50 protein-coding genes and 1 pseudogene (1 of these 51 running past the window's edge) are annotated in these 57,671 nt (G+C 63.8%); 22 read left to right on the top strand and 29 right to left on the bottom strand.

What is annotated here, in order from left to right:
• The 5 genes from miaB to DI606_RS05925 form a co-directional block, all read left to right on the top strand.
• Positions 1–220 carry the 3' portion of a tRNA (N6-isopentenyl adenosine(37)-C2)-methylthiotransferase MiaB gene (gene miaB, locus DI606_RS05945; protein WP_293980558.1) on the top strand. The gene continues 1,145 nt to the left of window position 1, outside the view, so only the last 220 of its 1,365 coding nucleotides appear in the window; its start codon lies beyond the left edge, outside the window; its stop codon occupies positions 218–220.
• A gap of 101 nt (positions 221–321) precedes the next feature.
• Complete coding sequence (locus DI606_RS05940) at positions 322–1,323, top strand: PhoH family protein (RefSeq protein WP_293980557.1); 1,002 nt, start codon at positions 322–324, stop codon at positions 1,321–1,323.
• On the top strand, positions 1,320–1,832 hold the full coding sequence (ybeY, locus tag DI606_RS05935) for an rRNA maturation RNase YbeY (protein WP_293980556.1): 513 nt from the start codon (positions 1,320–1,322) through the stop codon (positions 1,830–1,832). Before DI606_RS05940 ends, ybeY begins: the two co-directional genes overlap by 4 nt.
• A gap of 8 nt (positions 1,833–1,840) precedes the next feature.
• Positions 1,841–2,770 (top strand): hemolysin family protein, encoded by a 930-nt coding sequence (locus DI606_RS05930; protein ID WP_293980554.1) that lies wholly within the window; start codon positions 1,841–1,843, stop codon positions 2,768–2,770.
• Between the two features lie 188 nt (positions 2,771–2,958).
• On the top strand, positions 2,959–4,335 hold the full coding sequence (locus tag DI606_RS05925) for a DUF2142 domain-containing protein (protein ID WP_293980599.1): 1,377 nt from the start codon (positions 2,959–2,961) through the stop codon (positions 4,333–4,335).
• A 54-nt stretch (positions 4,336–4,389) separates the two neighbouring features.
• Here the strand turns inward: DI606_RS05925 and DI606_RS20320 are convergent.
• From DI606_RS20320 to DI606_RS05905, 4 genes and pseudogenes are all read right to left on the bottom strand, one after another.
• Positions 4,390–4,755, bottom strand: a pseudogene (locus DI606_RS20320) (phosphatase PAP2 family protein); the annotation flags it as partial.
• A gap of 172 nt (positions 4,756–4,927) precedes the next feature.
• On the bottom strand, positions 4,928–6,325 hold the full coding sequence (gene lpdA / locus DI606_RS05915) for a dihydrolipoyl dehydrogenase (protein WP_293980553.1): 1,398 nt from the start codon (positions 6,323–6,325) through the stop codon (positions 4,928–4,930).
• 13 nt (positions 6,326–6,338) lie between these two features.
• On the bottom strand, positions 6,339–6,740 hold the full coding sequence (locus DI606_RS05910; RefSeq protein ID WP_293980552.1) for an acyl-CoA thioesterase: 402 nt from the start codon (positions 6,738–6,740) through the stop codon (positions 6,339–6,341).
• Positions 6,740–8,047, bottom strand: a complete 1,308-nt coding sequence (locus DI606_RS05905; protein WP_293980551.1) for a pyruvate dehydrogenase complex dihydrolipoamide acetyltransferase — start codon at positions 8,045–8,047, stop codon at positions 6,740–6,742. The genes DI606_RS05910 and DI606_RS05905 overlap by 1 nt, the downstream gene beginning before the upstream one ends.
• 185 nt (positions 8,048–8,232) lie before the next feature.
• Between DI606_RS05905 and DI606_RS05900 the strand changes: the two genes are divergently transcribed.
• A complete protein-coding gene (locus tag DI606_RS05900) occupies positions 8,233–8,688 on the top strand; it encodes a universal stress protein (RefSeq protein ID WP_293980549.1) in 456 nt (151 codons plus the stop codon).
• Positions 8,689–8,694: 6 nt separating this feature from the next.
• On the opposite strand, the gene gor is transcribed toward DI606_RS05900, so the two are convergent.
• Together gor and pgi are read right to left on the bottom strand one after the other, a co-directional pair.
• Positions 8,695–10,041 (bottom strand): glutathione-disulfide reductase, encoded by a 1,347-nt coding sequence (gene gor, locus DI606_RS05895; RefSeq protein ID WP_293980547.1) that lies wholly within the window; start codon positions 10,039–10,041, stop codon positions 8,695–8,697.
• 72 nt (positions 10,042–10,113) lie between these two features.
• A complete protein-coding gene (gene pgi / locus DI606_RS05890; protein ID WP_293980546.1) occupies positions 10,114–11,619 on the bottom strand; it encodes a glucose-6-phosphate isomerase in 1,506 nt (501 codons plus the stop codon).
• A gap of 180 nt (positions 11,620–11,799) precedes the next feature.
• Between pgi and lepB the strand changes: the two genes are divergently transcribed.
• The 3 genes from lepB to era all read left to right on the top strand — a co-directional run bounded on the left by lepB (position 11,800) and on the right by era (position 14,292).
• Positions 11,800–12,624 carry a signal peptidase I gene (gene lepB / locus DI606_RS05885; protein WP_293980545.1) on the top strand — a complete coding sequence of 275 codons (825 nt, stop codon included), beginning with the start codon at positions 11,800–11,802 and terminating at the stop codon, positions 12,622–12,624.
• Entirely contained in the window at positions 12,579–13,304 is a 726-nt protein-coding gene (gene rnc / locus DI606_RS05880; RefSeq protein WP_293980544.1) for a ribonuclease III, read from the top strand. The genes lepB and rnc overlap by 46 nt, the downstream gene beginning before the upstream one ends.
• A 79-nt stretch (positions 13,305–13,383) precedes the next feature.
• On the top strand, positions 13,384–14,292 hold the full coding sequence (gene era / locus DI606_RS05875) for a GTPase Era (protein WP_293980542.1): 909 nt from the start codon (positions 13,384–13,386) through the stop codon (positions 14,290–14,292).
• 16 nt (positions 14,293–14,308) lie between these two features.
• Here era and topA read toward each other — a convergent pair whose 3' ends face one another.
• The 4 genes from topA to DI606_RS05855 form a co-directional block, all read right to left on the bottom strand.
• On the bottom strand, positions 14,309–16,873 hold the full coding sequence (gene topA, locus DI606_RS05870) for a type I DNA topoisomerase (protein WP_293980540.1): 2,565 nt from the start codon (positions 16,871–16,873) through the stop codon (positions 14,309–14,311).
• Between the two features lie 111 nt (positions 16,874–16,984).
• The gene (dprA, locus tag DI606_RS05865) at positions 16,985–18,067 is read right to left on the bottom strand and encodes a DNA-processing protein DprA (protein WP_293980538.1); all 1,083 of its coding nucleotides are present in this window, start codon (positions 18,065–18,067) and stop codon (positions 16,985–16,987) included.
• Entirely contained in the window at positions 18,064–18,663 is a 600-nt protein-coding gene (gene plsY, locus DI606_RS05860; protein ID WP_293980536.1) for a glycerol-3-phosphate 1-O-acyltransferase PlsY, read from the bottom strand. Before plsY ends, dprA begins: the two co-directional genes overlap by 4 nt.
• A 79-nt stretch (positions 18,664–18,742) precedes the next feature.
• Complete coding sequence (locus tag DI606_RS05855) at positions 18,743–19,819, bottom strand: acyltransferase (protein WP_293980534.1); 1,077 nt, start codon at positions 19,817–19,819, stop codon at positions 18,743–18,745.
• Positions 19,820–19,936: 117 nt separating this feature from the next.
• On the opposite strand from DI606_RS05855, the gene murI reads away from it, so the two are divergent.
• Together murI and hemA are read left to right on the top strand one after the other, a co-directional pair.
• On the top strand, positions 19,937–20,740 hold the full coding sequence (gene murI, locus DI606_RS05850) for a glutamate racemase (protein ID WP_293980533.1): 804 nt from the start codon (positions 19,937–19,939) through the stop codon (positions 20,738–20,740).
• 175 nt (positions 20,741–20,915) lie between these two features.
• Positions 20,916–22,142 carry a 5-aminolevulinate synthase gene (gene hemA, locus DI606_RS05845; protein WP_293980531.1) on the top strand — a complete coding sequence of 409 codons (1,227 nt, stop codon included), beginning with the start codon at positions 20,916–20,918 and terminating at the stop codon, positions 22,140–22,142.
• A 36-nt stretch (positions 22,143–22,178) separates the two neighbouring features.
• Here the strand turns inward: hemA and DI606_RS05840 are convergent, their stop codons facing one another.
• A complete protein-coding gene (locus DI606_RS05840) occupies positions 22,179–22,832 on the bottom strand; it encodes a class I SAM-dependent methyltransferase (RefSeq protein ID WP_293980530.1) in 654 nt (217 codons plus the stop codon).
• Complete coding sequence (locus tag DI606_RS05835) at positions 22,829–24,049, bottom strand: DUF3419 family protein (RefSeq protein WP_293980528.1); 1,221 nt, start codon at positions 24,047–24,049, stop codon at positions 22,829–22,831. The genes DI606_RS05840 and DI606_RS05835 overlap by 4 nt, the downstream gene beginning before the upstream one ends.
• A gap of 130 nt (positions 24,050–24,179) precedes the next feature.
• Here DI606_RS05835 and DI606_RS05830 point away from each other — a divergent pair, with 130 nt between their 5' ends.
• Together DI606_RS05830 and DI606_RS05825 are read left to right on the top strand one after the other, a co-directional pair.
• On the top strand, positions 24,180–25,172 hold the full coding sequence (locus tag DI606_RS05830; RefSeq protein ID WP_293980527.1) for a ligase-associated DNA damage response exonuclease: 993 nt from the start codon (positions 24,180–24,182) through the stop codon (positions 25,170–25,172).
• On the top strand, positions 25,173–26,756 hold the full coding sequence (locus DI606_RS05825; RefSeq protein WP_293980526.1) for a cisplatin damage response ATP-dependent DNA ligase: 1,584 nt from the start codon (positions 25,173–25,175) through the stop codon (positions 26,754–26,756).
• A 7-nt stretch (positions 26,757–26,763) separates the two neighbouring features.
• On the opposite strand, the gene DI606_RS05820 is transcribed toward DI606_RS05825, so the two are convergent.
• Positions 26,764–27,504 (bottom strand): sulfite exporter TauE/SafE family protein, encoded by a 741-nt coding sequence (locus DI606_RS05820; RefSeq protein ID WP_293980525.1) that lies wholly within the window; start codon positions 27,502–27,504, stop codon positions 26,764–26,766.
• Between the two features lie 169 nt (positions 27,505–27,673).
• Entirely contained in the window at positions 27,674–28,252 is a 579-nt protein-coding gene (locus tag DI606_RS05815; protein ID WP_293980523.1) for a fasciclin domain-containing protein, read from the bottom strand.
• A 198-nt stretch (positions 28,253–28,450) separates the two neighbouring features.
• Between DI606_RS05815 and DI606_RS05810 the strand changes: the two genes are divergently transcribed.
• The 3 genes from DI606_RS05810 (at position 28,451) to DI606_RS05800 (ending at position 32,253) form a co-directional block, all read left to right on the top strand.
• Positions 28,451–29,656 carry a saccharopine dehydrogenase family protein gene (locus DI606_RS05810; RefSeq protein WP_293980522.1) on the top strand — a complete coding sequence of 402 codons (1,206 nt, stop codon included), beginning with the start codon at positions 28,451–28,453 and terminating at the stop codon, positions 29,654–29,656.
• Positions 29,657–29,727: 71 nt separating this feature from the next.
• Complete coding sequence (locus DI606_RS05805) at positions 29,728–30,900, top strand: carboxynorspermidine decarboxylase (protein WP_293980520.1); 1,173 nt, start codon at positions 29,728–29,730, stop codon at positions 30,898–30,900.
• A gap of 147 nt (positions 30,901–31,047) precedes the next feature.
• A complete protein-coding gene (locus tag DI606_RS05800; protein ID WP_293980518.1) occupies positions 31,048–32,253 on the top strand; it encodes a type III PLP-dependent enzyme in 1,206 nt (401 codons plus the stop codon).
• 42 nt (positions 32,254–32,295) lie between these two features.
• On the opposite strand, the gene DI606_RS05795 is transcribed toward DI606_RS05800, so the two are convergent.
• Genes DI606_RS05795 through DI606_RS05765 form a run of 7 tightly spaced genes read right to left on the bottom strand, consistent with a single transcriptional unit; the run spans position 32,296 to position 40,102 of the window.
• Positions 32,296–33,498 carry a class I SAM-dependent RNA methyltransferase gene (locus DI606_RS05795; RefSeq protein WP_293980517.1) on the bottom strand — a complete coding sequence of 401 codons (1,203 nt, stop codon included), beginning with the start codon at positions 33,496–33,498 and terminating at the stop codon, positions 32,296–32,298.
• On the bottom strand, positions 33,495–34,886 hold the full coding sequence (locus tag DI606_RS05790) for an NAD(P)H-hydrate dehydratase (protein ID WP_293980598.1): 1,392 nt from the start codon (positions 34,884–34,886) through the stop codon (positions 33,495–33,497). The genes DI606_RS05795 and DI606_RS05790 overlap by 4 nt, the downstream gene beginning before the upstream one ends.
• Positions 34,886–35,233, bottom strand: a complete 348-nt coding sequence (locus tag DI606_RS05785) for a hypothetical protein (protein ID WP_293980516.1) — start codon at positions 35,231–35,233, stop codon at positions 34,886–34,888. Before DI606_RS05785 ends, DI606_RS05790 begins: the two co-directional genes overlap by 1 nt.
• Positions 35,230–35,946, bottom strand: a complete 717-nt coding sequence (locus tag DI606_RS05780) for an N-formylglutamate amidohydrolase (RefSeq protein ID WP_293980514.1) — start codon at positions 35,944–35,946, stop codon at positions 35,230–35,232. The genes DI606_RS05785 and DI606_RS05780 overlap by 4 nt, the downstream gene beginning before the upstream one ends.
• Positions 35,943–36,824, bottom strand: a complete 882-nt coding sequence (locus DI606_RS05775) for a 4-(cytidine 5'-diphospho)-2-C-methyl-D-erythritol kinase (RefSeq protein WP_293980512.1) — start codon at positions 36,822–36,824, stop codon at positions 35,943–35,945. Before DI606_RS05775 ends, DI606_RS05780 begins: the two co-directional genes overlap by 4 nt.
• Positions 36,811–38,424, bottom strand: coding sequence for a tetratricopeptide repeat protein (locus DI606_RS05770; RefSeq protein WP_293980597.1), 1,614 nt, complete (start codon positions 38,422–38,424; stop codon positions 36,811–36,813). Before DI606_RS05770 ends, DI606_RS05775 begins: the two co-directional genes overlap by 14 nt.
• A gap of 25 nt (positions 38,425–38,449) precedes the next feature.
• A complete protein-coding gene (locus DI606_RS05765) occupies positions 38,450–40,102 on the bottom strand; it encodes an electron transfer flavoprotein-ubiquinone oxidoreductase (RefSeq protein ID WP_293980510.1) in 1,653 nt (550 codons plus the stop codon).
• A gap of 83 nt (positions 40,103–40,185) precedes the next feature.
• Between DI606_RS05765 and DI606_RS05760 the strand changes: the two genes are divergently transcribed.
• Genes DI606_RS05760 through DI606_RS05745 form a run of 4 tightly spaced genes read left to right on the top strand, consistent with a single transcriptional unit; the run spans position 40,186 to position 44,387 of the window.
• Positions 40,186–40,962 carry a uracil-DNA glycosylase family protein gene (locus tag DI606_RS05760; protein WP_293980509.1) on the top strand — a complete coding sequence of 259 codons (777 nt, stop codon included), beginning with the start codon at positions 40,186–40,188 and terminating at the stop codon, positions 40,960–40,962.
• Entirely contained in the window at positions 40,959–42,749 is a 1,791-nt protein-coding gene (locus tag DI606_RS05755) for a lytic transglycosylase domain-containing protein (RefSeq protein ID WP_293980508.1), read from the top strand. Before DI606_RS05760 ends, DI606_RS05755 begins: the two co-directional genes overlap by 4 nt.
• The gene (moaB, locus tag DI606_RS05750; RefSeq protein ID WP_293980506.1) at positions 42,749–43,276 is read left to right on the top strand and encodes a molybdenum cofactor biosynthesis protein B; all 528 of its coding nucleotides are present in this window, start codon (positions 42,749–42,751) and stop codon (positions 43,274–43,276) included. Before DI606_RS05755 ends, moaB begins: the two co-directional genes overlap by 1 nt.
• Positions 43,277–43,319: 43 nt before the next feature.
• Complete coding sequence (locus DI606_RS05745) at positions 43,320–44,387, top strand: PA0069 family radical SAM protein (RefSeq protein ID WP_293980505.1); 1,068 nt, start codon at positions 43,320–43,322, stop codon at positions 44,385–44,387.
• Here the strand turns inward: DI606_RS05745 and dnaE are convergent.
• Complete coding sequence (gene dnaE, locus DI606_RS05740; RefSeq protein ID WP_293980504.1) at positions 44,384–47,929, bottom strand: DNA polymerase III subunit alpha; 3,546 nt, start codon at positions 47,927–47,929, stop codon at positions 44,384–44,386. The two genes, DI606_RS05745 and dnaE, sit on opposite strands and share 4 nt — an antisense overlap.
• A 123-nt stretch (positions 47,930–48,052) precedes the next feature.
• Between dnaE and DI606_RS05735 the strand changes: the two genes are divergently transcribed.
• Positions 48,053–49,858 carry a diguanylate cyclase gene (locus DI606_RS05735; RefSeq protein WP_293980503.1) on the top strand — a complete coding sequence of 602 codons (1,806 nt, stop codon included), beginning with the start codon at positions 48,053–48,055 and terminating at the stop codon, positions 49,856–49,858.
• On the opposite strand, the gene DI606_RS05730 is transcribed toward DI606_RS05735, so the two are convergent.
• Entirely contained in the window at positions 49,844–50,533 is a 690-nt protein-coding gene (locus DI606_RS05730) for an ABC transporter ATP-binding protein (RefSeq protein ID WP_293980501.1), read from the bottom strand. The genes DI606_RS05735 and DI606_RS05730 overlap by 15 nt on opposite strands.
• Positions 50,526–51,776 (bottom strand): lipoprotein-releasing ABC transporter permease subunit, encoded by a 1,251-nt coding sequence (locus DI606_RS05725; RefSeq protein ID WP_293980499.1) that lies wholly within the window; start codon positions 51,774–51,776, stop codon positions 50,526–50,528. The genes DI606_RS05730 and DI606_RS05725 overlap by 8 nt, the downstream gene beginning before the upstream one ends.
• Positions 51,777–52,245: 469 nt before the next feature.
• Here DI606_RS05725 and DI606_RS05720 point away from each other — a divergent pair, with 469 nt between their 5' ends.
• Positions 52,246–52,710 (top strand): Hsp20 family protein, encoded by a 465-nt coding sequence (locus DI606_RS05720; protein WP_293980498.1) that lies wholly within the window; start codon positions 52,246–52,248, stop codon positions 52,708–52,710.
• A 137-nt stretch (positions 52,711–52,847) separates the two neighbouring features.
• Here DI606_RS05720 and DI606_RS05715 read toward each other — a convergent pair whose 3' ends face one another.
• From DI606_RS05715 to DI606_RS05695, 5 genes are all read right to left on the bottom strand, one after another.
• Entirely contained in the window at positions 52,848–54,776 is a 1,929-nt protein-coding gene (locus tag DI606_RS05715) for a potassium transporter Kup (protein WP_293980497.1), read from the bottom strand.
• A gap of 113 nt (positions 54,777–54,889) precedes the next feature.
• Complete coding sequence (locus DI606_RS05710) at positions 54,890–55,534, bottom strand: tetratricopeptide repeat protein (RefSeq protein ID WP_293980495.1); 645 nt, start codon at positions 55,532–55,534, stop codon at positions 54,890–54,892.
• Complete coding sequence (locus DI606_RS05705; RefSeq protein ID WP_293980494.1) at positions 55,531–55,941, bottom strand: cytochrome c-type biogenesis protein; 411 nt, start codon at positions 55,939–55,941, stop codon at positions 55,531–55,533. Before DI606_RS05705 ends, DI606_RS05710 begins: the two co-directional genes overlap by 4 nt.
• A complete protein-coding gene (locus DI606_RS05700; RefSeq protein WP_293980492.1) occupies positions 55,938–56,465 on the bottom strand; it encodes a redoxin family protein in 528 nt (175 codons plus the stop codon). The genes DI606_RS05705 and DI606_RS05700 overlap by 4 nt, the downstream gene beginning before the upstream one ends.
• The coding region (locus tag DI606_RS05695) for a cytochrome c-type biogenesis CcmF C-terminal domain-containing protein (RefSeq protein ID WP_293980490.1) at positions 56,462–57,671 on the bottom strand (1,210 nt) is incomplete at its 5' end. The genes DI606_RS05700 and DI606_RS05695, both read right to left, overlap by 4 nt.

Here is a 57,671-nt window from a genome sequence, read left to right as displayed (position 1 = left end):
TCAGGCGGAATTCAATGCCGCGACGGTGGGCCGCACCACCGCGATCCTGCTGGAGCGCAAGGGCCGCCATCCCGGCCAGCTCATCGGAAAATCGCCCTGGCTCCAATCGGTGGTTGTAACCGCGCCGGAGCTTTCCATCGGCGACATGGTTGAAGTCGATATCGTCAGTGCCGGTCCCAATAGTCTGGCCGGTGAACTCAGCAGGAGGAAGGCCGCTTGAACCAAAGCCTCGTCAATCCCGTTTCTGCGGGAACCCGTTCCCCCGATCGAACGCCATTTGTGGCGAGAAGAGGGAAAAAGACGAGCAAGGGAGGCCGCTGAATGCCTAAGAAACCCAGCCAGCATCGCACCGACGCGGCAGAGCGCGCCCGGCTCGAAGTCACATTCGACCGCCCCCATCTGCTCACGACGCTGTTCGGACAATATGACCAGAACCTCGTCGCGATCGAAAACCGTTTGGGCGTCTATATCGCAGCGCGCGGCAACAAGCTTCAGATCGAGGGCGAAGCCGAAGCGGCGGCGCGGGCGCGCGACGTGATGACCGGGCTCTACAATCGCATCGTTGCGGGGCAGGAAATCGACACCGGCGCGGTTGAGGCGGTGATCGCCATGTCTTCCGAACCGACACTGGACGGCATCATCCGCCAGGACGTAGCCGAACCGCCCAAGGTCATGATCCGCACGCGCAAGAAGACCATCGTCCCACGGTCGGCGACTCAGGTGACCTATATGGAGGCACTCACTCGCAACGACATCATCTTCGCGCTGGGACCGGCAGGCACGGGCAAGACTTACCTGGCCGTGGCGCAGGCAGTGAGCCAGTTGATCTCCGGCAGCGTGGACCGGCTCATCCTCTCACGACCGGCGGTGGAGGCTGGCGAGCGACTGGGATTTCTGCCGGGCGACATGAAGGAGAAGGTCGACCCCTATCTACGCCCGATCTACGATGCATTGTACGATACGCTGCCTGCCGAGCAGGTCGAGCGGCGGATCGCCAGTGGCGAGATCGAGATCGCGCCACTCGCCTTCATGCGCGGTCGCACACTCGCCAATGCCTTCATCGTGCTCGACGAAGCGCAGAACACCACCATTGCGCAGATGAAGATGTTCCTCACCCGTTTTGGCGAAGGGAGCCGCATGGTTGTGTGCGGCGATCCCAAGCAGGTCGATCTGCCGCAGCCCGGCGTGTCGGGCCTCGCGGATGCCGTGGCACGGCTTCAGGGCGTGGACGGCATCGCCATGGTGCCCTTCGGCATCGGCGATGTCGTGAGGCATCCGGTCGTCGGTCGGATCGTGCAGGCCTATGAAGGGCCGGATGCGTGATAGAGGTTGCTTTGCTTCATGAAGGCGGCTGGCCTCAGGCGGACTGGGATTTGCTGGCGCAGCGAGCCGTTGCGGCGGCGATTGCGCACAGCCCCTATGCGCATTTCGCGCACGACCGGACCTTTTACGAAATCGCAGTCAAACTGACGTCCGACGAGGAAGTCCACAATCTCAACCGTGCCTATCGCGACAAGGACAAGCCCACCAACGTCCTCTCCTTTCCGATGGTGCAGGACGACCTGCTTCAGGCGACGGCAAATACCGACGATGGCGAAGTGCTGCTCGGCGATATCGTGTTAGCCGAGGGAGTGTGCGTCGCCGAAGCGGCGGATAAGGGCGTGCCTGTCGCGGATCATGCCACCCACCTTATCGTTCACGGCACTTTTCATTTGCTCGGTTATGACCATATGGACGACAATGAGGCCGAAGCGATGGAAGCGCTGGAAATTGCGGCGCTGGCGTCGCTTGGGCTTTCCGATCCCTATGGGGACCGGCAACTAGGGGATTGAAAGACATCATGGCTGACGACGGCACCACTTCGAAAGAAGCGGACAGTAGCAGCGAAGGCGGCATATGGAGCGGCATCAAGTCGCTCCTCTTCGGCGAGGGCGAGGAGACCAGTCTTCGTAAGGAACTGGAAGAAGCGCTCGACGAATATGATGAGGACAGCCAGGGCAGCGACGGCGCGGTCCCGGCCAAGGGCGATCTTTCCGCCATCGAACGGCAGATGGTGCGCAACCTCCTGCATTTTTCCGAACATACGGTTGACGATGTCGCGGTGCCACGCGCTGACATCGTCGCCATCGAGGAAAAAGCGAGCTTCGATGAACTGGCGGCTCTTTTCGCTGAGGCGGGGCACAGCCGTATTCCCGTTTATCGCGAAAATCTCGATACCATCGTGGGGATGATCCACATTCGCGACGCCTTCGCTATTCTGGCGGGGAAAACTGCGGTGCCCGAGACGCTTGAGCCGCTCATCCGCCAGCCGCTTTACGTGCCCGAAAGCATGGGTGCGCTGGACCTTCTGGCGGAGATGCGCGCCAAACGCACCCACCTCGCCATCGTGCTCGACGAATATTCGGGCACCGAAGGCCTGCTGACATTCGAGGATCTGGTCGAGGAAATCGTCGGGGAAGTCGAGGACGAGCATGACGACGCGCCCGAAGCGATGCTGATCCCGCTCGACGGCGGCCTGTGGGAAGCCGACGCGCGGGCGGAACTGGACGACGTGGCCAAGGATGTCGATCCCAGGCTGGCAGATGTCGAGGAAGATGTGGATACGCTGGGCGGCCTCGCATTCGTGCTGGCAGGCCGGGTTCCCGTGCCAGGCGAGATACTGAATCATCCTGAAAGCGGGTGGAAACTGGAAATCGTCGCAAGCGACGGTCGACGCGTGACCCGGTTGCGGTTGCATCCTCCTGTAGGCACGGAACTGCCCGAGGAGTAAGCGAAGGCGCTTTCGCGCACCGGAAACATCCGACAATCGTCGCGAAATATTAAGCCCGCCGCTCTAGGGCAGCGGTCATGCGGGAAGAGCGGGCAGGACTGAAAGGCGCAGGGCGTTCGACCGGGATAAGTCCATCGATATGGACTGGACCGGAAAAGTGGCTGCTGGGCTTGATCGTCGCTGTCACGATGTTTTTCGTAATCGTCACGCCACCTTTTCAGGCCCCCGACGAGAACCAGCATTATATGAAGGCGCTGGCCCTTTCGGAGGGAGGCGTGCTCACGCGCAAGCGTGGCGCGATGATCGGGGCCGATCTACCCCACGCCGCCCATGCCATTCACGCTGCCGACTTCCCCACCGAAGGACCGCCGATACTGCGCCGGTTCCACCGAGACGCACTAGCCCGCAGCGCCGCAGCCGATGAGGGACGTCCGGGCCGCAGCTTCGGCGATTTTCCCAATGTCGCCAGCTATTCCCCGACGCTCTACGCGCCGGGCAGTGCGGGAATCCTGCTGGGTCGCTGGGCCGGTTTGCCATGGATTCATGCCTTCTATGCAGGGCGCTTCGTCAATGCCCTGACCGGACTGGCATTATTGTTCGCCGCGCTTCGGCTACTGCCCTTCGGTCGCAACGCGATGCTGGGCGTCGCTCTGCTGCCGACCTTCGCCTATCAGACCGGATCGCTTTCGCCCGACGCGATCATCAATGGGCTGGGGTTTCTCGGGCTGTCACTTGCTCTGCGCATAGGGGTCGGCGGAGCGACGCGGGGGCATTCGGCCGCGCTGATCGTAACCGGTCCGCTGCTGGCGTTGTGCAAAGGGGTCTATCTACCGATGCTCGCCGCAGGGCTGCACTGGCCTTTGCTCAGGCAGGACAGAAGGCTCCCGATTATCGGCGCGACAATGGCGATCGGTGCAATCGCCTTCGTGATGTGGATGCAGATGTCGGGCGGCAGTCAGGCGCTTTATCACATCCAGTCACGCAAGACCGGTGAAACGACGATGACCGCGCCTTTGCGCGACCAGCTTGCTCTCATCGTCGCCGATCCGACCGGGTTTGCCCGTCTCCTCGCCGACAGCGTGCGGGAGCGTGTGCCTGTCTATATGCTTCAAATCGTGGGTCGTTTCGGATGGAACGCGATCCTGATGCCCATGCTGGCCTATCCGCTCGCTTTCCTGATGCTCGGGGCCAGCATCCTGAGCGGTGCAGGCGTGCGGTTCGGGATCGGGCAGCGGCTCTGGTGGCTGGCGGTCGCAATCGGCGTCGCGCTGCTTATCGAAACCGCCATGTATCTGACCGGCACTCCACTTGGCGCGGACTATATCCAGGGCACGCAGGGACGTTATTTCCTGCCCGTCCTGCCGCTCGTCCTACTTGCGCTCTCGCCCGAGCGCGGATGGCGCGGCGCGGCGCGACTGCGTATGTTGAGCGCCATTCCCCTATCGATGATCGCGGCGGTGACCGCGTTCGACAGTTTCTGGGTTCACGGTTTCGTCACCCGCGACGGGATGCCCCCGCATGGCAGCGTTGCGCGCACCCTCGTCCTTCCGTCGCCCCGATGGTAGCCAGATACTGCACAAGGCCAGCCAGCCAGCCCCCTCGATCCATCCGGCGCTGACATCGCTCGGCCAGTGGACCCCCAGCCATACACGGCTGACCCCGATGAGCGCGATCATTGCGGCGGCAGCCGCAAAGGCCCTCCGCGTTCCGGCTAGCATCGCCAGCGCGCCAAAGATCATCATGTTGCCAGCCGCATGGCCACTGGGGAAACTGTAGCTATGGACGATATCCAGATGCGGTAGCAGGTCAGGGCGGGGCGCTGCAAAAATCTGCTTCAGTACCAGGTTGAGGGCAGTCCCAAATGCAATCGTCAGCGCCAGCCACAGCGCCGACCTCCACCGCCCGAACCACGCCAACGGGGCCAGAAACACGCCGAGCAATGCCAGCCGCCCCGCCGTCCCGCCAATGGCGGAAGCAAGGCGCATCACCGTCGTGATGTGACCGCCCAACACCGTATCCCGCGCCCGGCCACAGGCCGCCATCAACCCGACGTTCAAACCATCGAGCCACCCCGCTCTCTGCATCGTCGCGATCAGCAGCACGCAAAAAAGCGCGAGGACGAAAGCCCCCGCGCCTTTTGCCGGCGATAGACACCGGTCAGATATGGAGCGCACGCCCATATGCGGCGAGCACGCTTTCATGCATCGATTCCGAAATCGTCGGGTGCGGGAAGACGGTGTGCATCAGTTCCGCCTCGGTCGTCTCCAACGTCTTGCCGATGGTATAGCCCTGGATCATCTCGGTCACTTCCGCGCCGATCATGTGAGCGCCCAGCAACTCGCCGGTCTTGGCGTCGAACACGGTCTTGGTAAAACCTTCCGCCTCGCCGAGCGCGATTGCCTTGCCGTTGCCGATGAAAGGGAACATCCCGACCTTAACGTCATAGCCCGCTTCCTTCGCCTTGGCTTCGGTCAGGCCGACGCTGGCGATCTGTGGGTGGCAATAGGTGCAACCCGGAATGTTGCGCGCATCCATCGCGTGCGGATGCTTGCCCGCAATCGCCTCGGCGGCGATCACGCCCTCGTGACTCGCCTTGTGCGCCAGCCATGGCGGAGCGGTGATGTCGCCGATGGCCCAAAGCCCCTCGACATTGGTACGGCACATTTCGTCCGTCTTGAGGAAACCGCGATCGTCCACAGCAACGCCCATTTCCTTAAGGCCGATATCGGCAGTATTGGGGACAATGCCGATGGCGGCGATCATATGGCTGAATTCGCCGGTGCTCTCCTTGCCCGACTTGTCCTTCAGCTTTGTCGACACGCCCTTGTCCGTCACTTCGATGCCGCTGACGGCAGCACCGGTCATGATGGTCATGCCCTGTTTTTTCAGCGCCTTTTCGAGGAAGGCGGATACGTCCGCGTCTTCCACGGGGACGATGCGGTCCATCATCTCGACGACCGTCACGTCCGCGCCCATATCGTTGTAGAAGCTGGCAAATTCGATCCCGATCGCGCCGGATCCGATGACAAGCAGCTTGGTGGGCATTTCAGGCGGCGTCATGGCGTGGCGATATGTCCACACGCGCTTGCCGTCCGCTGGCGTGCCCGGCAAGTCGCGCGCACGGGCCCCGGTCGCGAGGATGATGTTCTTTGCGGTCAGTTCCTCGGTCTTGCCGTCCTTCGTAACGGACAGCTTGCCTTTTCCTGTCAGCTTGCCCTCGCCCATGTGCACGGCGATCTTGTTCTTCTTCATCAGGTGCGTAACGCCCTGATTGAGTTGCTTGGCGACGCCGCGCGAACGCTTGACCACGGCTGCGATGTCAGCGCTGATCTTTTCCGCCGCCAAACCGTAGTCGCCGGCATGTTGCATATAGTGGTAGATTTCAGCCGAGCGCAGCAGCGCTTTCGTCGGAATGCAGCCCCAGTTAAGGCAGATGCCCCCCAAATTCTCGCGCTCGACGATTGCGGTCTTGAGGCCCAGTTGCGCCGCGCGAATCGCCGCGACATAGCCGCCGGGACCGGAACCCAGAACGATGAGATCGTAATTCTCAGCCATGATGTCTTCTCTCTTACTCTGCCGTAAGCGGCGGCACGGAACGGGGCTGGCGATCCTCGCCGATCGCCACGAAAGTGAAAGTCGCGCGTGTTACGCGATAACTGCGGTCGTCATGGCGGGTGCGGCGCCACGCTTCCACGTCGATCTTCATCGACGTGCGCCCGACGGATTTAAGGGTTGCGAAGACCGAAACCTCATCGCCGACCACCACCGGGCGCAGGAAGGTCATGCCCTCGACCGCGATGGTGACGGCACGGCCATGGCTGTGGCGCGCCGCCACCGAACCAGCCGCCGAGTCCATCACGCTCATCAGCCACCCGCCGAAGATATCCCCGTAAGGATTGGTATCGGCGGGCATGGCGATCACGCGCACAGCCGGACTCGTTGCTGGTGGCTGTTCGTCGATATGCCCCATCAGGCGAGGAGGCCCATCGGGTTTTCGATCAGTTCCTTGAACACCTGCATCAGCCGTGCGCCATCCGCGCCGTCGATGGCACGGTGGTCGAAGCTGCCGGTGGCCGACATGACGGTCGCGATCTGCACCGCGTCGTCGACGATATAGGGCCGCTTCTCACCCGCGCCGATGGCCATGATCATGCCCTGCGGAGGATTGATGACGGCTTCGAACTGCTTGATGCCGAACATGCCCATGTTCGAAAGCGAGGCCGTGCCGCCCTGATATTCTTCCGGCTTGAGCTTCCCTTCCTTGGCGCGCGAGGCAAGATCCTTCATCGCGGTCGAGATGGCGGCGACGCCCTTGCCGTCGGCTTCGGTGACGATCGGCGTGATAAGCCCGCCGGGGATGGAAACGGCGACAGAGATGTCGGCACGCTTGAATTGCAACATCTGGTCGCCCGCGAACTGCACATTGCATTCGGGCACCTGAACCAGCGCGACGGCCAGCGCCTTGATCAGCAGATCGTTGACGGAGAGCTTCACCTTGCGGCTTTCGAGGCCCGCATTCAGCTCTCCGCGCAACTTGAGAAGTTTGTCGATCCGGATATCGACGGTGAGGTAGATATGCGGCACCTGCTGCTTGGATTCGGTGAGGCGGCGCGCAATCGTCTTGCGCATACCGTTGAGCTTGATGACTTCATGCGGAATGCCGAAATCCTGGGCCGCCTGGGTGGTGGGTGCTGACGCCGCAGCAGGTGCGGGTGCAGCGGCGGCGGCAGGGGCGGAAGACGCAGGTGCAGCGCCGGGCTTCGCGCCGTCGATGTCCGCTTTCACGATCCGGCCGTTGGTACCTGTGCCCTTGACGCCCGCCAGGTCGATCCCTTTGGCTTCGGCAAGGCGGCGAGCCAGCGGGCTGGCCTTCACGCGATTGCCGGACGACGGAGCGGCGGCGGGCTTTTCCGGCACCGCGTCGGCCTTGGGCGCGGGCGCTTCTTCCGCCTTCTCCGGCACGGGATCTGCCTTCGGCGCCGGTGATGCCTTAGTGCCTTCTCCAGCGCTCGACGCAGCCTCGGCAACGTCTTCGCCCTCTTCGGCGATGATCGCGATTACGGTGCCGACCTTTACGCCTTCCGATCCTTCGGAAACCAGAATCTTGGCGACAATACCCTCGTCGACCGCCTCGAACTCCATGGTGGCCTTGTCGGTCTCGATTTCCGCCAGAAGATCGCCCGAAGAGACCGTATCGCCCTCCTTCACCAGCCATTTGGCCAGCGTTCCTTCCTCCATCGTCGGGGAAAGGGCAGGCATCTGGATCGTCTTGCTCATGGGTGGGGCCTCTTCATGATTATGCGGCATTCGCCATTTTGACGCCCCGTTTCCACCCATTCGCCGGATCGGTCAAGCAACGCCTTGCGCAAGGCCAGATTATGGCCCACATTTCACCTTATAGGTTCAAGGAGCTTCGGGGGCCCCTCAGGAAACCCGAAATTCCATAATGGGGACGATGCCGAGTGCGCACATATCTGGTCGTAGTGGACGAATCGCCAGAGGCCGAAACCGCGCTGCGCTTCGCGGCGCGGCGCGCGGCCAAGACGGGCGGCGCGGTTCGCATTCTGGCGCTTATCCCGCCCGCCGAATTCGTACAGTGGGGCGGCGTCCAGGCGACGATGGAAGACGAAGCGCTGCAACGCGCCGAAGCGCTGGTAACAAGCGCGGCAGGCACGCTGTCCGACGAATCCGGTATCCGTCCCAGCATCACCGTTCGCCAGGGGGAAGCCGTGGCAGTGGTTCGCAAGACGCTTGACGAAATGGACGATGTCGCCGCGCTCGTTCTGGGCGCAGCCGCCTCAGGTAACCCCGGCAAACTGGTCACTCACTTTGCCGGGCCCGACGTCGGCAAACTGCCCTGCCCGCTCATGATCATCCCAGGCGGCCTGGACGCCGAAGCCGTCGACCGCCTGAGTTGAACCGCTTTATTTGAGGAGCACCAATTCCTCCGCCATGCTGGGATGCAGCGCCATTGTGTCGTCGAAATCCTGCTTGGTAAGTCCCGCCTTCACGGCAACAGCGGCAGCCTGAAGGATTTCCGGAGCATCCGGGCCGATCATGTGCAGCCCAACGACCTTGTTGTTCGTGGCGTCCACGATCATCTTGTAGAGCGCCCGCTCATCGCGGTTGGCCAGCACGTTTTTCATCGGTCGGAAATCGGACGTGTAGACCTTTACCGTCCCATATTTGTTCTTCGCCTCCGCTTCCGTCAGCCCGACGGCGGCTAGCGGCGGGTGGCTGAACACGGCGGAGGGAACGCAATTGTAATCCACCTTGCGCGGGTTGTCGCCGAATACAGTATCGGCAAAGGCATGGCCCTCACGAATGGCTACCGGCGTCAATTGCAACCGGTCCGTCACGTCGCCGACCGCGTAGATGCTTTCGCATGTCGTGCGGCTGTAATCGTCGACCTTGATCGCACCCTTGTCGTCGACTTCGACTCCCGCGTTTTCCAGCCCGAGCCCATCGGAATGGGGCCTGCGTCCGGTGGCGAACAGGACCACGTCAGCCGCGACCGGATCGCCGCTTTCGAACCGGACGCATAGCGTGCCGTCCTCATTCTTTTCGATGCGCTCCATCTTCGCGTTGAAACGGAAATTGATGCCCTTGGTCATGGAAATCTGAAGCAGCCGGTCGCGGATTTGCGTATCATATCCCCGCAGCAGGTCGCTGCCGCGATTGACCATCGTCACATGCGCACCGAACTGGTGGAAGATACCGGCAAATTCATTGGCGATGTAGCCACCACCCACGATGACGATGCGGCTGGGGCATTGATCGAGATGGAACACCTCGTTGGAGGTAATGCCATGCTCGGCGCCGTCCACTTCCGGCACCACGGGCCAGGCCCCGGTTGCAACGAGAATGACCTTGGCCGTCACTTCCCGCCCGCTCGATAGCTTCACACCATGGGGTCCGGTGATGGTGGCGCGGTCCTTGATAAGCTCGACCTTGTGGCTGGAAAGCGTATTGCCATACAGTCCTTCGAGCCGGTCGACATCAGCCAGCACATTGTCGCGCAGCGTCGTCCATTCGAACCCGCAATCGGGCACATTCCAACCGAAGCGGCGCGCATCCTTCAAATCCTCGGCAAAGTGCGCGCCATAGATAAGCAGTTTCTTGGGAACGCAGCCTCGGATGACGCAGGTGCCACCGACACGATATTCCTCCGCCACCGCGACCTTTGCGCCATGCGCCGCCGCGACGCGCGACGCGCGCACCCCGCCGGACCCCGCACCGATGACGAAAAGGTCGTAGTCGAACTCGCTCATAGAAGGCCTCCGCTTGTGTCGGGCGGATATGGCGAGTGAGCGGGCGAGTTACAAACGGGAAGTGCGCGCCGGTCAGCCTTCGCCCAGGGCCAGATCGATCAGGGCCATGGTAGACGGATCGAACCCGGTCGGTCCGTTCGCTTCGATGGACCTTGCGATTTCCTTGCCCAACTCGACCCCAAACTGGTCGAAGGGGTTGATTCCCATCAGTACGGCATTGGCGAAGGTGCGATGTTCGTAGAATGCGATCAGTGCCCCCAGCGCCTCGGGCGTCACGTCATCCATCAGGATGGTGGTCGACGGTCGGTTGCCAGGATAGGCGCGCGCCGGATCGTCTGCGTTCTCCTTACCTCGCAGCAGCGCCGCGCCCTGCGCGAAGCAATTGACGAGCAGCGCACGATGATGCGCGGGGTCGAGCGTGTTTCCCGGCTCGATAGACGCGATGAATTCGACCGGCGTCAGGATAGTGCCCTGATGTAGCAACTGGAAAACCGCATGCTGGGCATCGGTGCCGACGCCGCCCCAGGTGATGGGCGCTGTAGGCCCGTCCACGGGCGTTCCGTCGCGCTTCACGCTCTTGCCATTGCTCTCCATCTCCAACTGCTGAAGATAGGAGGGTAGTAGCGCCAGCCGCTCGTCATAAGCGAACAGCGCGCGCGTCTGGCAACCGAGCACGCCGGTATAATATTGATCGACGAAAGCGGCGATCAGCGGCGCATTCTCGTGCGGGGCGGACAGGCGGAAATGGCGGTCCATGGCCGCCGCGCCTTCCAGCAGGCTCTCGAACGCGTCCCACCCGAGCGCCAGCGCCGCCGGAAAGCCGATGGACGACCAGAGGGAATAGCGCCCCCCCACGGATTCCGAGAATGGCAGGATGCGCGTTTCATCCACACCCCATTCGATCGCCTTGTCAGGCGCGGCGGTCAGCGCGATCACCTTTCCATAGGGATCGTCGACGCCCGACTCGACCAGCCAGTTGATCGCACTCGCCGCGTTCAGCATCGTTTCGGTGGTCGTGAAGGTCTTGGAAGCGACGGCGATCAGCGTCGCATGCGGATCGAAATCCGAAATAGCCCTTTCCAGCGCGGTGCCATCGACATTCGAAACGATGGCAACGTCATACCGCACGCCGTCGCCATCCAGCGCATCGACGATCAGCTTGGGGCCGAGCGCCGATCCCCCGATCCCGATGTGCAGGATGTGGCGGATGTCTCCCAACGCGCCCGCCTCGATCGCGTCGATCAGCGCGCGCATCCGCCCATGCAGCACCTTTGCCCGGGCGACGCTGTCGGCATTGCCTTCCCCCCGTTCGGCGGGATGTTCGGCTGCACGTCCTTCGGTATTGTTGACCGCAAAGCCCGAAAACAGGGCGTCCCGCTGCTGCGCGAAGCCCTGCGCCTGCGCCAGCGAAATGAATCCCGCCATGAGATCGTCGGTCAGATGCGTCTTGGACCAGTCGAAACGGAGCGGCCCCTGCGTCAGCACCATTTTTTCGAGCCGGCCTGCGTCGGTGTCGAAGATGGACTTGAGATCGGCCTTGGGAAGCGCGGCGATGGCCGCCAGTGCAGGGCTGGTCATGCGGAAAGGGTCCTTTGCGTGTCGTTGGTCGAGATCGACGCTGCACCGGTCGATTCTGTCCTTCCTAGACCTCTTGGCCGCATTATGCACCCTCCGCCATGCTTGACGCAGGCATAGCGACGCCGCAAAAGCCGCAATGAGCCCTTTTCCGGGTGACTAGAAGGACGAAACGCACCCTCCATGACCGCCAAATCCGAAACACGGGATTTCCTCTGGTTTCTCGTCAAGCTGGGGTTGTTCGTCTTCATCCTGCGCAGCTTCATCGTATCGCCCTTCAACATCCCGTCGGAATCGATGCAGCCGCGGCTGCTGATCGGCGACTATCTGCTGGTTGCGAAATGGCCCTACGGCTATTCGCGCTATTCGCTGCCTTTCAGCGTGCCGCTGATCCCCGGACGCATCCTCGCCTCGACGCCGCAGCGTGGCGACGTGGTGGTGTTCAAGGCGCCGCCCAATCAGAAGAACGACTATATCAAGCGCGTGATCGGCTTGCCCGGCGACATGATCGCGGTGCGCGGCGGCACGGTCTATCTGAACGGCCAGGCGATCCCCAAGCAGAAGGTAGCGGACTTCGTCATCCCGGTAACGCCCAACATGGTGGACGCCGCGACCAAGGAAGGCGCGCCCTCCCCCTGCTACCGCCCCAATTTCGAGGAGGCCGCGCCCGGCGGCGGGCGCCAGTGCCGCTACCCGCAATATCGCGAGACGCTGCCTGGGGGGAAAAGCTATAACGTTCTCGACCTCGTGCCGGACGGCGCGGCGGACGATCGCGATACGGTGCTGGTGCCCGAAGGCCATCTCTTCATGATGGGCGACAATCGCGACCGCAGCGCCGACAGCCGCTTTCCCGCGGTCGAAGGCGGCGGCATCGGCCTCGTTCCTGAAAAGAATCTGGTGGGCAAGGCGCTGATTTCCGTCTTTTCGACCGATGGCAGCGCCAACTGGCTGCTGCCCTGGACATGGGTTTCCGCTGCACGGTGGAGCCGCATCGGGGAAGGCTTTTGAATGTGAGCGTTCCCCGGCCGGACACCGATGGATGGCTGAAAGATCTGATCGGCCGTCCACCCATGGACCGCGCTGCCTTCGAACAGGCGCTGACCCACGGCAGCGCCAGCCCGGCCAATTATGAGCGGATCGAATTTCTGGGCGACCGGGTGCTGGGCCTGCTCATCGGGGAATGGGTCTATGACCGCTTTTCCGACGAGCCGGAAGGCAAGCTGTCGCGCCGCTACAATGCCCTCGTGTCCGGCGAAACCTGCGCGGAAATTGCTCGCGACGTAGGCGTGCCCAAGCATCTGATCCTCGGCAAGCAAGCGCGGGACGATGGCGCGGCGGGCAGCGACAATGTGCTGGGCGACGTGATGGAGGCGCTCATCGGCGCGCTGTATCTGGAGGGAGGACTGGAGGAAGCGCGCGCGCTCGTCCGCCGCCTTTGGGGCGACCGCGTCGACACGCAGACCAGCGCGCCACGCCACCCCAAGTCCGCGCTTCAGGAATGGGCCGCGGCCAACAAGCGCAAGCCGCCGGAATATATCCTGACCGACCGGTCAGGGCCGCAGCATTCGCTGCGCTTCACCGTTACCGTCTCGATCAAGAATGCAGGCGAGGCGAGCGCCACCGGCGCATCGAAACAGGAAGCGGAAACCGCAGCGGCCAAAGCGCTGCTGGACAAGCTGGCGGGTTGAGCCGCTTCCGCTTTCCCGGCAAATCCCCTAGACATCGACGTCCCCCCGTAATCGACCGGGGTGCCGAACGGAGCATCAATTGAACGTTTCTGAACAAGATCAACGCTGTGGCGTGATCGCCGTCGTCGGCGCGCCGAATGCAGGAAAGTCCACGCTGGTGAACGCACTGGTCGGGCAAAAGGTAGCGATCACCAGTCCCAAGGCGCAGACCACGCGCACCCGTGTCATGGGTGTCGCCATCGAGGGCGATACGCAGATCGTACTGGTCGACACGCCGGGCATCTTCGCGCCCCGGCGGCGACTTGATCGTGCCATGGTGCAGGCGGCCTGGGGCGGCGCGCAGGGGGCGGATCTTATTGCGCTGATCGTGGACGGCAAGGCGGGCCTGGGGCCCAAAATGGAGCCCATCGTAGAGGCGCTGATCCATCGGCCCGAACGCAAATGGCTGGTGCTCAACAAGGTCGATATCGCGATCAAGGAGAAGCTGCTGGTTCACACCCAGAGGTTGTATGAGCGCGTCGGTTTCGAGGAAACTTTCTTCATCTCCGCCCAGACCGGCGACGGGCTTGCCGAACTCAAGACGGCCTTCGCGAACGCGATGCCGCAGGGACCGTGGCATTTCCCCGAAGATCAGGTGTCCGACGCCACCGACCGGATGCTGGCGGCGGAGATCACCCGCGAGCAGCTTTATCATCAGTTGCACGCCGAACTGCCCTACGCCGCCGCCGTCGATACCGAGCAGTATAAGGAGCGCGAGGACGGATCGGTGGAAATCCACCAGCAGATCCTCGTTGCTCGCCCGACCCAACGCGCCATCGTGCTGGGGAAGGGAGGGCAGCGTCTCAAGGAAATCGGATCGAAAGCGCGGGCCGAACTGTCGCAGTTGCTGGGCGTCAAAGTCCACCTCTACCTTCACGTCAAAGTGAAGGAAGATTGGGAGGACGACCGCTTCATCTACCGTGACATCGGCCTGGATTGGGTGGATTGAGGCCCGGCAGCGGCGGTTATTCCGCCGCCGCCTTTTTCTTTGCCGGCGCCTTCTTCGCGGCGGGCTTTTTATCCGCCGCCTTCTTGGGCGCGGCCTTTTTCGCCGGTGCCTTTTTGCCTTTCTTGACCGGAGCCGCCGCCGCCCGCGCGTCGATCAGTTGAGCAGCTTCTTCCAGCGTCAGCGCCTCCTGCTCGATCGTCTTGGGCAGCGTCGCGTTGGTGGTGCCGTCCGTCACATAAGGGCCATAGCGGCCCGCCATCAGCTTGATTTCCGCCTCCGTGCGCGGGTGCTTGCCCAGCACCTTGAGCGGTTCGCGCGCGGACGATCCGCGTCCCCCCTTGTTCGCCGCATCGGCCAGCTTGGCGACAGCGCTGTTCATGCCGACTTCGAAAATCTCCGCCGTGTTCGCCAGCCGCCCATATTTGCCGTCATGCAACAAATAAGGTCCGAACCGCCCGATATTGGCGACGATGGGTTTGCCCGTTTCGGGATGCATTCCGACCTCACGGGGCAGGCTGAGCAGCTTTACCGCCCAATCGAGCGTCAATTCGCCATCCGGCAAATCCTTGGGGATTGACCCCCGTTTCGCTTCCTTGCCCTCGCCCATCTCGATATAGGGCCCGAAGCGTCCGGATTTCCTGACGATATCCTGCCCGGTTTCAGGATGCTGTCCCAGCATTTCGGGACCTGTATCCTCGCCTTCCTTGCCACCCGGCTGCCCGAATTTGCGCGTATATTTGCATTCGGGATAGCTGGAGCAGGCGATGAACGCGCCGAACCGTCCGCCGCGCAGCGACAATTGCCCGTCCTCGCACAGCGGGCAGGCGCGCGGGTTGGACCCGTCCGCCCGGGGCGGAAAGAGCATCGGCTCCAGAAACTTGTCGAGCGCTGCCGTAATGTCGGACGGCTTCTGCTCCATGACTTCGGCGGTCTTGGGTTTGAAGTCGCGCCAGAAGGCTTCGAGCACTTCCTGCCACTGAGCGCGGCCACCGGAAATGTCGTCCAGTTCCTCCTCCAGCCCCGCCGTGAAGTCGTACGAGACATAGCGTTCGAAGAAGCGTTCGAGGAACGCCGTGACCAGCCGTCCGCTTTCCTCCGCGAAGAAGCGGTTCTTTTCGATGCGGACATAATCGCGGTCTTTGAGCACCTGAAGCGTGGACGCATAGGTGGAAGGACGGCCGATACCCAGTTCCTCCAGCTTCTTGACCAGCGACGCTTCCGAATAGCGCGGCGGCGGCTGGGTGAAATGCTGTTCGGCGCTCACCTTCTTCTTGGCGGGGGCATCGCCTTCGCCCATGCGCGGCAACAGCTTCGAATCGTCGTCGTCGCTGTCGTCGCGCCCTTCCTCATACAGCGCGAGGAAGCCGGGGAAGATCACCACCTGCCCGGTCGCGCGCAGCGCGTGCTGTCCCGTGCCGTCGACCAGGTCGATCGTCGTGCGCTCCAGGCGCGCCGAAGCCATCTGGCTGGCCAGCGCCCGCTTGAAGATCAGGTCGTAGAGGCGCGCATGATCGCCGCCGCCCACCTTGTCGCGACCGAATTCGGTCGGGCGGATCGCTTCGTGCGCTTCCTGCGCATTCTTCGCCTTCGTCTGATACTGGCGCGGCTTTTCGGGCAGGTAGCCGCCGTCATACCGCTCCGCAATCGCCTTGCGCGCGGCAGAAATGGCGCTGCCGTCCATCTGCACGCCGTCGGTTCGCATATAGGTGATCGCGCCGTCCTCGTAGAGCTGCTGCGCGATCCGCATCGTATGGCTGGCGGAAAAGCCGAGCTTGCGCGCGGCTTCCTGTTGCAGGGTCGAGGTGGTGAAGGGCGGCGGCGGATTACGCGTGAGCGGCTTGGTCTCCACCCGGTCGACGGTGAAACGCCCGGCTTCGACATCCGCCTTCGCAGCCATCGCATCGCCTTCGCGGCCGATGGTCAGCCGTTCGATCTTCTCGCCCTTCCAGCGGATGAGGCGCGCGGTGAAGGTCTGCCCGCCCTGCTCCATCTCGGCGGCGACCGACCAATATTCCTGGGGCACGAAACTTTCGATCTCACGCTCCCGCTCGACCACCAGCCTCAGCGCAACCGACTGCACGCGCCCCGCCGACTTGGCGCCCGGCAGCTTGCGCCAGAGGACGGGCGAAAGCGTGAAGCCCACCAGATAGTCGAGAGCGCGGCGCGCGCGATATGCGTCGATCAAATCTTCGTCCAGCGCGCGCGGATGCGCCATCGCCTCAGTGACGGCCTGCTTTGTGATGGCGTTGAAAGTGACGCGGTCGACCTTCTGCGGCAGCACCTTCTTGGCACGCAGCACCTCCTGCACATGCCAGCTGATCGCCTCGCCTTCCCGGTCAGGGTCGGTGGCCAGAATCAGGCGGTCGGCCTTCTTCGCCTCGTCGGCGATGGCCTTGAGCTGCCTGCCCTTGTCGCCGTAATTCTCCCACGACATCGAAAAGCCGTTATCGGGATCGACCGACCCGTCCTTGGCGGGGAGGTCGCGGATATGGCCATAGCTGGCAAGGACGTGAAAATCGCCGCCCAGATATTTTTCGATGGTCTTCGCCTTGGCCGGCGATTCGACGATGACAAGCTGCATGACTGCCCCGGTTAGAAATCTCTCACGTATACGCGCGAGTGTGATGGGCGGCGGCGCCCCCCGTCAACCAGGGCTGATGTAGGCAAGCGGCACGCCAAGCGCCAGAGGCTTCTAGACCAGGCTGATCCGCCCGCCTGCATGACGCTCCAGCCGGCCGCCCATCTCCAGCTCCAGAAGTACGGTCTGGACCACCGCGGGCGACAGGCCCGACAGGCGGATGACCTCATCCACCGGGACCGGCGCGGGACCGAGCAGACCCAATACCGACGCGCGTTCGGACGGCGTCACGTCGCTCGAAACGGGTTCGCCCAGAAAGCCGAAGCTCTGCTGCCGGACCATGCGCGGATCGAAGCCGCCAATCGCCTCCATCACGTCCGCTGCGTTCTGCACCAGGGTCGCGCCCTGCCGGATCAGTTCGTTGCATCCCTGCGCACGCGGATCGAGCGGAGAGCCGGGCACGGCCATCACTTCCCGCCCCGCCTCACCCGCCAGGCGCGCGGTGATGAGAGAACCGGATTTGGGCGCGGCCTCGACCACCACCGTGCCCAGCGAAAGCCCGGCGATGATTCGGTTTCGGGCGGGAAAATGCCGGGCGAGCGGTTGGACGCCGGGCGGATGTTCCGTCACCAGCAGGCCATGTTCGCCGACTTCAGCCTGCAACGCCGCGTTCTCCGGCGGAAAGACGATATCGATCCCACAGGCGATGATGGCGACGGTGCCGCTCGCAACCGACCCGCGATGCGCCTCTGTATCGATCCCACGGGCAAGGCCGGATACGACCGCAGCGTCGCGTTGACCCAGATCCTGTGCCAGCGTGCGGGCGAAGCGGCATGCCGCCGCCGAAGCGTTGCGCGCACCGACGATAGCCACGCAGGGCCGCGAAGTCAGCGCGACATCCCCCTTGACGATCAGCGCGGGCGGAGCGCCCTCCATCTGGTCGAGCAGCACGGGATAATCCGCGTCGCCCATCAAAAGGTAACGCGCGCCCAAAGCCCTGCTCGCGGCGATCTCCCGCTCGACTGCGCCTGTGTCCGCCACGCTGGCCCGTCCACCGCCGCGCTGCGCCAGCATCGGGATCGCGCGCAACGCTTCGCCGGCGGAGCCGAAGCGTGCCAGCAATTGCCTGTAGCTGACCGGGCCGATGCGCGGCGAGCGGATGAGGCGCAGGCGGTCGAACCGTTCGCCCTCGCTCACCCCTTTTCAGACCCGATCTTGGGCTCCGTGCCCGTCATCAACCGCGCGATGTTCTGACGATGCCGCCATAGCAGAATGAGCGCCATTGCCAGGGCGACGGGAACCAGATCGATCCGACCGAATGCCCACATGGCGACCGGCGCGCTCACCGCCGCCGATATGCCGCCGACCGAGGACCAGCGCGTTGCGAACAACATGCCGAGCCACACGACCGCAAAGACGATGCCTGCGGGCCAAAGGAGCGCGCACACCACGCCCATCATCGTCGCCACGCCCTTCCCCCCGGCAAAGCGCAGCCAGACGGGGTAGCAATGGCCGATGAACGCCATCGCGCCCGCCATCGGCCCGCCCCCGTCGATGAGCCATGCACCGACGATGACCGCGACGGCCCCTTTCAGCAGGTCGAGCAGCAGGGTCGCCGCCGCCAGCCCCTTGCGCCCCGTGCGCAACACATTGGTCGCACCTATATTGCCCGATCCGATCTGGCGCAGATCGCCTGCGCCGCCGATGCGCGTCAGGATGATGCCGAACGGGATAGAACCGAGCAGGTAGCCAAGGATCAGAACGAACGCGGGAAGAAGCCAGGGAGGGGTCATGAAATCCGCCATTTGGAGTTGGCGCGACCATAAGCGGCCCGCCGCCCGTGGCAAGGCGAGATTGGCTCTGCTTGCGCTCTTACGCCAAGGCCGATGCTTTGGGCAGGCGCGCCTCGGTCAGCCATCGCCGCACCGGTCGGTCGATATGGACGTCGACCCACCGACCCGTCACCACCAACCCCAAGGCAAAGCCCAGGCCCAGCGCGATGGAGCCGCTACCGATGCCCAACGCCGCGACCAGCGACGCGGCGAAAGCGGAAAGGGGCACCTGCAGCAGATAGAGGGGATAGGATGCGCTTCCCAACAGGGCAGCAATCGGCTGCATAAGCCCATCCACTTTCGCCATGCAGGCGCATGCCACGATCGCTGGGACCAGGGTAGCGACGACGATCAGATCGTAGGCGGGTCGCCAGCCTTCCGGGGGAGCGGCGCACAGCATCGCAATCGTTAGGCAATATAGCAGAGACGGAGAAACCCTCGTCCATGACAACAGACCGTTGCGCCGGGCCTGCGCGATTCCAGCGCCGACCGCGAAGGAGAAAACGGCGCGCCCCATGCCCGCAGGGAACTGTTCTGCGTTGAAGCCAAGATTGAGATGCCCCGCCCTGCCCACGCTCAAGATCAGCGTTACGAGCGCCAGCGACGCGACGACCAGCGTTGTCCGGGGCGCGAGGAACCACCGCGGTCGTACGATGAAGCACAGGCTGACGAGCAGTTCCGCCAACAACGTCCATGCGACGAAATTGAGCGGGTAAAGGTCGCCCGATCCACTGCCGTCCAGCGGACAGGGGATAAGCAACAGGTTGAGCAGATAGGGCACCGCCCCAGCGCCCTGCATCAGGGCCGACCGATGCTCGCTCAAGGTCAACAGGAACATCAGGCTGCACAGTCCAGACAGCAGCGCCATAGGGTAGAGCCGCACGATACGCGCGCGCAACACCGGCCATCGACTGCCCCCGTGCGCGAGCCTGCCGCCATAGGCCTGCACCAACACCACCCCGCTGATGCAGAAAAACAGGTCGACCGCGAGATAGGCGCTCGGAAACAGTTGACCCCCGACAAAGGCGGGAACGTGGAACAGCGCTACCGCGACAGCCGCGATGCCTCGCAGAGCGTCCAGCGCCGGAAAATGCAGCCTACCCTCTTGCCCGTCCATTCGCCCGCAGGTCCCCGTTGAAACCGGGACGGTAAAGAGGAAGGGTAAAATCTTGCCTAATCGATCTTGCCGGGGCCGGGCATTGACACTCTAGCCCGCTGCCGCGACACCGGCGCGATGACGGTCGCGCCAGATGCTCCCATCCTTTTCTTCGATTCCGGTGTCGGGGGATTGTCGATCTTGGCGCCTGCGCGCGCCGCTCTGCCGACCGCGCCCATCGTCTATGCCGCCGATAGCGCGGGGTTTCCTTACGGCACCAAGAGCGAGGCGGAAATCGCCGCGCGGGTGCCGGCGCTGCTGGGTCGCCTGGTCGAACGCTATCGCCCGCGCCTCGCCGTCATCGCGTGCAACACCGCGTCCACCATCGCGCTTCAGCATGTGCGGGCGGCACTGGACATTCCTGTGGTAGGCACGGTCCCGGCGATCAAGCCCGCCGCCCTCCTGTCCAGAAGCCGTGTCTTCGGTGTGCTGGGAACTGACGCGACCGTCCGGCAGCCCTATGTCGACCGTCTTGCAGCCGAACATGGCACGGATTGCACGGTGTTGCGTCACGGATCGGCGGCGCTGGTGCAACTGGCGGAAGCGAAGCTGCGAGGGGAAACGTTGGACCCGACGGTCGCGAGCGATGCGCTGGCAGGCCTTATCCGGCAGCCCGGAGGCGACAGGATGGACATGGTCGTCCTAGCCTGCACGCATTTCCCGCTGGTCGAGGCCGAACTTGCCGCCGCTTCGCCCCGTCCGATCGGCTTCGTCCACGGCGGAGACGGGATCGCACGGCGGATCGCCTTTCTCACGGACGGGCAGCCTTGGCCCGACGAAGCGCCACCGGGCGTAGCCGTTTTCACCCGCCTCGACGACAGCATCGCTGCGCTGCGGCCCGCGCTTGCAGCCTATGGCCTTTTCGATATCGAGGCACTGTGACCGCTGGGGCCTTTTGTCCAATGGCGCGCCGCTTCGATCAGACTGATAGGGATTCTACGGTATCCCTAGGGCTTTTATGACTGGTAAAGCACTCAGGGTATAGGTAGTGCGGCATCCACGGCAGGGGATGAGGCAGCGGACAAAGGCCGCGCGAACGAATGGGAAGACGAGCGTAGTGAACTACAAGCATATCTTTTCTCAGGCGATCGACCGGCTTCATAGCGAGGGCCGCTATCGGGTCTTCATCGACATCCTGCGAAACAAGGGCGCGTACCCCAATGCGCGCTGCTTCCACGGCCATAATGGGCCCAAACCCATTACCGTCTGGTGCTCCAACGACTATCTTGCCATGGGACAGCACCCCAAGGTCGTCGCCGCGATGGAAGAAGCGCTCCACGATGTCGGCGCTGGTTCGGGCGGCACGCGCAATATCGGCGGCAACACCCATTATCACGTCGATCTGGAGGGGGAACTCGCCGACCTGCATGGCAAGGAAGGTGCGCTGCTCTTCACATCAGGCTATGTCTCCAACGAAGCGACGCTCTCGACGCTCGCCAAGCTGCTGCCGGGCTGCATCGTTTTTTCCGACGAGTTGAACCACGCCAGCATGATTGCCGGCATTCGCAATTCGGGCTGCGAAAAACGCGTTTTCCGTCACAACGATGTCGATCATCTGCGCGAACTGCTCGCGGCCGAAGACCCCGATGCGCCCAAGCTGATCGCGTTCGAGAGCGTCTATTCGATGGACGGGGACATCGCCCCGATCGCCGCCATATGCGATCTGGCCGACGAATATAACGCCCTCACCTATCTGGACGAAGTTCATGCCGTGGGCATGTACGGCCCGCGCGGTGGCGGCATTTCGGAACGGGATGCTGTCGCCGGTCGTGTGACGATCATCGAAGGAACCCTGGGCAAGGCGTTCGGCGTGATGGGCGGCTATATCGCCGCTGACCAGATGATCATCGACGTCATCCGCAGCTATGCGCCCGGTTTCATCTTCACCACCTCGCTGTCGCCGGTGCTGGTAGCCGGTGTACTGGCAAGCGTGCGCCATCTCAAGCAATCGACCGACGAACGCGAAGGCCAGCAGGCCTCCGCCGCCAAGCTGAAGGCACTGATGGCAGACGCCGGTCTCCCGGTCATGCCGTCGGTCACGCACATCGTGCCGCTGATGGTCGGCGATCCGGTAAAGGCGAAGCGGATCAGCGACATCCTCCTTGCCGAATATGGCGCCTATGTGCAGCCCATCAATTACCCGACCGTACCGCGCGGTACCGAGCGGCTGCGCTTTACCCCGGGACCGGCGCATACCGAAGAGATGATGCGCGACCTCGTGTCCGCACTCGTCGAAATCTGGGACCGGCTGGAACTGGAAAAGGCGGAACGCCGCGCCGCCTGACCGGTCGGCGCCAACGGGGAAACATCGCCCCTGGCGTCAGGCAAGCGCGGGACGACTGATCCTCGCCCTGACAGCGTAACCATAATAGAGCGCATCGACAGCAGGCTCGCCGCCCACATTGCGCGCCGCCTGAACGGTCGCTGCGGCCAGATCGGCGCGCGGCGAGACATGGAACGCCGCCAGCCACCGCAACAGCAGGCGTTTCCACCATCGCGGAAGACGATCCTGCTGTCCGAAATCGACAATCTCCAGTCGCCCGCCCGGCGCGACGCATTTCGAAGCCTGAGCCAGCGCGGCCTGCCAGTCCGGGATCATGGACAGCGCATAGCTGATGAAGACCCGGTCGAACCGCTCCTGTCCGAGCAACGCCATTGCCTCGAAGTGGGAGGCATCGGCCCGCGCCAGCATGACACGCTCGGTCATTCCAGCCTTCGCCACGGCGGCGCGTGCAGTGTCCAGCATCGCTTCGCTGATGTCGATGCCATAGAGCCGCGCCTTCGGCCAAGCCTTCCCCACCGCGATCAAATTGCGGCCCGTCCCGCATCCGATCTCCAGCACACTGCCGCCCGGCGGCGGGGAAAGGTCGGCGATCAACCCATCGCGGCCCAACAGATAATATTTCCGGGTAAGATCGTAAATGTGCCGCTGATAACGGTAGACGCCATCCATCAGCCCGCCATGATCGCTCACGGCGCGTCCTTCAGCACATAGAGGTGAACGCCCCCGTAAATCGCCGAGCGGTCGCGCGCCGTATAATCGAGTGACGCCTCGGCACGATAATCCCAGCGGCGCAGCACATCGTCGACGACCCGCCCCGGCAGAATGCTGGGCTCCCCCGCGGTGCGAAACAGAACGCGGGCACCGGGCTTGGCCGTCCGCGTGATCTGCGCCCAGAGCGCGTTCAACTGGCCGTCGTCCATCCAGTCCTGCGCGTCGAGGAGGATATAGCGGTCGCACGACGCCATGGGCTGGCTGCCGAGGAAGTCGGTGAAGTTGATGTGTCGTACGTCCACCCGCCCGGCACGCGCGCGCACGGCAGCGTGGTTGACGGACTGAAGATAGGGCGGCAACGGCCCTTCGCCCCCGTCATAGCCGCGCCCGAACGCCTGCACCGCGAAATAATTGTCCCGAAGGTCGAAGTCGCAGGCCAGTTTCTGAAGCCTCGCCTTCAGCACGCTGTCCATCCGCGCGTCTCCTGCCAGCGCCTCGAACTGGGCCGGCGGGATGCCGAGGCCGAACAGCGAAGCCGGCTGGCTCGTCAACCAGCGCACGAAGCCCCGGTCGAAAATCGGTGCCAACTCGGTTTCGAAGATCGCGCGCTGTTCCTCGCGGTTGCGCGCGTCCAGCATCCGTTTCGGGTCGACGCCATGCAGCCTTGCCAGCCAGTGTGCCGCGCCGATGAACCGTCCGAGCAGCCCATGTCGGTAAATCCCCCGCGCGAAACCGCCGATCCGCCGCCGACCGGTCAGATCGCGCCCTTCCCAATAGCGCCGCGTCGCTTCGTCGAGATGCGGGGCGACGAAATCGCGATAGGCAACGATGTTGGCCTTGTCGTCCGCTCGCGCGAAGAAACGATGAAAACTCTCGTGATCGGGCAGCGTCTGCGCGGCCTTGAGCTTCAGCCGGTTGAGCGCGATGTGCGCGGTGTTGAGATCGACCGCCGTGATGCGCGCCGGGTCCGCCGTCAGGTAAGACAGCACGTTGCACCCGCCCGATGCGATGGTCACGACATGGCAATCGGGCGTAATTGCCAGTGCTTCCATGTCAATTGCGGGGTCTTCCCAAATCTGTGCGTAAACCAGCCCGCGAAACGCGAAGGTGAAAGCGCGTTCCAGCAGCCCCTGTTTCGACAGATGCCGGTGCCGGTGCACCGCCTTCGTCACCTTGCCGTGCGTCGCTGCTGCCATGTCCCACTCCTCGCTGCCGGGTCGCTTGCGGGCCGATAGGACATGGGCGTGTCGCCTGCGTGACGCATCCGTGACGCCACGATGACGGGCCGACTTGGAACCGGGAGCGCGAATCCCATCTTGTAGCGCCATGGCCCACTGGATCGAACCGCACCCCACCGGCATCTATGTCCGCCCGGCCGACGCCTGGATCGATCCGTCGCTGCCGCAGGAACGGGCACTGGTGACCCACGGCCATGCCGACCATGCCCGCGGGGGGCATGGCCACGTATGGGCGACGCGCGAAACGCTGGCGATCATGGCGCTGCGTTATGGAACGGCCAGCGGAACGGCGGTGCCCTATGGCGAAGAAGTGCGGATGGGCGGCGTGCGCATCCGCTATGTGCCGGCGGGCCATGTATTGGGATCGTCGCAGATCCTGCTGGAACATGCGGGCGAGCGTGTGGTCGTGACCGGCGATTACAAGCGCCGCCCGGATCCGACCTGCCTGCCGTTCGAGCCGGTCCCATGCGACATCTTCGTGACCGAAGCCACATTCGGCCTGCCCGTCTTCCGCCATCCCGACACGGGCAGCGAAATGGACCGGTTGCTCGTCGCGCTCCACGCCCATCCCGACCGATGCGTCCTGGTCGGTGCCTATGCCCTGGGCAAGGCACAGCGGGTCATCAGCGAATTGCGCGGTCGTGGCCACGACAGGCCTATCTATATCCACGGAGCGCTAGAACGCATGTGCGCACTATATCGGGATTTCGGCGTCGATCTGGGCGAACTGCGCCCGGCCACCGGCGTCCCTGCAAAGGATATGCGCGGCCATATCGTCCTGTCGCCGCCTTCCGCGCTCAACGACCGCTGGAGCCGCCGCCTGCCCGATCCGATCACCGCCATGGCATCCGGCTGGATGCGCGTGCGTCAACGGGCGCGGCAGAAGAATGTCGAACTGCCGTTGGTAATATCCGACCATGCCGACTGGGATGAGTTGACCGACACCATCCGTGAAGTCGCGCCGACCGAAACGTGGATCACTCATGGCCGCGAGGAGGCCTTGCTGCATTGGTGCATGACCCACCAGATTCGCGCCCGCGCCTTGGCGCTGGTGGGACGCGAGGATGAGGACGAGGGCTGAATGCGCGCGTTTTCCCAACTGCTCGACGGCCTCGTCTACACCCGCTCGCGCAATGGCAAGCTGGACCTGATCGCCGCCTATATGCGCAGCGCTCCCGACCCGGACCGGGGATGGGCGCTTGCGGCGCTGACCGGCAACCTTGACCTTAAAGCCGTTAAGTCCTCCGCCATCGGCGAGATGATCCGCGCCCGCGTCGATCCCGTGCTGTTCGAAATGAGCCGGGACTATGTAGGCGATCTCGCCGAAACCGTCGCCCTGCTGTGGCCCAGGCGAGACGAACAGCCGCCCGAGGTCGACGACGGTTCGCTCAGCCTGTCGGCCGTCATCGACCGCTTGCACGGCGTCAGCCGCGCCGCTGCGCCCGAAACCCTGGCCGCCATGATGGATCATCTCGATGCGTCGGGCCGCTTCGCGATTCTGAAGCTTGCGACCGGCGGCTTGCGCGTCGGCATCTCGGCACGCCTTGCGAAGACCGGTTTCGCGCAGGCGTTCGGGCTGGACGTGGACGATGTGGAGCAGGTCTGGCACGCCCTCTCCCCGCCCTATGATGCACTGTTCGAGTGGGCAGAGGGTCGGTCGGCACGCCCCGACCCGGAAGGCACACCTTATTTCCGTCCCTTCATGCTCGCTCATCCGCTCGAGGCCGACAGCGTCGACCTGACCGACTATGCCGCAGAATGGAAATGGGACGGCATCCGCATCCAGATCGTCGGGACAGGAAGCGAAACGCGCCTCTACAGCCGCGCTGGCGATGACATCAGCGGCAGTTTTCCGGAAATCGCCGCTGCCTTCAGCGGGCACGCGGTGCTCGATGGCGAATTGCTGGTGCGGGGCGAATTTCAGGGTGGTGAGGCCGCCAGCTTCAACGCACTTCAACAGAGGCTGGGGCGCAAGGCCGTCACGACGAAAATGATGGAGGATTATCCTGCTTTCGTGCGCCTTTACGACCTGCTGATCGAAGGAACGGACGATCTGCGCGCCCTTGCTTGGACAGACCGCCGCGCCCGGCTGGAAGGCTTCATGTCGAGCCTCGACGCAAGTCGGTTCGACTTGTCCCATGTGATCGAAGCCGACAGTTTCGGGGCGCTCGCCGACATCAGGGCAGGCGCCCGCGACGCCGCGATAGAGGGCGTGATGCTCAAGCGTCGCGACAGCCCCTATGTGGCGGGCCGCAAGGCCGCGCTCTGGTACAAATGGAAGCGCGACCCCCTGACCGCCGATTGCGTCATGATGTATGCGCAGCGGGGGCACGGGAAACGGTCGTCCTTCTATTCCGACTATACATTCGGGTGCTGGACGCCGGACGGCGAATTGCTGCCGGTGGGCAAGGCCTATTCCGGCTTCACCGACGAGGAATTGAAATGGCTCGACCGCTTCGTGCGCCAGAACACCGTCAACCGCTTCGGCCCGGTGCGGGAGGTGGAAAAGTCACTGGTGCTGGAGGTCGCGTTCGATTCCATCCATGACAGCAAGCGGCACAAATCCGGCCTCGCCATGCGTTTCCCCCGGATCGCCCGCATCCGTAAGGATAAGCCCGCCCATGAAGCAGACAGCATCGCCGGTTTGAAAAAGCTTGTCGTGTGAAGACCGGTCAGGTGAAGATAAGCTTCCCGCCGGCGATCAGCAGCACGACGCCCAGCAGCTGCAATAGCCGCCCGCTTGGCAGGCGCTTGACGCCCAGGCTGGTGCCGATGGCAGCGCCCGCCGCCACGGCCGCGATGTAATAGGGCAGCTCGGCGGGCAGGCGACCGACGCTCGACAAATTGCCTGCGAGGCCAGCGATCGAGTTGCACAGGATGAACACCGCCGCCGTCGCACTCGCCTGGCGCGGTAGTGCCCATCCGAAAAACAGCAGGATCGGGCTCAGAAAAATCCCGCCGCCGGTCCCGGTCAGACCGGACAACAGGCCGACCCCCGCCCCGCTGCCGAGCGCTGCCCAGATCGGAGGCCGTCGTATCTCTGTTTGTTTTGCAAGTGGCCGGGGCCAAAGCAGCCGCGCGCCTGCTATCAGAAGGATGACGCCGACCAGAGGGCGATAGGTTTCGCCCGGCAAGTGGACGCCGCCGCCCAGAAAAGCGAGCGGCACTGCGCCAAGAATAAAAGGCAAAGCCAATCGCAGATCGAACTGCCCGGCCCGGATAAACCGAAAACTGGTGAACGTCGCCACCAAGATGTTGAGGACCAAAGCCGTGGGCTTCATCGTGGCGGGGGCGACACTGAACAGCGCCATGATCGCAAGATAGGCCGATGCCCCGGCATGACCTACAGCCGTATACAACATCGCGCCGAGCCCCATGAGGAGCGCGATTGTCAAAATAGTCTGGCTGTCCAAAGCGATACCCTTCTCCAGGATCGGAGGAAGAGCGTCTAGCAGGCCACGAAAATTTGGGGAGAGGCAAAAGCGAGATTATCGGCGGCGTTCTCGATGCCACCGTCGCAAAATATGGCGCACAGGCGGCCGGCAACCCGTTGATGTCGCCAGCCACCTCGCACCGGATTTTTTACGGCATCAGAACCGTGTCGATGACGTGGATCACGCCGTTCGACTGGTTGACGTCGGCGATGGTCACCTTGGCCTTACCGCCCTTGGCGTCCTGCAGCCAGACATTGGGGCCCTGCACCCAGGCGGTCAGCGGCTCGCCCTGCACCGTGGTCAGAGTCGCCTTGCCGCCGTTCGCCTTCGCCTGCGCGATCAGGTCAGCCGCATTCAGCTTGCCGGGTACGACATGGTAAGTCAGCACCTTCGTCAACTGCGCCTTGTTTTCGGGCTTCAGCAGCTTGTCGACGGTGCCGGCAGGTAGCTTCTTGAAGGCCTGGTTGGTGGGTGCGAACACCGTGAAGGGACCCGGCCCCTTCAGCGTGTCGACGAGGCCGGCGGCCTTCACCGCCGCTACCAGAGTGGTGTGATCCTTCGAATTCACGGCGTTGTCGATAATGTCCTTGGTGGGGAGCATTGCCGCACCGCCTACCATCGGATTGGGCTTCATCGCGCCGTGATGCTTGGCGGGCTGCGCCACTACCGCGCCGCCGACTGCCATCAACGCGCCGGCAAGGGCGAGCGAAAGATGTGAAACTTTCATGGGGAGGCTTCCTTCCAACATTTCTCCCCGTCCCGCGGGGATGTCGCCTCAACGCTCCAACTCGCAGATCGCCGCATCGCTGCCCCAAAAGACAGGGGGACGGAAAATGCGGCCTCTCAACTGACTTTGCGCTGTCATTCGGTGCCCCTATATGGTCGCTTTCGCGCGGGTCCCGCGGTCACGAGAATGGAGAAGCAATTGAGCAAGGTTCTGGTCATCGGCGCGGGCGGCGTCGGCTCCGTCGCAGTTCACAAGATGGCGATGAATCCCGACATTTTCAGCCACATCACGCTGGCCAGCCGCCGGATCATATCGTGCGAAAAGGTCGCCGAATCGGTGAAGTCGCGCACCGGCGTCACCATCGACGTGGCGCAGGTCGATGCCGACAATGTGGATGAAACCATCGCGCTGATCGAGAAGGTTCGGCCCAAGCTGGTCGTCAACCTCGCTCTGCCCTATCAGGATCTGGCGATCATGGACGCGTGCCTCGCGACCAAGACCGATTATCTCGACACCGCCAACTACGAACCGCGCGATACCGCCAAGTTCGAATATAGCTGGCAATGGGCTTATCAGGAGCGTTTCAAGGAAGCGGGCATCATGGCGCTCCTGGGATCGGGTTTCGACCCCGGCGTCACCAGCGTTTTTGCCAGCTATATCAAGAAGCATCTGCTCGACCGCATCGACACGCTCGACATTCTCGATTGCAACGGCGGCGATCACGGCCAGCATTTCGCCACCAACTTCAACCCTGAAATCAACATTCGCGAAGTAACCGCTCCGTCCCGGCATTGGGCCGACGGCGCATGGGTCGAAGGCCCGGCGCTCAGCCACAAGCAGACGTTCGATTTCGATCAGGTCGGCGAAAAGAACATGTACCTCATGTATCATGAGGAGCTTGAAAGCCTCGCCACCCACTATCCCGAGATCAAGCGCATCCGCTTCTGGATGACGTTCGGCGATGCGTACCTGAAGCATCTCGAAGTGCTCCAGAATGTCGGCATGACGCGGATCGATCCCGTCATGTACAACGGCCAGGAAATCATCCCGCTCCAGTTCCTCAAGGCCGTGCTGCCCGAACCGTCGAGCCTGGGGTCGACCACCAAGGGCAAGACGAACATCGGCGACATCGCGACAGGCGAGAAGGACGGGGCGCAAAAAACCGTCTACGTCTATAATGTCTGCGACCATGAGGACGCCTATGCCGAAACCGGCAACCAGGCGGTCAGCTATACCACCGGCGTTCCGGCGATGATCGGTGCCGCGATGATGCTGACTGGCGCGTGGAAGGGCGAAGGCGTGTTCAACATCGAACAGTTCGATCCCGATCCGTTCATGGATATGCTAAATAAGCATGGCCTGCCGTGGCAGGTGAAGGAACTCGACGCTCCGCTGGATTTCTGACGATCCGGCGGCATTGCCGCGCCTTGTTGTCCGAGACCCGGCATCCGCCGGGGTGACGGAGTTATGCTGTTATGGAAACCCGCGCCGGCGATCCTGCCGCCTTCGCCCGCTTCGACCTCTATCGCGTGCCCTCTCCTGCCTTCGTGGTGGATGAGGTCGCGATCCGCCGCAACCTGTCCGTTCTCCGCGACATCGGCGAACGCGCCGGGATTAAGGTGCTGGGCGCGCTCAAGGCCTTTTCGATGTGGTCGCTGGGGAGCGTGGTCGCGGAATATCTCGATGGCGTGTGCGCCTCCGGCATCTACGAAGCGCGCCTCGGCAGGGAAGAATATGGCGGTGAAGTCGCAACCTATTGCGCCGCCTACAAGCCGGATGACCTCGCCGAAATCCTCAAGATCAGCGATCATGTCATTTTCAACAGCCCCGGCCAGATCGCCCGGTTGAAGCCGGTCATCGACGCCGCCCGGGCGGAGGGATACGGGTTCGACATCGGGCTGCGTCTCAACCCCCTGCACGCTGAGGGCGAGGTTCCAAAATACGACCCGTCGCAACCGCACAGCCGCCTGGGCTTTCCGGTGGACCAGCTTCGCCCGGAACATCTGGAGGGCGTGTCCGGCCTTCACATCCACAATCTGTGCGAACAGGATTTCGAGCCGCTGCAACGAACGTGGGATTCCATCGAATCGCGGGTAATGCCGCATGTCGGCGGCCTCAAATGGCTGAACTTCGGCGGCGGCCATCATGTCACCCGAGCAGACTACCAGATCGACCAACTGGTGGCGTTCCTCCAGCGGATCAAGACACAGACCGGGCTTGACCTCTATATCGAGCCGGGCGAGGCAATGGCGCTCGACGCGGGCATTCTGGTCGGCGAGATCCTCGACGTGATCGACAACGGCATGCCTGTCGCCATTACCGACATCAGCGCCACCTGCCATATGCCTGACGTGATCGAGGCCCCCTACCGCCCGGCCATGTTGCATGAGCAGGCGGAAGGCCCTGTCACCCGGCTGGGCGGACCGTCCTGCCTCGCAGGCGATATCATCGGCGATTATCGAGTCCCCGGCGGCGCGGAGCCGGGCGCGCGGATCGCGTTTCTGGATCAGGCGCATTATTCGATGGTGAAGACCAACACCTTCAACGGCGTCCCGCTTCCAGCCATCTGGCTGTGGAACAGCGATACCAATCAACTGACTGAAATAAAGTCGTTTTCCTATATGGACTTCAAGGCTCGTCTCTCCTGACGCACGTTTCGTAGCCTCCTGCGCAACAAAATTTACACATGCGCTTTACAGGGGGGACCCCTCAGCATATATCGACCGTCCGCTGCCCCATGGGACTTCCACCGCAAGGCAGCTTTATGCCCACGACACCACTGGAGGTCCCTTGAGTTGCACAAGCATCATAGCGCGCTGGGGGTAGCGACCACCCTCAAACCGGCAGCACCGGTAACGCTGATTCGTCCCGAAGCCGCAGCTCGGGCCGCCCGTTTCTTCGTCGAGAAGTTTCCGGGCCGGTCTCTCTATGCGGTCAAGGCCAATCCGTCTCCTGATCTGATCCGTACGCTTTACGCGTCGGGGATCACGCATTTTGACGTGGCCTCGATAGCCGAAGTGCGCCTCGTCGCCGATGCGTTGGCGGGCATGGGCGCGCAGGCGAAGCTGTGCTTCATGCATCCGGTCAAGGCAGAGGAAGCGATTGCCGAAGCCTATCATGCGTATGGCGTGCGCACCTTCTCGCTCGACTCGATGGACGAGTTGGATAAGATCATGCGCGCCACCGGCCAGGCAACCGATCTGGAATTGTGCGTCCGCCTGCGCGTGTCTTCGGAACATAGCGAATTGTCGCTCGCGTCGAAATTCGGCGTGGAAGGCGACGAAACGCGTGAATTGCTGATGGCTACCCGTCAGGCCGCCGATGCGCTGGGCATCTGTTTCCACGTCGGCAGCCAGGCGATGAGCCCTCAGGCCTATAGCGATGCGATAGAGCGGGTTCGCGCCGCCATCGTCGAAGCGGCGGTCACGGTCGACATCATCGATGTCGGCGGCGGTTTCCCGTCGGTCTATCCGGGCATGGAGCCGGTCGCGCTCGAACATTATTTCGAAGCGATCCACCGCGGGTTCGAAAGCCTGCCGGTCAGCTACTCGTCCGAACTGTGGTGCGAGCCGGGCCGGGCCCTGTCCGCCGAATATAGTTCGGTCGTGGTCCGCGTGGAGCGTCGGCGCGGTAATGAGCTTTATATCAACGACGGCGCTTACGGTGCTTTGTTCGACGCGGCGCACATCGGCTGGCGCTTCCCTGTCGAACTGCTGCGTGGACAGGCCAGTATCGAGCCGATGGAGGGCTTCGCCTTCTACGGTCCGACCTGCGACGACATGGACCATATGGTCGGCCCTTTCATGCTCCCCGCGGACGTGAAGGCAGGCGACTATATCGAAATCGGGATGCTCGGCGCCTATGGCGCGGCGATGCGGACCGGCTTCAACGGCTTCACGTCCGACGCGACGATCGAGGTGGAGGACGAACCGATGGCGAGCCTCTATACCGAAAGCATCGCGCCCCGGCGTCGTGCCACGATCATCAAGCTGGGCAAGTAGCTCCATCGCCTCCGTCGCTTTTCAAAGCGGCGGGGGTTTTCCTTATCGGCGGAATATACCGACCAGCTCGACATGCGTGGACCAACGGAACTGGCCGACGGGCTGCACGCTGTCTAGGCGATAGCCTGCCCCGATCAGATGCGCGGCGTCGCGCGCGAAGCTGGCTGGATTGCAGGATACATAGGCGACGGTCTGCACCTGCGAGCGGGCCAGTTGCAACACCTGCTCCCGCGCGCCCGCGCGCGGCGGATCGAGGATGACGGCGGCAAATCGGTCCAGTTCTTCGGGCGTCAGCGGGCGGCGGAAGAGATCGCGATGATCCGCAACGAGCCGCCTTTGCGCTCGGCCGGCCCCCGCCTTGAGCGACAGGATCACGTCACGCGCGCCCTCCGCCGCGTAGACCGGGCGCGACCCCACGGACAGGGCGAAAGTGCCGAGGCCGCAAAACAGGTCGGCGATAACGCCGGCAGCCGGCAGGGCATCGCACACCGCGCGGACGAGGGCCGCCTCTCCGTCCTGTGTCGCCTGCAGAAAGGCGAAGGGCGGAAATCCGATCGGGACGGCATCGAAGCTAATCGTCGCAGGCTCCGGTTCCCAGCGAGTCTGCGGCCCATCCCCCTCGTCGATGGTCAGCCGCGCAAGGCCTTGAGTCCGCGCGAAATCGCCCAAAGCTTCGTCTGCGGCAAGCCCATCGACCCGGACGCCCTCCAGCAACAGGTCGATACCCCGGTCGATCAGCGACATCTTCACATGGGCGGCGCGACGGTCCGGCAGGATCGAACCCAGCAGCGAACGGAGCGGGCCGATCAATGCGAACAGGCGCGGGTGGAGGATGTCGCACATCGACAGGTCGATGAGCGTATGGCTGCCTTCCTCGGCGAAACCCACCGTGACGCGCTTGCCCGAACGAGCCGCGCGCAGGGCCGCGCGGCGGCGCGAGCGGGGTGGCGACAGGTGAGGCGGCAGGACTTCGCCCGGCGCGATTCCCTGCCCGGCCAGCGCGCCTATCACGCGCCCTGTGACGAAGTCGGCATAGCTTTCCTCGTCCAGATGTTGCAGCCGACATCCCCCGCATACGGGGAAATGAACGCAGGGCGGCGTCGCATGGTGGACACCGAAATGGACAGCTCCATCGCGATCTACACGGTCGCCGGGCGCGGTCAGGGGGAAGTGGCGGCCATCGGCGGTGACACCGTCGCCCTTCGCTGCAATGCGGATGATGCTGTCTACTTCGGTGTCGCTCACAATCGCGCGGCGATAGCCGCTGGCAGCGCACGGAGCAAATCATCCGCGACGAATGCCGCGCCGCAACGCCGCGCCGCCTCTCCATGCAACCACACCGCTTCGCAGGCTGCGCGAAACGGATCGCCCCGTACCGCCAGTCGCCCGGCAGCAAGGCCCGCGAGAACATCGCCCGTCCCGGCGGTCGACAGCCAAGCCGAACCGCCGCTGGCGACCATGGCGCGACCGTCTGGGCCGGCGATGACGGTATCGGGGCCCTTGTAGACCACGACCGATCCCACCCGCCGCGCCGCCGCCAGCGCGCGGTCGATCTTGCTGCCTTCCCCGTCGCCGAAGAGCCTGCGAAACTCGCCTTCATGGGGAGTGAGAATACAGCCGGGCGGCACGATCGCCTGCCTATCCTGCGCCAGCCAGCCGAGCGCATCGGCATCCAGCACCATGGGCAGCCCCGCGCCGAGCGCTGCCGCCAGCCGGGCACGAGCATCCCGGTCGAGACCCAGGCCCGGCCCCACCAGCAGTGCTCCGATCCGGTCGTCGGCGAGCTCATCGGGCAAGGCCTCCGGCCGACCCACATGACACTGGATGATCGCATGGGGCACGGCCATGCCACCGCCCGGCGCCAGAAGGCGCACCGCTCCGGCTCCGGAATGCGCCGCTGCGGTGGCCGCAAGATGGCTGGCGCCCGCCATGCTGCCCCCGATGACGACAACCAGCCCGCGGCTATATTTATGGGCATCGAAACCGGGACGCTCCAGCCTGGGGGGACTGAGCCGCCCAACGGTCGATGGCAGGGGAATATCCAGATCGACGAGCGTCAACCGTCCGCTTCGATCCGCTGCGGGATAGAGCAGATGCGCCGGCTTGAACGCGCCCAGCGCGATGCATCCATTGTAGCGGGGTACGGTCGACAAGATCGCGCCGCTATCGGTATCCACCCCGCTCGGCAGATCGATCGCATGAGAGAAGGAAGCGCCCTCCACCAATGCGCGCAGCCGCTCGGCAACCGGGGTGTCCAGCCCCCGCGCCAGACCGGTGCCGAACAGCGCATCGACAATCTGCGTCGCCGGGGTCGCGGTCATTATGTCCTCGACCGGGCCGCCCCACGCCGCGCGAGCGCGTCGGGCCGAATCGGTGCGGCTTTCCGCCAGCGCTGCAATCCGCACCGGCACACCGCGTTCGCGTAGCAATCGGGCGATCACGAATCCGTCGCCGCCATTGTTTCCCGGGCCGCACAGGATCAACGTGTCGCGCCCGTGCCCCGCCCGCCAGACGATCTCCGCAGCGCCCGCGCCCGCTCTTTCCATCAGGGCGTAAGGTTCGATCCCGCCGTCGAAGGCCGCCTGCTCGGCGGATCGCATCTGCGCGGCGGTCAGGACCGGCCCGCCCTCCATCATCGCTTCGCGATCTGAGCGGGCAGGCGATAGGCGTCGGCTCCCACCGTCACTTCGATCCGCTGACCGTCGACGATCTTGATCCTGGCGGCTTCCGATCCGTCGGCTGCCTCCAGCCCCCGCCCGTCGGAGAGGATACGCAGCCGCCGGAACCCACCGTCCGGGTGGCGGAGCGTCAGCAGATTACCGTCCCGCTCCGCACCGCAATCGCGCGCCCATCGCCCTGCCACGCGACATTCGACCAGATCGCCCGTGCCAGCGCCCTGCGCCCCACCCGGCCCATCGGCCGCGCCCCGGTCGCAGCCGGAAAGGATCAGCAGAACGGCCCATCCCCACATTCTCCTCATGAAAGCGCGCTCCGGCAGGCAAGGGCGATGGGGCAAAGCAGATCGGCGAAACGCGCCTGCCCCGCCGCATCGCCGACCAGATCCTGCCGCATCTCGATGCCGAGATACGGGATACCGTTCGCTTCGGCGTGGCGGTTCATCGTCGCGTTGAGCAACTGGCCCGAATAGGGTTGCTGGTCGCCGACGATCAGCCCCGCTTCTTCGAGCAGGGGAATGGCAATGCGCGCTGCCCGATCGTCCCGATTGTAGAGGATACCGATTTCCCACGGGCGTTGCTGCCGGGGGTCGGACATCAGGCGCGGCGTGAAACTGTGCACCGACAGTATGAACGGCGCGGACATGCCATTCAGCGCGCTGGCAATTTCGGCGTGATAGGGGCGATAGAAACGTCGCATCCGTGCGTCAGTATCGGCGTCGCGATTCCCGGGAATGGCATGACCGTCGCTTGTCAGCGGCATCAGGCCAGGCGCGTCCTCGTCGCGGTTGAGGTCGATGACGAGGCGGGATATCCCGCCCAGGATCGCAGTGCATTCCAGCCGCTTTGCGAGCAGGCGGCTCACTTCCGCCACCCCGATGTCGACGGCGATATGTTCGCGAAGCAAGGCTTCGTCCATGCCGAGGTCGATGTCATCGGGCACTCGCGCAGAGGCGTGGTCCCCAACGATCAGAATATCCTCGGTACCGCCATCGATCCGAACAAAAGCCTCGCTCACGCGCCGCGCACTCCCGTTTCCATGATCCACCAGTCGCGATGCGCCACGCGCAACCTCGCCGCTGCTGCCGCCATCGCGGCAGGTTCATCGAACAGCGCGAAACAGGTCGCGCCAGACCCGGACATGCGCGCCATGCGCACCCCTTCGGCTTCGCCCAGGGCCAGGAGGACGTCCCCGATAACCGGCGCGATGCGGCGCGCAGGAAGCTCCAGATCGTTGCGTCCATGTGCGATCAGTGCATCGAGGCTGCTGCCGTCGAGCGCGCCCTTATCCTCCCGGTCCCAACCGGCAAAGACCGCCGCCGTCGACAGCGCCACGCCGGGATTGACCAGCAGCATGGGCATCCCTTCCAATCCATCGACATGGTGGGCCAGCAGCGTTTCTCCCCGACCGGTCACCATCTGCGTGACGCTGTCGAGGCAGGCGGGCACGTCCGATCCCAGATCGAGCGCCAGCGCTGCCAGTTCATCCCGCCCGATCCGCGCGTCCCACAGCCGCATCAACAGGCGCAGCGTGGCCGCAGCATCCGCCGAGCCGCCACCGATCCCCGACGCGACCGGCAGCGTCTTGGTAAGACGGAGGGCAGCGCCCCTGTCCGTGCCGAGATAGGATTGCAGGGCGCGCGCGGCGCGAACCACCAGATTGGAAGGTCCGGCGTCGAGCCCTTGAGCGAACGGTCCGTCGATCGTCAGGTCGATCGCGCCGTCTTCATTTTCGGTGGTGGCGATCCGGTCGCCATCGTCCGCAAATACGAAAAGGCTTTCCAGCGCGTGATAGCCATCGGCCCGCCGCGCCCGAACGTGCAGCGCGACATTGATCTTTGCATAGGCGGTTTCGACGACGGGCGCGACGCCTGCGTCCATGTCAGGGAGCGGCATATTCCGGCTTCAATCCTTCCTTGCGCTTGGCCGCAAGCCGCGTCGCAATGTCCCCTTCGGCATAGACCGACGCTGCTGCCCAGGCATAGCGCGCCTCGTAGCGGCGGCCCGCCGTCCAGAGAGCGTCTCCAAGATGCTCGTTGATGGTGACGTCCGCTGGCGCACCTTCGGCGGCCCGTTCAAGAGACGGCAGGGCGGACGTGACATCGCCGGTGACGAACTGCGCCCAGCCGAGCGAATCGGCGATGGAGGGATCGTCCGGCCTTAACGCGCTTGCCTTCTTGATGAGCGCCAAAGCGGTATCGACATTTTCGCGACGCTCGATCTGCGCGTAGCCGAGATAATTGAGCACCATCGGCTCATCGGGAGCGACGGCGGCGGCTTGCTCCAACACCTTGCGCGCTTCTGCCCAGCGCTTGCCCTGTTCAAGAGCGCTGCCTTCGAATAGGAGGAGCGTCCATGGTACCTGCCCCGCCGCGAAGCTGGCCTGCGCGGCCCGGAAGGCCGCAGCCGCGCCATCGAAATCGCGCCGTTCGGCGAGCAGGCGGCCCAACCGCACCTGTCGTTCCGGCCCCGCGCCCGGCTCGGCTGCCTGCTGCCTCGCAAGCGTCAGCGCGTCATCCTTGTCCCCCGCTTCCGACAGGGCGTCGATCAGTTCGGCGCCAGCGAAGGCCGCGTACCAGCTATCGGCGGGAACCTGCCGCGCTCCTGCGGCGGCGGCGGCGCCGTGCCCCTGCCCGGTCAGCAGCCGGGCGGAGAGAATATGGCCTTCCGCGCCTTCGGGATCGGCGAAGGTTGCCATTCGCGCCAGCCGCAGTCCCAGCGTCGCGCCCGCCGGATCGGACGCGATGTCGACAGCCATGCGCGCCAACAACCTGGCATAGCCCTGTGCCGCCGTGATCGGGCGGACCTTCACCTGCCCTTTTTCGATGGCCGAGCGCGCCTGCGCAAAATCTGGATCGCCCACAGGTAGGAGCGCCAGAGCCTCCGCCTTCGCACCCTTCGCCGCAAGCTGCGCTGCAAAGGCGATGCGCATCGGTCCGCCGTCCCGCCCCCGCATCGCAAGCGCGCGGCGCATCATGGGCACGGCAACCGCCACATCGCCTTTCATCGCCGCCTGCAACGCCGCATGTTCATCGACATAGCGCGATCCCAGTGCCGCAAAGCGATCCTTGGCATCGATCACGGGCGGAGCGTAGCGCCCCTCCCCAACCGCAATCCAGCTTCGCACGATAGGCGCAAGAAAGGCGAAGTTGCCCTCCGTCGTCATCCGGTCGACCAGCGCCGATGCGCCGCTCCAGTCCTTGCGGAGCAGCGCGTCGCCCATCAGCAACAGCGTTCCATCGCGCGGCAACATGCCCGCTCCGTCGAGCAACGCGGCAGACCGCAGAGCCAGCGCCCGGTCGCCGCTTTCCAGCCCCTGCACATAGGAACGCCGCGCGATCTCCAGCCGCGACGGGTCCTGCCGCAACGCTTCACGATAGCTTTCGCCCGCCAGGCCGAGCGCCCCCTCCCCGTCAGCGAACCGCGCCCTGGCATAGGCGTGAAGGGCGCTTTCCCGATCCACCGATGCGCCGGCCCCCGCAGGAGCCAGCAGCATCGCGGCGGGCAGGATCAACAGGCACCTACATGTTGGGATAGTTCGGTCCTCCGCCGCCTTCGGGAACGACCCAGTTGATGTTCTGGGTCGGGTCCTTGATGTCGCACGTCTTGCAATGGACGCAGTTCTGCGCGTTGATCTGGAAGCGGGGATTGCCCTCTTCCTCACCGACCACTTCATAGACGCCCGCCGGACAATAACGTTGCGCCGGCTCATCATAAAGAGGCAGGTTGTAGGCGATCGGAACGTCCGGGTCCTTCAGCTGGAGATGGACCGGCTGGTCCTCCTCATGATTGGTGTTGCTAAGGAATACCGACGAAAGCCGGTCGAAGCTGATGACACCATCGGGCTTGGGATAGGCGATCTTCTCGCACGCGTCCTTGCGCCAGATCTTCTCATTGTCGGGCTTGTGCTTCATCGTGAAGGGCAACCCGATTTTGAGCGTGCGCATCCACATGTCGATACCGGCGAGTACGGTGCCCAGCGTATTGCCGAACCGGGCCAGCAAAGGTTCTGCATTCTTGACCAGTTGCAGCTCGCTGTCGATCCAGCTCGACCGCACTGCCGGTTCGTAGTCGGACAGGATATCGCCCGACCGATCCGCCTGTACGGCGGCGAACGCAGCTTCGGCCGCCAGCATCCCCGACTTCATCGCGGTATGCGTACCCTTGATGCGGGGTACGTTGACGAAGCCCGCCGCACAGCCGATGAGCGCGCCGCCGGGGAAGGCCAGCGTCGGAATGGACTGCCAGCCACCCTCGTTGATCGCACGCGCGCCGTAGGAAACCCGGCGACCGCCCTCCAGATAGTGCCGGATCGCGGGATGCTGCTTCCAGCGCTGAAATTCCTCGAACGGATAGAGGTGGGGATTGCGGTAGCCAAGGCCCACGACGAAGCCCAGTGCGACCTGCCCGTTCGCCTGATGGTAAAGGAAGCCGCCGCCATAGGCATCCGTCAGCGGCCAGCCTTGCGTGTGAATAACGAGGCCCGGCTGATGCTTTGCGGGATCGATGTCCCACAATTCCTTCATGCCAAGGCCATAGACCTGCGGCTCGCTGTCGGCGTCGAGCGCAAACTGGCGCTTCAATATCTTGGTCAGGTGACCGCGCGCGCCTTCGGCGAAGAAGGTGTAGCGGGCGTGAAGCTCCAGCCCCGGCTGATAATCGCCCTTGCGATTGCCTTCGCGGTCGATGCCCATGTCGCCGGTCGCGACGCCCTTCACACTGCCATCCTCATGATAGAGAATTTCCGCCGCAGCGAATCCGGGAAAGATTTCGACGCCAAGACCCTCGGCCTGTTCGGCCAGCCAGCGACAAAGATTGCCGAGCGATCCGGTATAGGTGCCCTTGTTGTGCATCCAGCCCGGCGTGATCAGATGCGGCATGCTCATCTTGCCGCTTTTCGTCAGGAACCAGTGGCGGTTGTCGGTTACCGGAACGTCAGCCAGCGGACAGCCCATGTCGCGCCATTCGGGCAGCAATTCGTCCAATGCCTTGGGGTCGATCACCGCGCCCGACAGGATATGGGCCCCAATCTCGGAGCCTTTTTCGAGAACGCAGACCGCGAGTTCCTGGCCCGCTTCGTTCGCCAGCTGCTTGGCCCTGATCGCCGCAGACAGACCCGCCGGGCCTCCGCCGACAATCACGATGTCATAGGGCATCGATTCCCGTTCGCTCATTCGTCTCTCCTCAGGCGGCTCGGTGGGCTGCACCCCATGGCTTCCGATCGCCGCATTCAACCAACAATTGACCATTCAAGGCGATGAAGCAGCTTGACCCCCTCGTCAACCTCTGGCCCAAGGGAAACACGATGCGGGGCTCAGGGCAGGACAAAGTGGCGCTGGTCGCCGACGCCTATCTGGCGTGGTGGCAGCTGGCCGGCGTGGAAAGCGCCGTGGCGGAGGCGCCGACCAACTGGCTGCGCCCCGCAAATCCCGATATGCCCGCGCCTGTTGCATCGCCAACCGGCACCCCTGAAGCGGCGATACCGGGCGACCTTTCATCCTTCGTGGCATGGCTGGCGCAGGACCCCGGCCATATCGAGCGCCGCTGGCCGTCGCGTCCGATCTACCCGTCCGTACAAGTCGATGCACCTCTGATGATCGTCACCGACATGCCCGATCCGGCCGATAGCGACGCCGGTATTCTCTTGTCCGAACGCGCGGGCCTCCTGTTCGACGCAATGCTCCGCGCGATCGGGCTGGACCGGTACGGCACCCACATCGCGTCCCTCTTCTTCGCGCGCCCTCCCGGCGGCATGGTCGAGGCAGCCGATCTGGAAAGAGCGGCAGAGCGTATGCGTGCACATGTCGCAGCGGCGCGTCCTCGCCGCCTGCTGCTGTTGGGCGACCGGACAGCCCGTGCGCTGTTGCCGACGAGCGGAAACGACGCAACCAATAGTTTACGCGACTTTAACCATCGTGGCGGCACTGTGCTTGCCATTGCCACATTCCATCCGCGCCTGCTGCTGGGGCAGCCGACGGCGAAGGCGGAATGCTGGCGCGCCCTGCAATGCCTTATCGAGGATATGAACCCGTGAACCGCGTCGCCCGCCGCCTCTCCTTCCTCGCTCTGGCCACCGGGCTTGCGGCAGCTTCCCCCGCTCGGGCCGATACCGTTCCTACGGTGCCCGCCATGGTGGCGAGCGATCCATCGCCGCTGCAACTGGCCGAAGGCGATAAGGCCCGATACCGTGCGATTTTTGCAGCGCTTCAGGCCCAGCAATGGGTAGACGCCAAAGCGATGATCTCGGCGCTCGACATGCAGGACGGTTTGAGACCCATCGCCCTCTCCGAACTCTATCTCGCCAAGGGCTCGCCGCGCGTAGAACTGTTCGACCTGCTCGACCTCATCAACAAAGCGCCCTGGCTGCCCAAGGCGGACCAGCTTTCGAGGCTGGCGCAAAAGCGCGGCGCAACGCTGCTGCCCAACCTTCCGCAAATCCAGAAGCTGGTCTGGCTCGGCTCCGCGCCGCGTCGCCAATATGTCGCTGCGACAAAGAGCGATCTGCTGGCGCAGACGCTGGCCGGACAGATCCAGACCTACGTCAAGAACGACGATCCCTCCGGGGCGGAAGCACTGCTGGCAAGCGGCGAGACGGGCTTGACGCCAGAAGGGCTGACCGAAGTGCGGCAGCGCGTCGCCTGGGCCTATTACATCGAAAATGACGACCTGAACGCGCGGCGCGTTGCGGCTCGCGCTCTTGAAACGCGCTCCGGTGGCGACTGGACGGTGCAGGCCTACTGGACCACCGGCCTTGCATCCTGGCGCCAGAACGACTGTCGCGCTGCAGCCCCCGCCTTCGCGAACGTGGCCGCACTATCGAGCGATCCCGACATGCGGGCCGCCGGAGCCTATTGGGCCTCACGCGCCTATATGGTCTGTGGCGAGGCCGAGAAGGTCGAGCCCTATCTCAAGCAGGCGGCGCGAGCGGACGAGACATTCTACGGCCTGCTCGCGCGCGAATCGCTGGGCGTCGCGCTCGGCGCTCCGGCAGTCGGCAGCCGCTTCGGCGCGCCGGAGTGGCAAAAGCTCAAGGATAGTCCCAACGTCCGCGCGGCCATCGCTCTTTCCGCGATCGGAGAGAATGGCCGCGCCGACGAATTGCTGCGGTATCAGGCGAAAATCGGCGGAACGGCGCAGTATGACGCGTTGCTGCGCCTTGCCAATGCGTTGAACCTCCCCGCCACCCAGCTTTATCTGGCGCATAACGGCCCGGCGGGCATGCAACCAGGCAGCTTCGCCCGCTTCCCCGCCCCGGCCTGGGCGCCGGACGGCGGTTGGCGCGTCGATCCCTCCCTGGTTTTTGCCCACACGCTTCAGGAGTCGGGCTTTCGAACCGACGTCGTCAGCAGCGCGGGCGCGCGCGGCCTGATGCAGGTACGTCCGGGCACCGCCGGGGACGTTGGACTCGCCGACCCGTCACGTCTTTTTGTCCCTTCGACCAACATGGAATATGGGCAGCGCTATCTGGAGGCACTGCGCGACATGGGAGCGACGGGCGGTCTGCTGCCAAAGGTAATGGCCGCGTACAACGCCGGCCCCCTGCCGGTCGAGCGCTGGAACACGCAGGTTCACGACAAGGGCGATCCGCTTCTGTTCATGGAGTCGCTCCCTTATTACGAAACTCGCGCTTACGTGAACATCGTGATGCGGAACTATTGGATGTATCAGATCCAGGCGAAGGGGAGCGCGGATTGCCTGACCGGCATGGCGCAGGGCCTGTGGCCCACCTTTCCCTCCGCCAAGGGCATGAAGTTGGTGCGGCTCAGCAAGGCCGACGGTCGCATGGCTCCTTCCGCAAGCGCGGGCGGCGGGTCGGACTGATGCCGATAGACGAAAGCCGCGCGTTCATTCCCGTGCGGATCGCCGTCCTGACCGTATCGGATACCAGGGGACTGGCGGAAGATCGGTCCGGCGACACGCTGGTCGGACGGCTGGAGGCCGCAGGTCATATTCTTGCCGCCCGCTATATCGAAAGGGACGACAAGTCCGCCATCGTCGCCAGGCTGCACGCCTGGATCGACGATCCGGCGGTCGATGTGATCCTGACCACCGGCGGCACCGGCGTGACCGGTCGCGACGTGACGCCCGAAGCGCTGGCGCAGGTGCAGGACAAGGAAATTCCAGGCTTCGGCGAACTGTTCCGGTGGCTGAGCTATCAGAGCATCGGAACGTCCACGATCCAGTCGCGCGCCACTGCCTGCGTTGCGCGCGGCACCTATATCTTCGCGCTGCCCGGATCGACGGGAGCGGTAAAGGATGCGTGGGACGGGATATTGGCCAGCCAGTTGGACAGCCGTTTCCGCCCCTGCAATTTCGTCGAACTGATGCCTCGACTGACGGAGCGGTAAAGCTACACTTGACCTTTTGTTCCACCTATGTTCCATGTTGGCCATGGCAGTGGAAAAGGGCAGAGGCGCGACACTCAACGGCGAAAGCCGCCGCTTCAATCTGTCGGAGCGGCAAGCCGATGGGGATTGGCTGGACACCGTAGACATGCTCGACGGCCCGGTGCCGCGCCGCCGGACAGAAGTCACGATCGAGCACCCCATCACCATCCTGACTCGTAACGCCAGCCCGGATATCAGCTTCGACCGATCGATCAACGCCTATCGCGGCTGCGAGCATGGCTGCATCTACTGTTTTGCGCGGCCCAGCCATGCCTATCACGATCTGTCGCCCGGCCTCGATTTCGAAACGAAGCTGTTCGCCAAGCCCGATGCCGCCAAACTGCTGCGGGCCGAACTGTCCCGGAAAACCTATCAGGTCGCCACCATCGCGATGGGGACCAACACCGACCCCTATCAACCGGTCGAAAAGGATTGGCGGATCACGCGGGCGATCCTCGAACTGCTGGTGGAAACCCGGCATCCGACCTTCATCACGACCAAGTCCGACCGCATCCTGCGAGACATCGACCTGATCGCCGATTTGGCGCGGGATCGGCTCGCAGCTGTCATGCTGTCGGTGACCAGCCTCGATCCCGCGGTTGCGCGGACCCTGGAACCGCGCGCGCCGCATCCGATGCGGCGGCTGGAGGCGATCCGCCGCCTGACCGACGCCGGGATACCGGTCACCGCCAGCATATCGCCCGTCATTCCTGCTATCACCGATCATGAGATGGAATCGCTGATCGCTCGGGTGGCGGAGGCGGGAGCGCGGGAAGTGACCTATATCCCGGTGCGCCTGCCGCATGAAGTTGCACCCCTGTTTCGCGCATGGCTGACGGAATATTATCCCGACCGGGCGGCAAAAGTGATGGCGATCATCAATGACTTGCGTGGAGGACGCGACAACGATCCCGGGTTCGGCAGCCGCATGAAGGGGCAAGGCGTATGGGCCGACCTGATCCGCACCCGGTTTCTGAAAGCGCGTAAACGAGCGGGTTTTTCGGCTGAAAAGCTGGTGTTGCGCACCGATCTCTTCCGCCCGCCGGAAGGAGCGCAGATGCGATTATTTTAGCTGACGAGGCGCAATGGCGTCCGTCGCGTCCGGGTGCGATAACCGTCCGCCTTCACGTCCATACGCTCGAAGCTGTGAATCGCCAGCCCCTTGATCGTTGCGATGGCATCCACCTGATCGGCGCCAAGGCTGTAGGTATCGCCCAGAAACAGCCGGACGGCCTGACCGCTACCCAGAGGCGCCCGCAGGAAGACTTCGCTGCGGCCTCCCCCTGCGCTCGCCAGCAGAAGAGCAAGAGCGGAGACGGCAGCATCGTCTTCCACGTCCACGACAAGCTGCATCCGTGACGCGCTGGCAATGTTGCGGAATGGTTCGACCGCGCGAACGGTGACGCGCGGCGTTTCCTCACCGGGCAGGCGATCCAGTTCGACCGTCAGCAATGCGCAGTCGCCGTCGCGCGCCATATCCTCTATCGCCTTGCAGGCAGGCTCGTCGAAGCAGCTGGCCTGAAACTGCCCGCTCTGGTCCGAAAAGGTGGCGCTGGCGTAACGCGCACCGCGTTTGGTTTCGCGCCAGCGCACATCCTCGACCATGGCGGCCATGATCGTCATCGACCGCCCTTCGGCATTGGGGGCGGGCATCGGCGATTGACAGATGACGCCATAGCTTTTCGCACCGCGCGCATCGGCGAGATGGCGGTAACGGTCAACCGGATGGGCGGAAAAGTAAAAGCCGAACGCTTCCTTCTCCTGCGCCATGCGATCCGCCACGGTCCAAGCCTGATGCGGGGGAATACGCACGTCTGCATGCGGCGTTTCGACGTCACCGAACAGGCCGCCCTGCCCACTTTCGCGCGCGGCGGCGTTGCTGGAGGCGACGGAGAGTATCGTTTCCGCTGCTGCATGGACACCTGCGCGGTCGGCGTGGATGCCGTCGAATGCCCCCGCCGCAGCGAGGCTTTCGAGCTGCCGGCGGTTGAGCAGGCGCGGTTCGATGCGGTCTGCGAAATCGTCGAGACTTTTGAACGGTCCCGCTGCGTCCCGCTCGGCAACCAGTTGTTCCATCGCCTTTTCGCCCACGCCCTTGAGACCGCCCAAGGCGTAACGCACCGCAAAGCCCAGTCGGGCATCCTCGCCGTTATGCGACACAGCTTCGACCGAAAAATCCGCCAGGCTGCAATTGATGTCGGGGGCGAGGCAGGTCAGCCCCATGCGCCGCATATCATCGACGAAGATTGTGAGCTTGTCGGTCAGATGGATGTCGAACGCCATCGACCCGGCGTAGAATTCCGCCGGATAATGCGCCTTGAGCCACGCGGTCTGGTAAGCGAGCAGCGCATAGGCTGCCGCGTGGGACTTGTTGAAGCCATAGCCTGCAAACTTGTCGATCAAGTCGAACAGCTCGTTCGCCTTCGCCGCCGGAATGGCGCTCCGCTCCGCGCAGCCCTGCACGAAGCGGGCGCGCTGCGCGTCCATTTCGGCCTTGATCTTCTTACCCATCGCGCGACGCAAAAGGTCGGCGTCGCCAAGGCTGTAGCCCGCGAGAATTTGCGCGGCCTGCATCACCTGTTCCTGATAAACGAAGATGCCGTAAGTTTCCTCGAGGATCGGCTTTAGAAGGATATGCGGATATTCGATGTCCTCCTGGCCGTTCTTCCGGCGCCCGAACATTGGGATATTGTCCATCGGGCCGGGACGATAGAGGGAGACGAGCGCGATAATGTCCCCGAAATTGGTGGGACGTACCGCAGCGAGGGTTTTGCGCATCCCTTCCGATTCGAGCTGGAACACACCGACCGTGTCGCCGCGCTGGAGCAGTTCGTAGACCGCCGGATCGTCCCACGCGAGTGTGTCGAGATCGACATGCACGCCGCGCTGGTCGAGCAGCTGCACCGCCTTTTGCAGGACAGACAGGGTCTTCAGCCCCAAAAAGTCGAATTTCACAAGGCCCGCGCCCTCGACATATTTCATGTCGAATTGCGTCACCGGCATGTCGGATCGCGGATCGCGATAAAGCGGCACTAGTTGGGACAGCGGACGGTCGCCGATGACGACTCCCGCCGCGTGGGTGGATGAATGGCGGGGAAAGCCCTCCAGCTTCATCGCGTAATCGATCAGGCGGCGGACCTGATTGTCATTGTCATATTCCGCCCTGAATTCGCTCACACCGTTCAGTGACCGCTCTAGCGTCCAGGGATCCGTCGGATGGTTGGGGACCAGTTTCGCCAGGCGGTCGACCTGGCCGTAGCTCATCTGAAGCACGCGTCCGGTATCCTTAAGCACGGCGCGCGCCTTGAGCTTTCCGAAAGTGATGATCTGCGCGACATGGTCGGACCCGTATTTCTGCTGAACGTAACGGATCACCTCGCCCCGCCGCGTTTCGCAGAAGTCGATATCGAAGTCAGGCATCGACACGCGTTCGGGGTTGAGGAAGCGCTCGAACAGCAGGCCCAGTTGCAACGGGTCGAGATCTGTGATGGTCAGTGCCCAGGCAACGAGCGATCCCGCGCCCGACCCGCGCCCCGGCCCCACCGGAATGCTGTTGTCCTTCGCCCATTTGATAAAATCGGCAACGATCAGAAAATAGCCGGGAAAGCCCATCTGGATGATGATGTCGGTTTCGAATGTCAGGCGGTCATAATAGGGCTGACGCGCCTCGGCACCGATGATGCCCGCCTTTTCTAGCCGCATTTCCAGGCCTGCCGCTGCCTGCTCGCGCAGCATGGCGGCTTCTCCCTCGATATCGCCCGCCAGGCTCGGCAGGATCGGCTTGCGCTTGGGCGCGGCGACGGCGCAACGCTGCGCGACGACAAGGGTGTTGGCAAGCGCTTCGGGCAGGTCGTCGAACAGGCGCTTCATTTCACCCGCCGGTTTCATCCAGGCATCGGGCGAACTGGTGCGGCGATCGGCGGTATCGACATAGGCGCTGTCGGCGATGCACAGCATCACGTCGTGCGCTTCGTGGAAATGGGGTTCGGCAAAGCAGGTGGGGTTGGTCGCGACCAGCGGCAGATCGCGCGCATAGGCGAGATCGAGCAACGCCGCCTCCGCCTTCCCTTCGACCGCATCGAAACGGCGGCAAATCTCCACATAGAGACGGTCGGGGAAAAGTCCTTCGAGCCGCTGCGCATAGGCAAGCGCCGCGTCGGGCTGATCCTCCGCGAACAGGCGGGCAAGCGCTCCTTCCCCGCCTGCGGTCAGTGCGATCAGGCCCTGCGTCCTACCCTCCAACGCGTCGATCGTGACATGGGGCACTTCCTCGACCGGTCGATCCAGATGCGCCATCGATACGAGCGCGCACAGATTGTCGTATCCAACCGCATCCTGCGCATAGAGCGCCAGCCAATCGTGGACCGGAACCGCATTGGTCGGGCGACCGGGCCGCAACACGCCCAGCATCGCACCGATGACCGGTTGAACGCCTTCGTCCCGGCATGCGTCCGAAAACGCCATCGACCCGTAAAGGCCGTTTCGGTCGGTAATGGCGGCGGCGGGGAAGCCCAGAGCCCTGGCCTGTTTCGCGATCTTCTTGGGGTCGATAGCGCCTTCGAGCATGGTGAAGGACGAAAAGACGCGAAGGGGAACGAAGGGGGCGTGAGGCATGGCGCAGTCTAGCCGGATCGCACGATTCGACGCCACCCCCCGGCGCGGGAAATCTGTGGGTAAACGCCCGATCGCCGATGCTTAATCAATTGCCAACTTGTCGGCCCTATCCCGTTTGAGATCATGCGCTTGTCCACGATCACCAACTGGGCCTACGGGGCGACCGTTCTCCTCACTCTTGCTTCGGGGGCCACCATGCTGATGGCATCGGGCGCGGAGCAGCGGGAACGGGCGGCCGTTGCGGAACGATCGACCTTCGATCAGTTAACCTCGACGCTGGAAGAGGATGTGTATCGCCTGACCGAGCAGGCGCGGGGCTATGCCATTACCCGCGATCCAAGCCACCTTGTCGCCTATCGCCGTGAGTTGCAGGAGGCCCGGTCGGTGGAGCAGCGGATTTCGCATCTCAAGGACGCCGGCGCCGATGAGAGCGAACTGGCGGCCCTGCGGCAGGCGCTGCACTGGGCGGACGCGCTGACCGAATCGCAGCAGACCGCAATCGCCGCGGTCGACAAGGGTGACGATGCCGCCGCCCGCACGATCCTGTTCGGCGATGAATATGGCCGCGAACTGGACCGTATCGCCGCGCAGGTGGGCAAATTCCAATATATGCTCGGTCAGCGGACGAACCACGCCGTCGAACGCGCGACCGATAGCGCGCGGCAATGGCGGAGCATGTCGGAGATCATGCTGGCCATCACGGCGCTGCTCTTCTTGTGCGTGCTCTACTTCGTACTGAAACAGCGCATCCTGCGCCCCGTCGTGCGCCTCAGCGATGTCGTCACGCGCCTCGCCGCGCAGGATTTCGCCGCCGTCCCACCCGATTTCCCTCAAGTGGACGAGATCGGCGACATGGCGCAGGCCGTGCGCATCTTTCGCGAGAACGGGCTGGAGCGGCAGCGGCTGGAAGAGGAAAGGGATGCCGATCGGACGATGCGCGATCTGCTGTCGCGACTGACGCAGCGGCTTCAGGGGTGTGCGTGTGTCGACGATCTGGTCGATGTGGTGCGCCGCTTCGCGCCAGAGATCGCACCGGACTATCCAGGTCGCCTTTATATTATCGACCATCATCGCAATGCGATGCTTCAGGTGTGCGATTGGCTGTCCCCAAGCCATTCGCAGACTGAGTTTGCGCCGCTGGCGTGCTGGGCGCTCCGCCGCACACAGACGCATCGTCCCAATGGAGAAATGATCGACATTCCGTGCGACCATCTGAGCGGCGCCGGCAGCTTGTCCACCATCTGCATACCGCTGGCGGCGCAGGGCGAAAATATCGGGCTTCTTTATTATGAGGAACCGGCGGTTTCGACCGACGAGCGACGTGAGCGGACCGGCAAATATCTGGAAATGCTGGCGGAGAATATCGGCCTCGCGCTCGCCAACCTGCGATTGCGCGATGCGTTGCAGGCCATGGCCATGGCGGACGCTCTGACAGGCCTGCCCAACCGGCGACAGTTCGACATTCTCTATCAGACACTGGTCGCCCAATGCCACAGCGAGCGCCGCCCCCTCGCCTGCCTTATGATCGATATCGATCACTTCAAGCGGTTCAACGATAGCCACGGCCACGATGCGGGGGACGCAGTGCTGCGCGCGGTGGGATCGGCATTCGGCGAGTCGCTGCGGGAAGCAGGCCATGCTTTTCGACTGGGCGGTGAGGAGTTCGTGCTGCTGCTGCCAGGCTTCACACTCGACGAAGCGATAGGCCGCGCTGCACAGATTCAGCGCCGCGTCCAGAGCCTGCGGGTGGAACATCGCGGCGTGGAACTGGAGCCGGTCACTGCCAGCTTCGGCCTCGCCGCCTTTCCCGATCACGGATCGCCGGAAAGATTGTTGAGAGCAGCCGATTCCGCCCTGCTCCGCGCCAAGGCGGAAGGGCGGAACCGCGTCACGGTCGCAACGCGACGGGATGCGTCAGAGGCTGCCTGACGCCGCTTCCAGCACGCCTTCGTGGAGCCGCACGACTCGATCCATCTTCATGGCCAATCGTTCATTATGAGTGGCGACAAGGGCCGCCGACCCTTCCTGTCGCACGAGGCGCAGGAATTCGGCGAGCACCACGTCAGCGGTCCGTTCGTCAAGGTTCCCGGTAGGTTCGTCCGCCAACACCAGCGCCGGTCGATTGGCGAGCGCACGTGCAACAGCGACACGCTGCTGCTCGCCCCCCGAAAGCTGGCTGGGCCGATGATCCAGCCGATGACCCAGGCCGAGCGCGGTCAGCAGCGTTTCGGCACGGGTGCGCGCCGCGGCAGGTTCCACGTCGCGGATCACCTGAGGCAGGACGACATTTTCCGTTGCGTTGAAATCGGGCAGGAGATGATGGAACTGGTAGACGAATCCCAGAGCATCGCGCCGCAATCGGGTGCGGCCGTCATTGTCGAGACGGGCCGCTTCCTCGCCCGCGATCATGATCGAACCGTCGAAGCCGCCCTCCAGCAGGCCGACCGCCTGAAGCAGGGTCGATTTGCCCGAGCCCGATGGTCCCAGCAGAGCGACGATCTCCCCCGGTCCGACCGACAGGTTAACGCCGCGAAGCACTTCGATTGTGACGCCGCCCTGGGTGAAGCTGCGGGCAAGCCCTGCGACTTTCAGAATGTCACTCATAACGCAGTACCTGCACAGGATCGGTGTTGGCAGCCTTGAAGGCCGGGTAAAGCGTTGCAAGGAAGCTGAACAGCAGCGCCATGACGCAGATGATGGCGATCTCCACGGGGTCGGGTTTGGCAGGCAGCTCCGTCAGGAACCGGATCGAGGGGTCCCAGAGATTCTGACCGGTCACGAACTGGATCGCATTCACCACGCTCTGGCGGAAGAAAAGGAACGTAAAGCCCAGCGCCATCCCCGCCGCCATGCCGAGCGCGCCGATGGTGACGCCAACCGTCATGAAAATCTTGACCAGTCCGCCACGGCTCGCCCCCATCGTGCGCAGAATGGCAATGTCACGGGTCTTCGCGCGGACCAGCATGATGAGCGACGAGAGGATGTTGAACACGGCCACGAGAACGATGATCGACAGCACGACGAACATCGCGACGCGCTCGACGGCCAGCGCCTCGAACAGGCTGGCGTTCATCTGCCGCCAATCGGTGATGACGGCGCGCCCAGCGACCTTACCGGCGAGCGGCGCGAGGATTTCTCCGACCCTGTCGGGGTTGGCCGTTTCGACTTCGATCATGCTGACGACGTCGTTGAGCAGCAGCAGCGTCTGCGCGTCCTCGATCGGCATGACGACGAACGCCTTGTCATAGTCATAGACGCCGACTTCGAAAATGGCGGCGACCTGATAGCTGATCTGGCGCGGGACGGTACCGAAGGGCGTGGAGCGCCCGGCGGGGTTGATGATCGTCAGACTGTCGCCCAGACGAATGCCCAGATTTTCCGCCAGCCTCGATCCGATGCCGATCTTTCCGGCGTTGGCGGTGAGTGCGTTGAGGTTACCCGAAAGCACCTTCCCCTTGAGCGTTTTATTCGCCCGGATGTCCGGCACGGTCATGCCGCGCACCAATACAGCCTCCACGCGCCCGTCGAACGTTGCAAGCAAGGGTTGTTCGATCAGGGGAGTCGCGCTGGTAACGCCCGGTGTCGCCTTCGCATCCCGCAACACCGATTGCCAGTCCGGCAAGCGACCGCCATATCCCTGTACCACCGCGTGGCCGTTCAGCCCCACGATCTTGTCGAACAGTTCGGCCCGAAAGCCGTTCATCACGCTCATCACGATGATAAGGGCAGCGACGCCCAGCATAACCGCGACGAGGCTGATGCCGGCGACGAGGAAGATGAACCCCTCCCCCTTCCCCGGCAGCAAATAGCGCTTTGCGATCATGCGTTCGTAGCGGGACAGAATCATGCGGCGCGAGCGGCCTTTGCGGAAAGGAGTGATGGCGCCCCGTCTAGAAGGCGTCGCGCATAACGGCAAGCGTTGCCGAATTGTTGCATTGCCGCCACATGTCCGCATCGAAAATCACAGCGGCCCGATTTTGCCCGTGACACCGGCCCGCGCCGGTCATAGCAAGATCAGCGAAGCACAGGTGAAAGGCCGTGGTTCAGGGATACTGCATCCCGCTTCGAGCTTAGGGGGCTGAGAAGCGGTTGAGGCAGACCAAGGGGGAGACGAGCAATCGTCCATTAAGCGCCCGGATCGTAAAGCTGCGATCCGGGCGTTTTTTTGTGCTTTTTCGGTCGCAACTTCCATCTTGAAACGCCGGAACGTCGAACCATATCGTCATCGTCCGGTCGCCTTAAGGGATCGGGCAATCGTATCGCCGGACGCCTTATGGGTTCGGCATGATCATTTTGCTCTTAGGGAGATGATGACAATGCGTGCTTTTGACCTGACCCCCTATCGCCGCTCGACCGTGGGTTTCGATCGTCTGTTTGACCTGATCGAAAATAACGCCCGGTTGCAGCAAAGCGACAATTATCCGCCCTTCAATATCGAACGCCTGTCTGAAGACCGGTATCGCGTCACGCTGGCCGTGGCCGGGTTCCGATCGGACGAGATCGACATCACCGCGCAACAGAACCTGCTCCAGGTGATCGGCCGCAAGGATGACGCGTCGAGCGACCGTTCGAAGTTCCTGCACGTCGGGATCGCGAACCGCAGCTTCGAACGCCGGTTCGAACTCGCCGATTTCGTGCGGGTTGAAAAGGCGGATCTGGCTGACGGCCTGCTCGTCATCGAGTTGGTGCGCGAGGTGCCTGAGGCGATGAAGCCCAAGAAGATCTCCATCAATGGAGGTCAGTTGGTCGACATCAACGCACAGGATCGCAGCGCGGCCTGACCGGCCACAGCCTCGCGACAGATGGGGCGCGACCTGATACAGGCCGCGCCCTTTTACTGCCCGGACTTCAAACGCATCCCTCTGGCATAAGCCAGCGCGCCCTTCAGACCCATGGATATTCTTGCTGCTTGCTATCGTCAGATTTCGACCTGGCTACCCAGTTCGACGACGCGGTTGGTGGGTAAACGGAAGAACTCCATCGCACTTTCCGCATTGCGCAGCATCCAGGCAAATATCTTTTCCCGCCAGAGCGGCATTCCGGGCTTGGCAGAAGCGAGCAGCGTCTGGCGCGCGAGGAAGAAGCTGGTGTCCATCATGCGGAACGCCTGCCCGCAACCCGTCACATTCTTGAGCGCGGCGGGAACATCGGGTTCCTGCATAAAGCCGTAATAGAGCACAAGGCGGAAGAAACCGCGCCCCAGATCCTCCATCTTGATGCGGCAGTCGTCCTCCACCGCCGGGACATCCTTGATCTTCACCGTGAGCAGGATCACACGTTCATGCAGGACTTTGTTATGCTTGAGGTTGTGAAGCAGCGCGTGGGGAACGCCGTCGGGGGTCGAGGTCATGAAGACGGCAGTCCCCGGCACCCGAACCGCGCTGTTGGCGGCAGACGCGACGAAGACAGGAATGGGCATCGCCGCTTCGCGCAGGCGATCCTGCACTAGTCGGCGTCCCCGCGACCAAGTTGTAAGCAGCGTGAACACCACGAAGCCAATGAGCAGCGGGAACCACCCGCCATCGGGCACTTTGGTCAGGTTGGCGGCCAGATATGCGCCATCGACGATGTAGAAGATCGTCAGCAGGGGCGCGGCATAATACCATTTCCACTGCCATAGACGGAACAGCACCACCGTCAGTAAAACATTGTCGATGAACATAGCGCCGGTCACGGCGATGCCATAGGCGGCGGTCAAATTGGACGACGTCTGGAACACCAACACCAGTAGGATCACCATGACCATCAGCCCCCAGTTGATGAGGGGGATATAGATCTGGCCGGCGGTGGACGCGCTGGTGTGCGCAATGCGCAGGCGTGGCATGAAACCGAGCTGGATCGCCTGCTGGGTCACGGAAAATGCGCCCGATATCACCGCTTGCGACGCGATGATCGCCGCGAGCGTCGCCAGCACCACCAGCGGCAACTGACCCCATTGCGGCGCCAAATTGTAGAAGGGGCTGTGCAGGGCGGCTGCCCCTTCGCGATAGAGCAGAGCACCCTGCCCCATATAATTCATCATCAGCGCAGGCAGGACGAAGAACATCCAGGACACCCGGATCGGGTTGCGTCCGAAATGCCCCATATCGGCATAGAGCGCTTCGGCCCCGGTGACCGCCAGCACGACCGACCCCAGCGCCAGAAAGGCGGGCAGCGGATCGGTCATGAAGAACATGAAGGCCCAATAGGGGTTCAGCGCAAACAGGATGCCCGGCGTCTTGACGATCGACAGGATGCCGAGCGCCGCGATCGTCACGAAGTAGAGCAGCATCACCGGCCCGAACAGCGTCGCCACCCGGTTCGTACCCAGCCCCTGGATCCAGAACAGGCCGAGCAGGATGAGGATTGCCACCGGCAGGATCGCCGGAGACAGTTCGGTATTGTAAACGGCCAGCCCCTCCACCGCCGACAGGACGGACACCGCCGGGGTGATCATCGAGTCGCCATAGAAAAGCGCGGTCGCGAACACGCCCAGCAGCACGATGCCGCGCGACCAGCGCGGCGTGCGGGTCTGCCCGTTGATAAGCGCCAGGAGAGCGAGGCTGCCACCTTCGCCCTTGTTGTCGGCGCGCATGATGATGCTGACATATTTCAGCGTCACGACCAGCATCATCGACCAGAACATCAGGCTGATGACGCCGAGGATATGATCGGGATCGAGGTCGAGATGATGATGACCCGCGAAGGTTTCGCGGAACGCATAGAGCGGACTGGTGCCGATATCGCCGAAGACGATGCCGATCGCGCCGACGACGAGCTTCAGCGTCGCCTTCTGCCGCGCGTGACCGTGACCGGCGGACTCATCGTCCGCGTCAGTCCGTGCGGTATTGGGAAGAAGATCAGCCACGGATGGCAGGCCGAACGATCATGAAGCACCAGGCTGAAACGGGACTCATCCCTTGCATTCGCGGCCCCTATCATGGCTCCCGATACCGCGCAATCGCGCGGGAGGACGCCGCCTCATTGCGGGACGGGGCCGCCGCTGCGCAGGATTGCGTCGATACGCCCGATTGCACTTTCCAGTTCCGCACGCAACTGACTGTCCTTGGGGGCACGGGCGACGAGCGGTGCCCAGAGGTCGCGCGCTTGCTGCAACTGCCCACTGCGCGCCAGCGCGAGACCGTAGAAGTAGCGGGGGGCGGGACCGTCCGGATCGATCGCCAGCGCCCGACGATAGGCGAAGGCTGCCGCCGGCGAGACGACCCCATCGCCATGCGCGACCAGAGCGTTACCGAGACCGAGCCAGAGGCTGGGGTCGTTCGGCGAAGCACGAAGGCCCGACAACAGGACATTGGCCGCTTCCCTGGTCTTCCCCTGGCGGGCCAGTCCATCGGACAGCATCATCCATTGCGCGGCAGGGCCGAAGCGTTCGGCAAGGCCGCGGCGGCGCTCCGCCAGCTTTTCGTCGAAGGCGTCTTCCTCTGCCTCCCGTGGCTGCTTGGGCGCGCCCGGCAGATCGGCGCGCCCCTGCCAGGCATAGCCCGCCATCCCGATGAGCAAGGCTGCCGCCGTCACTTCCCGCGCCGACCGGGGAATGCGACCGACCAACAGCAGCGCGACGAACACCAGCGCGACAAGGCCCAGCGCGATCAGCCATCCTGTCATAGGCGCCTCCTGCCGCCGATCCGGCGACGCATCAGGAACAGCCCCACTGCCAGCAGGAACAACGGCGCGGCCCAGAGAGGCCAGAGGATCGGCGCAGCGGTCGGTTCGTAACTCACCCAGTCGCCATAGCGGTCGACAAGCCAGGCGCGAATCGCCTCGGGCCGCTCACCCGCCATGATGCGCTCCCTGATCTGCGAACGCATGTCGCCGGCCATGCTGGCGTTCGAATCGGCGATGGACTGGCTCTGGCAGGTGAGGCAGCGGATCGTTTCCATCAGCGCCTTGGCTTTCGCCTCCCTGTCGGCGTCGGGTATCTGCCGGTTGGCCCAAGGCGCGGGCGGCAGGGCCGACTGGGCGGCCAGCGGCGAGGCGAGCGCCAGGAGGAAAAGGGCAAGTAGACGCTTCACCGCGCGGCTTTCAGGCGGTCGAGGATCATCGGCACGTCGTCGGCACGGATATCGCCGATATGCTGATAGGCGATGCGCCCTTGCGAATCGACGATGAAGCTTTCGGGAACGCCGGACGAACCGAGCGCGATCTGAACAGCGCTGCGCGCGTCCAGTCCTATGCGCGCATAGGGATTGCCGTAGCGGGAGAGGAAGCGGTCGACATCCGGGCGGGCGTCACGGATGGCGATGGCGTCGATCTCGACCCCGGCCTGCCTCAACGCCATCAATTGCGGGGCTTCGGCAGCACAGGGCACGCACCAACTGGCAAATATGTTGAGCAGGCGGGGCTTGCCGGTGGCGACCTGCGCGCTGGTAAGGCCTGGGCGGTCGCTGGCGGCGGGCGGGAGGGCGAAGGCGGGCAAGGGCTGCCCCACCAGCCGCGAATGGACGATGCGATCGTCGGGCTGGAACAGCCCGCTAGCGAACAGGCCGATGAAGGCGAGGAAGAGGACGAAGGGCGTCCAGATCAGCCACTTCCTCACAGCGCAGCCTTTCGCGCCTGCCACCGGGCGATCCAGCCGCGCTTTTCGCGACCGACCAGCGCCAGTGCGCCGCCCAGCGCGATCATGGCCCCGCCAAGCCAGATCAGGGTGACGAAGGGCTTCCACCAGATGCGCAATTGCCAGCGCCCGCCGTCGACCTCTTCGCCTAGCACCACATAAAGCTGACCGTTCCAGCGGGTAAGCAGCGCCGCTTCGGTCGTGGTGGTCGGGGGTGAGGCGAAGAAGCGCGACTGGGGATGGATCAGAACCGGTGCGCCGCCACGATCGACCTGCATGTCGGCCTGAAGCGCGGTCCAATTGTCTCCCGCCAACGGCGTGATGCCAAGGAAGCGCAGCGTCCACCCTGAGGTTCGGATCGTATCGCCGGGCCTTGCCGCGACGAGCTTCTCGCTCGTGAAGGCCGAATCGCTGGCCATTCCCGCCAAGCTGACGGCGCAGCCCAGATGCGCGATCACCATGCCCCAGGTGAACAACGGGGTGCGCCGCAGCTTGCGTCGCCAAAGCGGCAGGATGCTCGACACGCCGACGCCACCAGCGACGATGAGGCCGAGTGCGGGAAGCCAGCCGATGCGGTTACCTGCAAAAGCGAACAGCGAAGTAGACAGCAGGAACGCAATCATCAGCGGCAGCGCCAGTCGGCGCAAGAGTGGGCGCAGATCGTCGCGCCGCCAGCGCATCAACGGTCCCGCCGCCATCGCCACCATCAGCGCGAGCGCCAGGGGACCGGCGACCCGGTCGAAATAGGGTGCGCCCACCGATACCTTGTGCCCGAAGGCTTCGGTCATCAGCGGATAGAGCGTCCCGATCAGAACGATGCCGAGGATCACCGACAGCAGGAGATTGTTGACGACGAGGAAAGACTCTCGGCTAACCCATTCAAATAGCTGGCCTTCCTTGACCGATCCTATGCGCCAGCCGAATAAAGCCAGCGCCCCACCGATATAGATGGCAAGCAGCGCCAAGATGAAGCTGCCCCGTTCGGGATCGACGGCGAAGGCATGGACGCTGGTCAATATGCCCGACCGCACCAGGAAAGTGCCGACCATCGACATGGAGAAGGCGACGACCGCCAGCATCACCGTCCACGCCCGCAGGGAGTCCCGCGTCGCCAGCACGGTGACGCTGTGCAGCAGTGCCGTCGCGGCGAGCCAGGGCATGAGCGACGCATTTTCCACAGGGTCCCAG

This window comes from Sphingobium sp., assembly GCF_003248505.1.
In the GTDB taxonomy this organism is placed as follows: Bacteria; Pseudomonadota; Alphaproteobacteria; order Sphingomonadales; family Sphingomonadaceae; genus Sphingobium.
Note: the sequence above shows the minus strand (reverse complement) of the source record. Positions and strands in the feature narration are given on the sequence as shown.

What these genes read in the sequence shown, in the direction of transcription:
- moaB (WP_293980506.1), top strand. Translation starts at nt 42,749, where the DNA reads ATGCCGATAGACGAAAGCCGCGCGTTCATTCCCGTGCGGATCGCCGTC.
- DI606_RS05765 (WP_293980510.1), bottom strand. Translation starts at nt 40,102, where the DNA reads ATGAGCGAACGGGAATCGATGCCCTATGACATCGTGATTGTCGGCGGA.
- DI606_RS05725 (WP_293980499.1), bottom strand. Translation starts at nt 51,776, where the DNA reads ATGATTCTGTCCCGCTACGAACGCATGATCGCAAAGCGCTATTTGCTG.
- DI606_RS05925 (WP_293980599.1), top strand. Translation starts at nt 2,959, where the DNA reads ATGTTTTTCGTAATCGTCACGCCACCTTTTCAGGCCCCCGACGAGAAC.
- DI606_RS05730 (WP_293980501.1), bottom strand. Translation starts at nt 50,533, where the DNA reads ATGAGTGACATTCTGAAAGTCGCAGGGCTTGCCCGCAGCTTCACCCAG.
- DI606_RS05775 (WP_293980512.1), bottom strand. Translation starts at nt 36,824, where the DNA reads ATGCCGCTCCCTGACATGGACGCAGGCGTCGCGCCCGTCGTCGAAACC.
- DI606_RS05770 (WP_293980597.1), bottom strand. Translation starts at nt 38,424, where the DNA reads ATGCTGCTGGCTCCTGCGGGGGCCGGCGCATCGGTGGATCGGGAAAGC.
- lepB (WP_293980545.1), top strand. Translation starts at nt 11,800, where the DNA reads ATGACCGCCAAATCCGAAACACGGGATTTCCTCTGGTTTCTCGTCAAG.
- dnaE (WP_293980504.1), bottom strand. Translation starts at nt 47,929, where the DNA reads ATGCCTCACGCCCCCTTCGTTCCCCTTCGCGTCTTTTCGTCCTTCACC.
- DI606_RS05930 (WP_293980554.1), top strand. Translation starts at nt 1,841, where the DNA reads ATGGCTGACGACGGCACCACTTCGAAAGAAGCGGACAGTAGCAGCGAA.
- pgi (WP_293980546.1), bottom strand. Translation starts at nt 11,619, where the DNA reads ATGACCAGCCCTGCACTGGCGGCCATCGCCGCGCTTCCCAAGGCCGAT.
- DI606_RS05815 (WP_293980523.1), bottom strand. Translation starts at nt 28,252, where the DNA reads ATGAAAGTTTCACATCTTTCGCTCGCCCTTGCCGGCGCGTTGATGGCA.
- DI606_RS05790 (WP_293980598.1), bottom strand. Translation starts at nt 34,886, where the DNA reads ATGGAGGGCGGGCCGGTCCTGACCGCCGCGCAGATGCGATCCGCCGAG.
- DI606_RS05910 (WP_293980552.1), bottom strand. Translation starts at nt 6,740, where the DNA reads ATGGGGCATATCGACGAACAGCCACCAGCAACGAGTCCGGCTGTGCGC.
- DI606_RS05905 (WP_293980551.1), bottom strand. Translation starts at nt 8,047, where the DNA reads ATGAGCAAGACGATCCAGATGCCTGCCCTTTCCCCGACGATGGAGGAA.
- DI606_RS05720 (WP_293980498.1), top strand. Translation starts at nt 52,246, where the DNA reads ATGCGTGCTTTTGACCTGACCCCCTATCGCCGCTCGACCGTGGGTTTC.
- DI606_RS05710 (WP_293980495.1), bottom strand. Translation starts at nt 55,534, where the DNA reads ATGACAGGATGGCTGATCGCGCTGGGCCTTGTCGCGCTGGTGTTCGTC.
- DI606_RS05940 (WP_293980557.1), top strand. Translation starts at nt 322, where the DNA reads ATGCCTAAGAAACCCAGCCAGCATCGCACCGACGCGGCAGAGCGCGCC.
- DI606_RS05735 (WP_293980503.1), top strand. Translation starts at nt 48,053, where the DNA reads ATGCGCTTGTCCACGATCACCAACTGGGCCTACGGGGCGACCGTTCTC.
- DI606_RS05825 (WP_293980526.1), top strand. Translation starts at nt 25,173, where the DNA reads ATGCGCGCGTTTTCCCAACTGCTCGACGGCCTCGTCTACACCCGCTCG.
- DI606_RS05830 (WP_293980527.1), top strand. Translation starts at nt 24,180, where the DNA reads ATGGCCCACTGGATCGAACCGCACCCCACCGGCATCTATGTCCGCCCG.
- DI606_RS05745 (WP_293980505.1), top strand. Translation starts at nt 43,320, where the DNA reads ATGGCAGTGGAAAAGGGCAGAGGCGCGACACTCAACGGCGAAAGCCGC.
- murI (WP_293980533.1), top strand. Translation starts at nt 19,937, where the DNA reads ATGACGGTCGCGCCAGATGCTCCCATCCTTTTCTTCGATTCCGGTGTC.
- DI606_RS05835 (WP_293980528.1), bottom strand. Translation starts at nt 24,049, where the DNA reads ATGGCAGCAGCGACGCACGGCAAGGTGACGAAGGCGGTGCACCGGCAC.
- lpdA (WP_293980553.1), bottom strand. Translation starts at nt 6,325, where the DNA reads ATGGCTGAGAATTACGATCTCATCGTTCTGGGTTCCGGTCCCGGCGGC.
- rnc (WP_293980544.1), top strand. Translation starts at nt 12,579, where the DNA reads ATGGGTTTCCGCTGCACGGTGGAGCCGCATCGGGGAAGGCTTTTGAAT.
- DI606_RS05785 (WP_293980516.1), bottom strand. Translation starts at nt 35,233, where the DNA reads ATGAGGAGAATGTGGGGATGGGCCGTTCTGCTGATCCTTTCCGGCTGC.
- gor (WP_293980547.1), bottom strand. Translation starts at nt 10,041, where the DNA reads ATGAGCGAGTTCGACTACGACCTTTTCGTCATCGGTGCGGGGTCCGGC.
- plsY (WP_293980536.1), bottom strand. Translation starts at nt 18,663, where the DNA reads ATGACCCCTCCCTGGCTTCTTCCCGCGTTCGTTCTGATCCTTGGCTAC.
- DI606_RS05760 (WP_293980509.1), top strand. Translation starts at nt 40,186, where the DNA reads ATGAAGCAGCTTGACCCCCTCGTCAACCTCTGGCCCAAGGGAAACACG.
- DI606_RS05805 (WP_293980520.1), top strand. Translation starts at nt 29,728, where the DNA reads ATGGAAACCCGCGCCGGCGATCCTGCCGCCTTCGCCCGCTTCGACCTC.
- topA (WP_293980540.1), bottom strand. Translation starts at nt 16,873, where the DNA reads ATGCAGCTTGTCATCGTCGAATCGCCGGCCAAGGCGAAGACCATCGAA.
- DI606_RS05855 (WP_293980534.1), bottom strand. Translation starts at nt 19,819, where the DNA reads ATGGACGGGCAAGAGGGTAGGCTGCATTTTCCGGCGCTGGACGCTCTG.